The organism is Burkholderia sp. AU45251 (assembly GCF_030482905.1).
Lineage (GTDB): Bacteria > Pseudomonadota > Gammaproteobacteria > Burkholderiales > Burkholderiaceae > Burkholderia > Burkholderia aenigmatica.
On record NZ_JAUJQH010000003.1, the window covers coordinates 339645 to 396796 of the forward strand.

At 67.1% G+C, this 57152-nt stretch carries 50 protein-coding genes (2 of these 50 cut by a window edge); 31 read left to right on the forward strand and 19 right to left on the reverse strand.

From position 1 onward, the window contains the following. The 3 genes from ceoB to QZM67_RS11255 form a co-directional block, all read left to right on the forward strand. Positions 1 to 2901, forward strand: the 3' portion of a protein-coding gene (ceoB, locus tag QZM67_RS11245) for a multidrug efflux RND transporter permease subunit CeoB (RefSeq protein WP_043180921.1). The gene continues 300 nt to the left of window position 1, outside the view; the window shows 2901 of its 3201 coding nt (coding positions 301–3201); its start codon lies off the left edge, out of view; its stop codon occupies positions 2899 to 2901. Between the two features lie 10 nt (positions 2902 to 2911). Then, complete coding sequence (opcM, locus tag QZM67_RS11250) at positions 2912 to 4453, forward strand: multidrug efflux transporter outer membrane subunit OpcM (protein ID WP_301802768.1); 1542 nt, start codon at positions 2912 to 2914, stop codon at positions 4451 to 4453. Between the two features lie 740 nt (positions 4454 to 5193). After that, complete coding sequence (locus tag QZM67_RS11255; protein ID WP_301802772.1) at positions 5194 to 7410, forward strand: hypothetical protein; 2217 nt, start codon at positions 5194 to 5196, stop codon at positions 7408 to 7410. Positions 7411 to 7743: 333 nt separating this feature from the next. Here QZM67_RS11255 and QZM67_RS11260 read toward each other — a convergent pair whose 3' ends face one another. Then, complete coding sequence (locus QZM67_RS11260) at positions 7744 to 9237, reverse strand: M81 family metallopeptidase (protein WP_301802775.1); 1494 nt, start codon at positions 9235 to 9237, stop codon at positions 7744 to 7746. Positions 9238 to 9303: 66 nt separating this feature from the next. Next, positions 9304 to 10608 carry an MFS transporter gene (locus tag QZM67_RS11265; protein ID WP_301802778.1) on the reverse strand — a complete coding sequence of 435 codons (1305 nt, stop codon included), beginning with the start codon at positions 10606 to 10608 and terminating at the stop codon, positions 9304 to 9306. Between the two features lie 141 nt (positions 10609 to 10749). Here QZM67_RS11265 and QZM67_RS11270 point away from each other — a divergent pair, with 141 nt between their 5' ends. Continuing rightward, on the forward strand, positions 10750 to 11721 hold the full coding sequence (locus QZM67_RS11270) for a LysR family transcriptional regulator (RefSeq protein WP_175022867.1): 972 nt from the start codon (positions 10750 to 10752) through the stop codon (positions 11719 to 11721). 27 nt (positions 11722 to 11748) lie between these two features. Here the strand turns inward: QZM67_RS11270 and QZM67_RS11275 are convergent, their stop codons facing one another. Further along, positions 11749 to 12639: a LysR family transcriptional regulator gene (locus QZM67_RS11275; protein ID WP_175022865.1), complete on the reverse strand. Its 891-nt coding sequence runs from the start codon at positions 12637 to 12639 to the stop codon at positions 11749 to 11751. 99 nt (positions 12640 to 12738) lie between these two features. On the opposite strand from QZM67_RS11275, the gene QZM67_RS11280 reads away from it, so the two are divergent. Next, positions 12739 to 13182 carry a PACE efflux transporter gene (locus QZM67_RS11280; RefSeq protein ID WP_301802781.1) on the forward strand — a complete coding sequence of 148 codons (444 nt, stop codon included), beginning with the start codon at positions 12739 to 12741 and terminating at the stop codon, positions 13180 to 13182. 122 nt (positions 13183 to 13304) lie between these two features. Next, positions 13305 to 14243, forward strand: a complete 939-nt coding sequence (locus QZM67_RS11285; protein WP_301802783.1) for a hypothetical protein — start codon at positions 13305 to 13307, stop codon at positions 14241 to 14243. A 126-nt stretch (positions 14244 to 14369) separates the two neighbouring features. On the opposite strand, the gene QZM67_RS11290 is transcribed toward QZM67_RS11285, so the two are convergent. The 5 genes from QZM67_RS11290 to QZM67_RS11310 all read right to left on the reverse strand — a co-directional run bounded on the left by QZM67_RS11290 (position 14370) and on the right by QZM67_RS11310 (position 20570). Beyond that, a complete protein-coding gene (locus QZM67_RS11290) occupies positions 14370 to 15221 on the reverse strand; it encodes an alpha/beta fold hydrolase (RefSeq protein ID WP_301802785.1) in 852 nt (283 codons plus the stop codon). A 270-nt stretch (positions 15222 to 15491) separates the two neighbouring features. Further along, on the reverse strand, positions 15492 to 15821 hold the full coding sequence (locus QZM67_RS11295; protein ID WP_301802787.1) for a DUF3579 domain-containing protein: 330 nt from the start codon (positions 15819 to 15821) through the stop codon (positions 15492 to 15494). 22 nt (positions 15822 to 15843) lie between these two features. Continuing rightward, entirely contained in the window at positions 15844 to 17205 is a 1362-nt protein-coding gene (locus QZM67_RS11300) for a sigma-54 dependent transcriptional regulator (protein ID WP_301802789.1), read from the reverse strand. Then, a complete protein-coding gene (locus tag QZM67_RS11305; RefSeq protein WP_301802793.1) occupies positions 17195 to 19078 on the reverse strand; it encodes an ATP-binding protein in 1884 nt (627 codons plus the stop codon). The genes QZM67_RS11300 and QZM67_RS11305 overlap by 11 nt, the downstream gene beginning before the upstream one ends. A 127-nt stretch (positions 19079 to 19205) precedes the next feature. Further along, positions 19206 to 20570, reverse strand: coding sequence for a 2-hydroxycarboxylate transporter family protein (locus tag QZM67_RS11310; protein WP_043180896.1), 1365 nt, complete (start codon positions 20568 to 20570; stop codon positions 19206 to 19208). 434 nt (positions 20571 to 21004) lie between these two features. On the opposite strand from QZM67_RS11310, the gene QZM67_RS11315 reads away from it, so the two are divergent. The 11 genes from QZM67_RS11315 (at position 21005) to QZM67_RS11365 (ending at position 32061) form a co-directional block, all read left to right on the forward strand. Beyond that, entirely contained in the window at positions 21005 to 21835 is an 831-nt protein-coding gene (locus QZM67_RS11315; RefSeq protein WP_175022854.1) for a MetQ/NlpA family ABC transporter substrate-binding protein, read from the forward strand. A gap of 11 nt (positions 21836 to 21846) precedes the next feature. Then, on the forward strand, positions 21847 to 23259 hold the full coding sequence (locus QZM67_RS11320; RefSeq protein WP_301802797.1) for an LLM class flavin-dependent oxidoreductase: 1413 nt from the start codon (positions 21847 to 21849) through the stop codon (positions 23257 to 23259). Between the two features lie 18 nt (positions 23260 to 23277). Then, positions 23278 to 24465, forward strand: coding sequence for a methionine ABC transporter ATP-binding protein (locus QZM67_RS11325; protein WP_301802802.1), 1188 nt, complete (start codon positions 23278 to 23280; stop codon positions 24463 to 24465). Then, positions 24458 to 25114 (forward strand): methionine ABC transporter permease, encoded by a 657-nt coding sequence (locus QZM67_RS11330; RefSeq protein WP_175022848.1) that lies wholly within the window; start codon positions 24458 to 24460, stop codon positions 25112 to 25114. Before QZM67_RS11325 ends, QZM67_RS11330 begins: the two co-directional genes overlap by 8 nt. Before the next feature lie 54 nt (positions 25115 to 25168). After that, positions 25169 to 26011 carry a hypothetical protein gene (locus QZM67_RS11335; RefSeq protein ID WP_301802805.1) on the forward strand — a complete coding sequence of 281 codons (843 nt, stop codon included), beginning with the start codon at positions 25169 to 25171 and terminating at the stop codon, positions 26009 to 26011. Beyond that, complete coding sequence (locus tag QZM67_RS11340; RefSeq protein WP_175022845.1) at positions 26008 to 27219, forward strand: acyl-CoA dehydrogenase family protein; 1212 nt, start codon at positions 26008 to 26010, stop codon at positions 27217 to 27219. Before QZM67_RS11335 ends, QZM67_RS11340 begins: the two co-directional genes overlap by 4 nt. A 136-nt stretch (positions 27220 to 27355) precedes the next feature. Then, positions 27356 to 28564, forward strand: coding sequence for a zinc metallochaperone GTPase ZigA (zigA, locus tag QZM67_RS11345; protein WP_301802810.1), 1209 nt, complete (start codon positions 27356 to 27358; stop codon positions 28562 to 28564). A gap of 58 nt (positions 28565 to 28622) precedes the next feature. After that, on the forward strand, positions 28623 to 29543 hold the full coding sequence (gene folE2, locus QZM67_RS11350) for a GTP cyclohydrolase FolE2 (RefSeq protein WP_301802813.1): 921 nt from the start codon (positions 28623 to 28625) through the stop codon (positions 29541 to 29543). Further along, complete coding sequence (locus QZM67_RS11355) at positions 29537 to 30115, forward strand: 6-carboxytetrahydropterin synthase (protein WP_301802815.1); 579 nt, start codon at positions 29537 to 29539, stop codon at positions 30113 to 30115. Before folE2 ends, QZM67_RS11355 begins: the two co-directional genes overlap by 7 nt. Continuing rightward, positions 30115 to 30675 carry a carbonate dehydratase gene (locus tag QZM67_RS11360; RefSeq protein ID WP_043180884.1) on the forward strand — a complete coding sequence of 187 codons (561 nt, stop codon included), beginning with the start codon at positions 30115 to 30117 and terminating at the stop codon, positions 30673 to 30675. Before QZM67_RS11355 ends, QZM67_RS11360 begins: the two co-directional genes overlap by 1 nt. A gap of 3 nt (positions 30676 to 30678) precedes the next feature. Then, complete coding sequence (locus tag QZM67_RS11365; RefSeq protein WP_301802818.1) at positions 30679 to 32061, forward strand: dihydroorotase; 1383 nt, start codon at positions 30679 to 30681, stop codon at positions 32059 to 32061. Positions 32062 to 32076: 15 nt separating this feature from the next. On the opposite strand, the gene QZM67_RS11370 is transcribed toward QZM67_RS11365, so the two are convergent. Both QZM67_RS11370 and QZM67_RS11375 read right to left on the reverse strand, forming a co-directional pair. After that, a complete protein-coding gene (locus QZM67_RS11370) occupies positions 32077 to 33105 on the reverse strand; it encodes a hypothetical protein (protein WP_175022840.1) in 1029 nt (342 codons plus the stop codon). A gap of 221 nt (positions 33106 to 33326) precedes the next feature. Further along, positions 33327 to 34172: a helix-turn-helix domain-containing protein gene (locus QZM67_RS11375; RefSeq protein ID WP_301802824.1), complete on the reverse strand. Its 846-nt coding sequence runs from the start codon at positions 34170 to 34172 to the stop codon at positions 33327 to 33329. Positions 34173 to 34368: 196 nt separating this feature from the next. Here QZM67_RS11375 and QZM67_RS11380 point away from each other — a divergent pair, with 196 nt between their 5' ends. Together QZM67_RS11380 and QZM67_RS11385 are read left to right on the forward strand one after the other, a co-directional pair. Beyond that, positions 34369 to 35322, forward strand: a complete 954-nt coding sequence (locus QZM67_RS11380; protein WP_043180877.1) for a DUF2167 domain-containing protein — start codon at positions 34369 to 34371, stop codon at positions 35320 to 35322. Then, entirely contained in the window at positions 35319 to 36044 is a 726-nt protein-coding gene (locus tag QZM67_RS11385) for a site-2 protease family protein (RefSeq protein ID WP_193099735.1), read from the forward strand. Before QZM67_RS11380 ends, QZM67_RS11385 begins: the two co-directional genes overlap by 4 nt. Before the next feature lie 68 nt (positions 36045 to 36112). Here the strand turns inward: QZM67_RS11385 and QZM67_RS11390 are convergent, their stop codons facing one another. Continuing rightward, on the reverse strand, positions 36113 to 37492 hold the full coding sequence (locus tag QZM67_RS11390; protein WP_301802828.1) for an MFS transporter: 1380 nt from the start codon (positions 37490 to 37492) through the stop codon (positions 36113 to 36115). Between the two features lie 247 nt (positions 37493 to 37739). Here QZM67_RS11390 and QZM67_RS11395 point away from each other — a divergent pair, with 247 nt between their 5' ends. Then, complete coding sequence (locus QZM67_RS11395; protein ID WP_301802830.1) at positions 37740 to 39317, forward strand: aldehyde dehydrogenase (NADP(+)); 1578 nt, start codon at positions 37740 to 37742, stop codon at positions 39315 to 39317. Between the two features lie 128 nt (positions 39318 to 39445). Here QZM67_RS11395 and QZM67_RS11400 read toward each other — a convergent pair whose 3' ends face one another. After that, entirely contained in the window at positions 39446 to 39817 is a 372-nt protein-coding gene (locus QZM67_RS11400) for a type II toxin-antitoxin system VapC family toxin (RefSeq protein ID WP_175022833.1), read from the reverse strand. Continuing rightward, a complete protein-coding gene (locus QZM67_RS11405; RefSeq protein ID WP_006752328.1) occupies positions 39814 to 40011 on the reverse strand; it encodes a type II toxin-antitoxin system VapB family antitoxin in 198 nt (65 codons plus the stop codon). Before QZM67_RS11405 ends, QZM67_RS11400 begins: the two co-directional genes overlap by 4 nt. Positions 40012 to 40056: 45 nt before the next feature. On the opposite strand from QZM67_RS11405, the gene QZM67_RS11410 reads away from it, so the two are divergent. Beyond that, entirely contained in the window at positions 40057 to 40245 is a 189-nt protein-coding gene (locus tag QZM67_RS11410) for a hypothetical protein (protein ID WP_301802832.1), read from the forward strand. A 34-nt stretch (positions 40246 to 40279) separates the two neighbouring features. Continuing rightward, the gene (locus QZM67_RS11415) at positions 40280 to 40834 is read left to right on the forward strand and encodes a hypothetical protein (RefSeq protein WP_301802835.1); all 555 of its coding nucleotides are present in this window, start codon (positions 40280 to 40282) and stop codon (positions 40832 to 40834) included. A gap of 114 nt (positions 40835 to 40948) precedes the next feature. Here the strand turns inward: QZM67_RS11415 and kdgD are convergent, their stop codons facing one another. Beyond that, positions 40949 to 41863, reverse strand: coding sequence for a 5-dehydro-4-deoxyglucarate dehydratase (gene kdgD / locus QZM67_RS11420; protein WP_043180868.1), 915 nt, complete (start codon positions 41861 to 41863; stop codon positions 40949 to 40951). A 229-nt stretch (positions 41864 to 42092) separates the two neighbouring features. Between kdgD and garD the strand changes: the two genes are divergently transcribed. The 4 genes from garD (at position 42093) to QZM67_RS11440 (ending at position 45424) form a co-directional block, all read left to right on the forward strand. After that, on the forward strand, positions 42093 to 43646 hold the full coding sequence (garD, locus tag QZM67_RS11425) for a galactarate dehydratase (RefSeq protein WP_175022829.1): 1554 nt from the start codon (positions 42093 to 42095) through the stop codon (positions 43644 to 43646). Between the two features lie 218 nt (positions 43647 to 43864). Beyond that, positions 43865 to 44257 (forward strand): nuclear transport factor 2 family protein, encoded by a 393-nt coding sequence (locus QZM67_RS11430; RefSeq protein WP_301802840.1) that lies wholly within the window; start codon positions 43865 to 43867, stop codon positions 44255 to 44257. 79 nt (positions 44258 to 44336) lie between these two features. After that, entirely contained in the window at positions 44337 to 44792 is a 456-nt protein-coding gene (locus tag QZM67_RS11435; RefSeq protein WP_301802842.1) for an RbsD/FucU family protein, read from the forward strand. A 194-nt stretch (positions 44793 to 44986) separates the two neighbouring features. Further along, positions 44987 to 45424 carry a DoxX family protein gene (locus QZM67_RS11440; RefSeq protein ID WP_043180861.1) on the forward strand — a complete coding sequence of 146 codons (438 nt, stop codon included), beginning with the start codon at positions 44987 to 44989 and terminating at the stop codon, positions 45422 to 45424. A gap of 172 nt (positions 45425 to 45596) precedes the next feature. Here QZM67_RS11440 and QZM67_RS11445 read toward each other — a convergent pair whose 3' ends face one another. Beyond that, positions 45597 to 46904 carry an MFS transporter gene (locus tag QZM67_RS11445; protein ID WP_175022822.1) on the reverse strand — a complete coding sequence of 436 codons (1308 nt, stop codon included), beginning with the start codon at positions 46902 to 46904 and terminating at the stop codon, positions 45597 to 45599. 332 nt (positions 46905 to 47236) lie between these two features. After that, entirely contained in the window at positions 47237 to 48373 is a 1137-nt protein-coding gene (locus tag QZM67_RS11450) for a branched-chain amino acid ABC transporter substrate-binding protein (protein WP_175022821.1), read from the reverse strand. 627 nt (positions 48374 to 49000) lie between these two features. Here QZM67_RS11450 and QZM67_RS11455 point away from each other — a divergent pair. Beyond that, positions 49001 to 49795: an AraC family transcriptional regulator gene (locus QZM67_RS11455; protein ID WP_043180856.1), complete on the forward strand. Its 795-nt coding sequence runs from the start codon at positions 49001 to 49003 to the stop codon at positions 49793 to 49795. A 78-nt stretch (positions 49796 to 49873) separates the two neighbouring features. Here QZM67_RS11455 and QZM67_RS11460 read toward each other — a convergent pair whose 3' ends face one another. Both QZM67_RS11460 and QZM67_RS11465 read right to left on the reverse strand, forming a co-directional pair. Then, positions 49874 to 50137 (reverse strand): hypothetical protein, encoded by a 264-nt coding sequence (locus QZM67_RS11460; protein ID WP_043180855.1) that lies wholly within the window; start codon positions 50135 to 50137, stop codon positions 49874 to 49876. A 288-nt stretch (positions 50138 to 50425) separates the two neighbouring features. Beyond that, positions 50426 to 52318, reverse strand: a complete 1893-nt coding sequence (locus tag QZM67_RS11465; RefSeq protein ID WP_301802851.1) for a bifunctional sugar phosphate isomerase/epimerase/4-hydroxyphenylpyruvate dioxygenase family protein — start codon at positions 52316 to 52318, stop codon at positions 50426 to 50428. A 257-nt stretch (positions 52319 to 52575) separates the two neighbouring features. Here QZM67_RS11465 and aroQ point away from each other — a divergent pair, with 257 nt between their 5' ends. Genes aroQ through QZM67_RS11480 form a run of 3 tightly spaced genes read left to right on the forward strand, consistent with a single transcriptional unit; the run spans position 52576 to position 55268 of the window. After that, complete coding sequence (gene aroQ, locus QZM67_RS11470; protein WP_043180853.1) at positions 52576 to 53031, forward strand: type II 3-dehydroquinate dehydratase; 456 nt, start codon at positions 52576 to 52578, stop codon at positions 53029 to 53031. After that, positions 53028 to 53882, forward strand: a complete 855-nt coding sequence (locus QZM67_RS11475) for a shikimate dehydrogenase (RefSeq protein ID WP_301802855.1) — start codon at positions 53028 to 53030, stop codon at positions 53880 to 53882. Before aroQ ends, QZM67_RS11475 begins: the two co-directional genes overlap by 4 nt. A 33-nt stretch (positions 53883 to 53915) precedes the next feature. Continuing rightward, complete coding sequence (locus QZM67_RS11480) at positions 53916 to 55268, forward strand: MFS transporter (RefSeq protein ID WP_089451818.1); 1353 nt, start codon at positions 53916 to 53918, stop codon at positions 55266 to 55268. Positions 55269 to 55374: 106 nt separating this feature from the next. On the opposite strand, the gene QZM67_RS11485 is transcribed toward QZM67_RS11480, so the two are convergent. Continuing rightward, on the reverse strand, positions 55375 to 56484 hold the full coding sequence (locus QZM67_RS11485) for a 2-aminoethylphosphonate--pyruvate transaminase (protein WP_043180850.1): 1110 nt from the start codon (positions 56482 to 56484) through the stop codon (positions 55375 to 55377). A 260-nt stretch (positions 56485 to 56744) separates the two neighbouring features. Between QZM67_RS11485 and phnS the strand changes: the two genes are divergently transcribed. Next, positions 56745 to 57152 carry the 5' portion of a 2-aminoethylphosphonate ABC transporter substrate-binding protein gene (gene phnS, locus QZM67_RS11490; RefSeq protein WP_175022818.1) on the forward strand. 681 nt of this gene lie beyond the right edge of the window, so only the first 408 of its 1089 coding nucleotides appear in the window; its start codon is at positions 56745 to 56747; its stop codon lies off the right edge, out of view.

The window sequence follows — 57152 nt, forward strand, 5'->3', positions numbered from 1 at the left end:
GATCCGGACAAGGCCACGCAGCTCGTGCAGAACCGCGTGAACCAGGCGCTGCCGCGCTTGCCGGAAGACGTGCAGCGGCTCGGCATCACGACGGTGAAGAGCTCGCCGACGCTGACGATGGTGGTCCACCTGATCTCGCCGGACAACCGCTACGACATGACCTACCTGCGCAACTACGCGCTGATCAACGTGAAGGATCGCCTGTCGCGGATCCAGGGCGTCGGCCAGGTGCAGCTGTGGGGTTCGGGCGACTACGCGATGCGCGTATGGCTCGATCCGCAGAAGGTCGCGCAGCGCGGGCTGTCGGCCGAGGACGTCGTGCAGGCGATCCGCGAGCAGAACGTGCAGGTTGCGGCCGGCGTGATCGGCGCGTCGCCGTCGTTGCCGGGTACGCCGCTGCAATTGTCGGTGAACGCGCGCGGCCGTCTGCAGACGGAAGACGAGTTCGGCGACATCGTCGTGAAGACGACGCCGGATGGCGGCGTCACGCACCTGCGCGATATCGCGCGGATCCAGCTCGACGCGTCCGAATACGGGCTGCGCTCGCTGCTCGACAACAAGCCGGCGGTCGCGATGGCGATCAACCAGTCGCCGGGCGCGAACTCGCTGCAGATTTCGGACGAAGTGCGCAAGACGATGGCCGAGCTGAAGCAGGACATGCCGGCGGGTATCGACTACAAGATCGTCTATGACCCGACGCAGTTCGTGAGGTCGTCGATCAAGGCCGTCGTGCACACGCTGCTCGAGGCGATCGCACTGGTCGTGATCGTCGTGATCGTGTTCCTGCAGACCTGGCGCGCATCGATCATTCCGCTGATCGCGGTGCCGGTGTCGATCGTCGGTACCTTCTCGCTGCTGCTCGCGTTCGGGTATTCGATCAACGCGTTGTCGCTGTTCGGGATGGTGCTCGCGATCGGGATCGTGGTCGACGATGCGATCGTGGTGGTCGAGAACGTCGAGCGCAACATCGAGAGCGGGATGAACGCACGGGCGGCGACCTACAAGGCGATGCAGGAAGTGAGCGGGCCGATCATCGCGATCGCGCTGACGCTCGTCGCCGTGTTCGTGCCGCTCGCGTTCATGTCGGGCCTGACCGGCCAGTTCTACAAGCAGTTCGCGATGACCATCGCGATCTCGACGGTGATCTCGGCGTTCAACTCGCTGACGCTGTCGCCGGCGCTGTCCGCGATCCTGCTGAAAGGGCATGGCGACAAGGAAGACTGGCTCACGCGCGTGATGAACCGCGTGCTCGGCGGCTTCTTCCGCGGCTTCAACAAGGTGTTCCATCGCGGCGCGGAGAACTACGGCCGCGGCGTGCGCGGCGTGCTGTCGCGCAAGACGGTGATGCTCGGCGTGTACCTCGTGCTGGTGGGCGCGACCGTGCTCGTGTCGAAGGTCGTGCCGGGCGGCTTCGTGCCCGCGCAGGACAAGGAGTACCTGATCGCGTTCGCGCAGTTGCCGAACGGCGCGTCGCTCGACCGCACCGAGAAGGTAATCCGCGACATGGGCTCGATCGCGCTGAAGCAGCCGGGCGTCGAGAGCGCGGTGGCATTCCCGGGGCTGTCGGTGAACGGCTTCACGAACAGCTCGAGCGCGGGCATCGTGTTCGTCACGCTGAAGCCGTTTTCGGAACGGCACGGCAAGGCGCTGTCGGCCGGCGCGATCGCGGGTGCGCTGAACCAGAAGTACGGCGCGATGAAGGACTCGTTCGTCGCGGTGTTCCCGCCACCGCCGGTGCTCGGCCTCGGTACGCTCGGCGGCTTCAAGATGCAGGTCGAGGATCGTGGCGCGGTCGGCTATGCGCGGCTCGCGGATGCGACCAACGACTTCATCAAGCGCGCGCAGCAGGCGCCTGAACTCGGTCCGTTGTTCACGAGCTACCAGATCAACGTGCCGCAGCTCAACGTCGATCTCGATCGCGTGAAGGCGAAACAGCTCGGCGTGCCCGTCACCGACGTGTTCAACACGATGCAGGTGTATCTCGGCTCGCTGTACGTGAACGACTTCAACCGCTTCGGGCGCGTGTACCAGGTGCGCGTGCAGGCCGATGCGCCGTTCCGCCAGCGCGCGGACGACATCCTGCAGTTGAAGACGCGCAACGACAAGGGCGAGATGGTGCCGCTGTCGTCGCTCGTCACGGTGACGCCGACGTTCGGCCCGGAAATGGTCGTGCGCTACAACGGCTATACGGCGGCCGACATCAACGGCGGCCCGGCACCGGGCTTCTCGTCGGGCCAGGCGCAGGCCGCGATCGAGCGCATCGCGCATGAAACGCTGCCGCGCGGCGTGCGGTTCGAGTGGACCGACCTCACGTACCAGCAGATTCTTGCGGGCGATTCGGCGATGTACGTGTTCCCGATCAGCGTGCTGCTCGTGTTCCTCGTGCTCGCAGCGCTGTATGAAAGCCTGACGCTGCCGCTCGCGGTGATCCTGATCGTGCCGATGAGCATTCTGTCGGCGCTGACGGGCGTGTGGCTCACGCAGGGCGACAACAACATCTTCACGCAGATCGGCTTGATGGTGCTGGTGGGGTTGTCGGCGAAGAACGCGATCCTGATCGTCGAATTCGCGCGTGAACTCGAACACGACGGCAGGACGCCGCTCGAGGCCGCGATCGAGGCGAGCCGGCTGCGTCTGCGCCCGATTCTGATGACGTCGATCGCGTTCATCATGGGGGTGGTGCCGCTCGTCACGTCGACGGGGGCCGGTGCGGAAATGCGCCATGCGATGGGGGTCGCGGTGTTCTTCGGGATGCTCGGCGTGACGCTGTTCGGGCTGATGCTGACGCCGGTGTTCTACGTCGTGCTGCGGACGCTCGCGGGCGGCAAGATCCACGTCGCCGGGAAGGACTCGACCGGCTATGGTGTGCCGTCCCAGGGCGTGCCGGCTTCGGATGCTTGAGGACCAGAAGATGAATAACTTGCACAACACGAATGGCCTGATGCGCTTCGCGAAGGTGGCGGCCGCGAGCACCCTGCTCGCGACGCTGCTCGCCGCGTGCGCAGTGGGCCCCGACTACAAGCGCCCGGATGCGCCGACGCCCGCCGCGTTCAAGGAAGCGCCGACGCTGGCTGCCGGCGAACAGGCCGGCACGTGGAAGACGGCCGAGCCGGCGGACGGCGCGCATCGCGGCGAATGGTGGACGGTGTTCGGCGACCCGGTGCTCGATTCGCTCGAGACGCAGGCGCTTGCCGCGAACCAGAACCTGAAGGCCGCGGCCGCGCGGGTCGAGGAAGCGCGCGCGGCGACGCGTTCGGCGCGCTCGCAATGGTTCCCGCAGATCGGCGCCGGCTTCGGGCCGACGCGCGAAGGGCTGTCGTCGGCGTCGCAGTTCCAGCCGCAGGGCACGGGTCCGACCAATGCGACGCTGTGGCGCGCGCAGGGCACGGTGTCGTATGAAGCCGACCTGTTCGGCCGCGTCGGCCGCAACGTCGAGGCGTCGCGTGCGGACCAGGCGCAGAGCGAAGCGCTGTTCCGTTCGGTGCAGCTCGCGCTGCAGGCGGACGTCGCGCAGAACTACTTCGAACTGCGCCAGCTCGATTCCGACCAGGACCTGTACCGCCGGACGGTGGAGCTGCGCGAGCAGGCACTGAAGCTCGTGCAGCGTCGCTTCAACGAAGGCGACATCAGCGAGCTCGATGTGTCGCGCGCGAAGAACGAGCTGGCGACCGCGCAGGCCGATGCGGTCGGCGTCGCGCGCCGGCGTGCAGCGTCCGAGCATGCGCTCGCGATCCTGCTCGGCAAGGCGCCTGCGGATTTCGCGTTCAAGGAAACGCCGATCGTGCCGGTGGCGGTGAAGGTGCCGCCGGGCCTGCCGTCCGCGCTGCTCGAACGCCGCCCGGACGTGTCGGCGGCCGAACGTGCGATGGCGGCCGCGAACGCGCGGATCGGCCTCGCGAAGTCGGCGTATTTCCCGAAGCTCGACATCACGGGGGCGTTCGGCTATGAAGCATCGACGCTCGGCAGTCTGTTCATGTGGTCGAGCCGCACGTTCCTGCTCGGGCCGTTCGCGGGCACTGCGCTGACGTTGCCGCTGTTCGACGGCGGGCGTCGTGCGGCCGGCGTGCAGCAGGCGCGTGCGCAGTACGACGAGCAGGTCGCGAATTACCGGCAGCAGGTGCTCGTCGCGTTCCGCGAGGTCGAAGACAATCTCGCCGACCTGCGCCTGCTCGACGACCAGATCCGCGCGCAGGATGCGGCTGTCAACGCGTCGCGGCGCGCGGCGACGTTGTCGCGCACGCAGTATCAGGAAGGCGAGGTTGCCTATCTCGACGTGATCGACAGCGAGCGCTCGGTGCTGCAGTCGCAGTTGCAGTCGAACCAGTTGACCGGCGCGCAGGCGGTGTCGACCGTGAACCTGATCCGCGCGTTGGGCGGTGGATGGGGGGCGGCGCCGGCGGCGACGGCGGTGGGGGACGCGGCGACGGGGAAGGCGGAGGTGGCTGCGCGGTGAATGTGAATGGCGGTTGATGAGTCGGTTGTCGACTCTGAGGCAAAGAAGAACCCCGGCATGCAGGCTTAGGCCTGCGTGGCCGGGGTTTTTTATGGTTCATTGCGGATTTACGGGGGGAGCGTCGGCGTTCGGCCATCAAGGGTCGCCAGCGCTCTGACATCGAATGGCTGAAGTTTGTCGACGAGTGGACGAATGAAAGGAGGGGCGCACGCCCGGCATTTCGGCCGCGTCAGTCCCTGTGCATTTTCCGGATTTTTTTCGGCACCCGCGCGGCTGATTTTCAGAAAGGCGTTGGATATCGTTCGTTTCGTTGCCGTGGTGGCAACAACACTCCAACCTCAGAAAGGGAAAATCATGGCTAAATCAGGCGCAAAATCCGCTACTCCTTCGGCCGGGACGGGGCGCACCCCGATGACGCAGGCTGCTGCATCACGAATCCAGAGCGCGACGGCGCGAGCGAACGGCGGCCAAGTGCCCGCTGGTTCGTTTTCGGCGCGCGCGAGTAGCGCCGCGGCAGCCAACGTGCAATCGGGCTCAGGGGGCGGGAAGTAAGGCAATCTGTTTTGCCCGCATACCCCGCGCCGGTGGATATCCGGCAGCGTCGAAGCGGGTAATGATCGCGATGGAATGTGCGCGCGCTTCCAACGGTAGGTCTTCCGTGCTGGCGTGCGCGCTTAAAGGATCGACGACAAGTGTGAGAAAAATAGCGCTCTGCGGCGCATACCGACCAGGAGTCCAGCATGACCACGAAAAAGACAGTTCCACCTCCTTTTCCTCGTCTCGGCGAGGTGTACCGTGCGATGGCCGTGGCACTCGGCACGAAAGACAGCAATTCACAGGTTGACGAACTCGCCCGCCGTGGCGAGTTCGACTGGTCCTTGTTGCCGACACTCGCCGATGAGCTATTTATCGCGCCGCTGAGAAAATACGTTGACGCAGACTTCGGAGAGTTTGTCCGGCCGTGGTTCGGGCACATGCATACCAGCTACATCGGCTTGGTCTCAAGATCCGCAATCGAGAGCCTGACGCGCGAGGAGACCTTGCCCATCCTCATCGAACATTACTTCGTGCCACACGGCCTGAACGTGATCTACGCGATTCAGAGGGAATTGGGCGGTCCGGATCCGATGACGTTCCTCGACCCGGACCGACACCCGGTCGCGGCGGTGATGGAATGGTTAGAGATGAACGAAACGAACTCGGTCGCTCGGCTCGCATACGACCCAACGTCGAGCGATATTGATCGGAACGAGACCGAGAAATGCAGAAAATGGCGCAAGGGGCTTGACCTCCCGGATCAGCAAAGCATCGTCCGGCTGGCCGCAGCGCTGAAGGAAAAGGGGGCCATGCGTGAAGGGAAAATCAAGCAGGTCCGTCGATGGCTGTTGCTCGCGCGGGCGGTAGCACACTTTGAGCGCGCCTCGGGTATGCCGATCAGGAACATGATGCGGCGGCATCTTCTACTGGGGATGCCGGACGGCAAGATCCGCGAATCCCTAGAGGCCGCGGTTGTCGCAAGTCTTGACCGGTTTTCGGCATCGATCGAACTGGGGCAAGGCTTACACGATCGGCTTTTGCGAACATCCTCGAAGGAACCCGGTGAGAAGGAAAAAGCGAAAGCTGACCTCGATCAACTCGAGCAGATGTTATGCGCGTCTCCGGGGGATGACCGATTCGACTTTCAGGTCGACTGGTTGAAGGCCCGGTGGCATATGCTCTCGGCGGACTACGAACCGGCGCTTTCTCACTACGAGGCTGCAGTACGGGGGGCAAGCTATCGAGCCGGAGAAAAACAGCGGTCGCTAGTCACGGAGGTGCTTGCCGTCGCAGCGCACTTGGGAAAGAAGACCGTGCTTAAGAGGCTCAAGCACCTCGGGGTGGTCTTTGGACTATTTGCGAGCCCGCGCGAGGACGTTCTTGAAAACTGGGAGATCGAGCAGTTTCGTCAACAATTCGGGCGGTTGTTTCCTGCAGCCGGTCGGTTCCAGGAGGCATCGAGAGAAGAGGAAATCACCCTTCCATTTCTTGTGCTGGACGCTACTGAGACGAAGAAGCCGGACATGCGCAATCCGGACCGGATCGTTACCGTTAGGGCGGCGGACGGGCAGATCAGGCGTTGGACGCAACTTCGGCGTTTTGTGTCCGAGGGACAGTACAACTCAGTTGAGGCCTTACTCAATGCGGGAGCGTCGGTCGATATCCTTGATGACAGTGGAGCGTCCGCGTTGCTGGTCGCAATCCAGGGTGCAATGACAAGCGTGGACCAACGCGTATTGAACGCGCTCCTAAGGCGTCCGCATTCGGCTGCCACGATCAACAGCGTTACTGCTAAGAAGCGACTCACGCCTCTTTTGTGCGCTGTCGATCTGGGCGAGCCCGTCGTGGTCGAAACACTTCTGTCCATGGGTGCAACGGCTGATTTGAGAGCCGACGTCGCGGACCAGACGCCCCTGTACTATGCGCTCTCCAAGGTAGCGATTGTAAAGAACCCGGATGTCCTGCGCGCTAAGCTGCAGCGTTCCTTCTCAGAGGCTCCGGACGAAATGCAGCGCGAGGCTTTCCGGCGATACAACGTCAGCTTAGCCGGCACCTTCGGCGACGGAGGCGCTATTAGGACCCTGCGTGATGATCCGCGCTATGCGGAACTACTCGAGAGATGCTTGGACGCCCAGGTGGCGGAGCAGTCAGCGCGGCATACACTGTCAAACCTACTAAGCATCATTGAATCGTTGCTGGTCCATAAGGCGGATCCTAACGCACCTCACCGCTATCCCGCGCCGGGTCGAACCCCTCTTATGCTCGCCGCGGAGAGTGATTGCAAGGAGGCTTTTGACCTGATGCATCGATTCGGTGGCGATCCGCTCCTGCGCGATGCGCAAGGGATGAATTGCCTGAGCATAGCTGTCGCCTTTGGTTCGGTGGATGTATCAGCGAGTGTGCGCGCCGCATCACAATGAGCTGAAGCCTGCGTACCAGGTATCGATTCTGAGCTTGCCGGGATGGTCGGAGAAGTTCGCTGACCAGTCACCCGATTTCCTACGGTCTATCGGCTGTTGTGGGTCGCCAAACGACATCCACGGAAATCCACGAAGCCCCTTTTTTATTGCATCACTACGTATCGGCTCAAGTTCCGCACCCCACACCGCAACTAACGGTCAGCCCCGCCAACCCCCTTCCAACGGTGCGACGGCATCCCGCCGCGCACCGCCCCCCGCATAATTGCCGCCAGCAAATCGCGCGGCAAGCTACCGCGCGATCGCGCTCGCATCAACCGCTTGCGCTTCACCACATCACACGCCTTCGAACGCATCCCCCATCGGCCGCGTCCGCATTCCGCGTGCGAGCCGCGTCCACGGCAGGTCTGCCGGATCGGCCTGCATCGGTCCCGGCGCCTTGGCAACCAGCACCGCGTGTGCGATGTCCTGGAAGTCGGCGCGAAAGTGCACCGAACTCTTGTTGACGAGGATCTTCATCGCTTCGGGCTCGACGCCGCCCACGCGATAAAGATTGCGATCGAGCATCTGGGCCTTGCCGGCGCTCACGACGATGCGCACGCCGTCGATCCGCAGGCACGCTACCGGCCCGACGTCGGCCTGCATGCCGTTCATCATCGGGCCGTCGTAGCGGCACACGCCGTCGGATAGCGCGACGACCTCGAAGCATCCGCGAAACGGTTCGTCGCCCGGCACGCCGGAGCCGCCGAGCGACAGTTCGACGCGCGCACCGACACCGGCACGCCACGCCGCTGCGACGGCCGCCGGATCCCATAGCAGGCCCAGCGCCGCATCCTGCGCGCCATGGCGAAGGAGCGCGCGAAGCAGGCCGGTCGTATTCGAATCGCCGCCCGCACCAGGGTTGTCCTGCGTGTCGGCGATCACGACCGGCTTGCTTGCATCCGCCGCGAGCCGCATGGCCTCGAGCACGGCATCGTCGGGCGTCAGGAACGGCACCTGCCACTTCGCCTCGTCGGCCAGCATCGTGTCGTACAGCGTCTGCACGGCGGTATCCACCGCGTCGGTGTCGCCATATCCCCAGATGACCGGCCCGCACTCCGGGAAGTCCGCCGCCGGGAAGCCCGGCGCGAACGACAGCGAAACCACGCCGCCGGTCTCCAGCGCCGCGAGTTGTGCGTACAGCGTGCGTGCGGGATCGAGCAGCGTGCACATCCCGTTGATCGGAATCAGGAATGGCAGGCGTCGCGCCGCGCGACGCAGCGGCTTGCCGCCCGCGAGCAGGCGTTCGAGCAACGCGGCCGCGCGTTCGCCGGTTTCGGCCATGTCGACGTGCGGATACGTGCGAAAGGCGACCAGCGCGTCGGCGCGGCTCAGCATCCGGTCGGTCACGTTCGCGTGCAGGTCGAGCGACGCGATCACCGGCACGGCCGGGCCGACCGCGTCGCGTACGCGCTCGAGCAGGGTGCCTTCGCCGTCATCGGTGTGCTCGGCGACCATCGCGCCGTGCAGGTCGAGATACACCGCATCGCAGCCGCCGCGTCGCGCCGCATCGACGATCTCGATGGCGATGCGTTCGAATGCGTCCTCGGTGACGTGCGCCGACGGGCTGGCGCCGGCCCAGATCACCGGCAGCACGTGCCAGCCGCGCCGCTCCGCCGCGGTGATGAAGCCGCCCGCCGGAATGTTGACGTCGCGCAGTGCGAGCACGTCGGCGCCGCGCACGAGCGCCGGAAACCCCTCGCCGCGTTCGAAGTTGGCATACGCGGCCTTGGTGGGTGCGAAGGTATTGGTTTCGTGCTGGAAGCCGGCAACCAGGATGCGTTGGGTCATGACATGGATTTCAGTAAGACAGTGGACGAATGCGGCACGTGTGCGTGATGCCGGCCGCGCGACAGGTCACCGCGTCGCGACGGGGAGGCGGTTCATGATCAGCGTCAAGGCGCCGGCGACCATCAAGGCGACGATCACCAGCAGCCCGGCCTGCATGCTGCCGGTCGCGGTGCGGATCTCGCCGATGACGGTCGGGCTGAGGAAGCCGCCGATCAGGCCGATCGTGTTGATGAGCGCGATACCGCCGGCGGCCGCGTTGCCAGTCAGGTATTGCGACGGGATCGCCCAGAACACGGTATAGGCGGCCCACGTCAGCGCCGTCGCGATCGTCATGCAGACGAGCGATATCGCGAGGTTGCCGTCGGAGAAGGTCGCGGCGGCCAGCGCGGCCGCCGCGACCAGCGCCGACACCGCGCTGTGCAGCCGGCGTTCGCCGCGTCGATCCGAGCGTCGGCCGATCACGAGCATCGCGCCTGCGGCCGCGATATACGGAATCATCGAGTAGAAGCCGATCTGCATCGTGTCGGTCACGCCGTTCGCCTTGAGGATCGACGGCAGCCAGAAGCTGACCGCGTAGATCCCGCAGATCATCGTGAAGTAGGCGAAGGCCAGCAGGTAGACGCGCGGGTCGCGTGCCGCCTGCCCGAACGCATGGTGGCCGGCCGCGGGCGTGTGCAGCTCGGATGCGAGCAGGCTTTTTTCGCGGTCGGTCAGCCACGCCGCATCGTCGGGCCGGTCGGCCAGCACCTTGAGGACGAAGAGGCCGAGCAACGCGCACGGCAGGCCTTCGACGACGAACATCCATTGCCAGCCGGCCAGGCCGTGTGCGCCGTCGAAGGCGGTCATCAGCCAGGTCGACAGCGGCGAGCCGACGATGCCGCCGATCGGGCCGGCGAGCATCACGACCGCCATCACGCCAGCCATGCGCCGCGTGCTGTACCAGTACGTCAGGTAGAAGATCATCCCCGGCGCGAAGCCGGCCTCGAACACGCCGAGCAGGAATCGCAGCACGTAGAACGAGGTTTCGTCGCGCGCGAACATCATGGCGGCCGACGTCAGGCCCCATAGCACCATGATCCGGCTGATGGTCTTGCGTGCGCCGATCCTGGGCAGCAGCAGGTTGCTCGGAATCTCGAACAGCACGTAGCCGAGAAAGAAGATGCCGGCACCGAGGCCGTACGCGGCGTCGGAGAAGCCGAGCGCGCTCTGCATGTGCAGCTTCGCGAAGCCGATGTTCACCCGGTCCAGATAGGCGAACGTGTAGCACAGCAGCAGGAGCGGCAGCAGGCGCCAGTTCAGCTTGCGATACAGGGCCTGCACGGGGGCGCTGTCCTGGGCCGCCGGATGGCGGAAGGAGGAAACGGCGGACATATCTGTCTCCGGTGACGTGGGCGACTTGCAACAGGGATCTTGGTTGCTGCATCGTCGGAGAGACGAAAAAGCAGAGCAAGAGCAACTTCCATGAGCTAATGTTGCTCAACAGGCAACACACTGCGATGAACCGGAATCCCCATGCGCGAACTGAACCAGCGCCGCTTGCGCTACTTTCATGAAGTCCTGACCCACGGCTCGATCCGCGGCGCAGCCGACAGCATCAACACCGCGCCGTCGGTGATCACGCGGCAGATCCGGCTGCTCGAGGAGGAAATCGGCGTCGAACTGTTCGAGCGCCAGGCGCGTGGCGTGCGGCCGACCGAGGCTGCCGCGCATCTGCTCGAATACTGGCGCGGTTGCCGCTCGCAGCAGGAACTGTTCGAGGAGCGGTTGCAGGCGCTGCGGCGGCTGCAGTCCGGCCAGGTGCGCATCGTGACCAGCGAAGGCTATGTCGACGTGCTGATGGACGAGGTGCTGACCGATTTCTGCATGCGTTATCCGAAGCTCGACGTGATCGTCGACGTGCTGCCCGTCAACAACGTGCTGCAGGAGGTGGCCGAGAGCCGCGCGCATATCGGGCTGGCGTACAACCCGCCCGCGCATCCGGAGATCCGGTATCTCGCGACGTCGTCGCAGCCGGTGGTGGCGCTCGTCCACGCGGGCCATCCATTCGCGGTACGCGGCGGCGCGGTGCGCGCGCACGAGCTCGGCGCGTATCCGCTCGCGCTGATGCCGCCGGCCTTCGGCCTCGGTCAGGTTGCGCAGATGCTCGCCTATACGGAGAACCTGCCGATCCGCCCGACGCTGACGACCAACTCGCTTGCGGTGCTGCGTCATTTCGTCAAGCGCCATGAAGGGGTCACGCTGATCGGCGCGTTTGCGGCCTATCGCGAGCTGGAGAGCGGCGAACTCGTCGCGCTGCCGATCGAGCATCCGTTGTTCGATTCCGCGAAGGCGCGCCTGCTGGTGAAGATGGGGCGGCCGCTCGGCGTGGCGGCCGACACGTTGCTGAACTGCTTGCTGCACGACATGAAGATGTTCGCGACGGCGGATGGCGCCGGCCGGAACAAGGCGGCGACGCGGAAGCGGGCGGCCCGGCGCACTCGATAGTGCGTGCCGGGCCGCCGCATGCAACGATCAGGTGGCGTCGCGGCCCGCCCGCAGCGCGCGAAGCAGTTCGCTCGCCGCCTTGCCGAGCCCCGTGTGTTTCGGCCGCCGCAGGTACACGGGCAGCGGCAGCCCGTTGCGGATGTTGGCGAACACGAGCGGCGCGAGTTCGCCGTCGGCGACGTATCGGCCGATCACGGATTCCGGCAGGTTCGCCCAGCCGTGTCCGGCCTTCACGAGCGCGATCGCGGTGGCCATGTCGGTCACCTTCCACGAGCGGTTGCCGATCAACGGCCGCACGTCGGTCAGCGGCCGCTCGGGATCGGCGATCACGATCTGCCGGAAGCCGGACAGCCGCTCGATCGCCTCGGGCTGCGCGCATTCGGCGATGGCCGGATGGCTCGGCGCGGCGACCGCGACGCGTGTCTCCGTCCACAGCGCATGGATCTGCTCCTGCGGATGCAGGTCGAGCCCGCAGTAAGCCACACAGAGATCGATGGCAGTGCGATGCAGCGCGTCGACGATCGCGTCCTGCGGCGCCGTGACGACGCTGATGGCGAGCGCCGGATACTTCGCGGCGACCGCCATCAGCGCGCGGGCGACGGGCGCTGGGTCGATTTCGGCCGCGACGCCGAGCCGCAGCGTGTCTTCGACGCCTTCCGACAGGTGCTGTGCGTGTGCGCGCAACACCTGCAACTGCCCGGCGATCGACCGCGCGTCGGGCAGCAGCGCGGCCATCGCGGCGGTCGGCGTCGGTTCGCGTGTGGCGCGGTCGAACAGCACGAGGCCGAGTTCGGCCTCGAGGTTCGCGATCGCCATGCTGATCGCCGACGGCGTGCGGCCGAGCGCCCGTGCGGCGGCGGAAAACGAGCCTTTGTCGATGACGGTCAGCAGCATGTCGATGTGGTCGCTGGTCAGCATGCGCGGGCCTCCTGTCAGAAAAATTGAAAGGACCTGACTTTTGCGGACGCATTACCCGCTGATAGTCTCGCCACCTTGTTCGATAGAAGGTGGATGGTCATGCAAGGGTGGAAGAGACGCATAGTCTACGTCGTGATGTTCGAGGTGCTCGGCATCCTGATCGCATCGTCGGTGCTCGGCATGCTGAGCGGCGCGAGCGTGGCGACGAGCGGCCTGATGGGGGTGATGATCTCGACGACGGGCGTCATCGTCAATTTCCTGTACAACCTCGCGTTCGAGGCGTGGGAGCGCAAGCGCGCGGCGACGACGCGCACGGTCGGGCGCCGCGTGCTGCATGCGATCGGCTTCCAGGTTGCGCTCGTGACGTTCCTGATCCCGCTGATCGCATGGTGGCTCGATGTGTCGTTGCTGCAAGCGTTCCTGTACGACGCGGTGCTGATCGTGTTCTTCCCGATCTTCACGTTCGCGTACAACTGGGCGTTCGACAGCGTGTTCGGGCTGCCGGATGCGGTCACGCGCAAGGCGGAGCCGGCGGTCTGGTAAGCGACGGCGCGGCGCGTCCGCAGGCAGCCGCTACAATCGCGCAAAGCATCGTTCGGGCGTGCGGGCCGCATGCCCGACGGTAATCCGTCGCGATTCATGCCCCGAACGGGCCGTTCAAACCGATGAGCATTCGAAAGACGTCGATATCCTGCGTGGCGTGGCTTGCCGGCGCATTCATCGTTGCATCGCCCGCGCAGGCGGAAGGGCCGAGGGTGCTGCCGCGCAGCGAACAGGCCGATAACGGTTACGCCTCGACGCAATTGCTGCTCAAGCCGTGCGTCGACGTGCGCAAGCTGAGCGACGACCCGGATGACGATCTGTTGAAGGCGGCTGCCGCCGCGCGTGCCGCGCTGCCGCCCGGCACCTGCGACAACGTCGTGTTGGCGGAGAAGGTGTTTACCGCGCGGTTTCTCCAGTACGCGACGCTTGCGGTGGTGGACGACCCGTGGAATATCGACGAGAAGATCGATGCGCAGAACCGGGCAATCGGGCGCTGCAAGGACACGCGATGTCTCGATCGCGAACTGGATGCCGTGATCGGTGCGCTGTCGCCGCTGTACCTGCATGCGCATCCCGTGTGGCCGCGCGGCAACGGCCTGTGCACGAGCGCGCCGGTCGATGCGCGTGCCGATCGCGCGCTGGCACCGCTCGGCACACGTGTACGCAAGGCGCTTGCCGGCGAATGCGGCGACGAAGCGGTGACTGCGCAAACCTGCGAGGGCCCGCACGGCAAGATGCTGTTCGTGAGCTGCGAGATGAGCGGGAACCAGGTCAACGCAAATCAATGGCTGTACCGTGCGCGCAAGCGCGGATTCGAACCGCTGCTGGGCGTCGACGACGGCCCGGTCGGCGTGCTCGGTACCACCTGCAACGGGTGGCCCGACCTCAAGACGCTGGCCCGGATCAGCATGGGTGAGCATCAGGCGACGTATTACCGCTACGACGGCGGCACGTACCAGCCCGTCTACTCATACACCGAAACGGGTGTCGGCAGCGACCGCAACGGCCGCGACCTCGTCGTTGCGCAGGGCGGGCCGTCCGTCCGCGTGACCTGCCGATAACGGCCAGACTGCCGCGCTGCCTCGGATCGCCTCGCCGGACGCATGGCGAATGCGCCGGCCCCCACGTATCCGCATCGTCGTTGAACGGCGAGGAGAACGGGCGGCGCAGAAGCCGCCCGGGCGCACTTACGCGGCGATGAACTCGTGCACGTAACGGTTGAACACGGCGGGGCTCGCCGCGTTCATCCCGTGCGATGCGCCGGCAACGGTTTGCCGTTGCGCATTGCCGATCCACTGCGACAGCGTATCGACGTTGTTGCGGAACATCTTCGGGCTGCGCTGGCCGTCGATCAGCAGCGTGCGGCATGCGATGTCGCCGGCCGCGTGCTGCGAGTACGCGGGCAGCGGGTCGCGCAACTGCTTCGGCAGCGTGCTCGCGTTGTCGATCGCCATCGTGCGGAAACGCGACGTGCTCTTCTTCCAGGCGCCCGGCAGGCTCACGGAATCGACGAACATCTCGAGGCCCGATTCGACGTCGCCTTGCCCGATCAGGTTCACGGCCTGCGTGCGCAGCGCGATTGCGGCGGCCGGCAGCGCGGCTTCGCGCACGCCCGGCTGTTGCAGCGGGCCGCCCGGATCGGCGAGCGTCAGCGACTCGACGAGGTGCGGATGCTGGCGTGCGACGTTGAACGCGACGCTGCCGCCGCGCGAGTGGCCGACCAGGTGCACGGGGCCGAGATCGAGCGCGTCGATGAATTCGGCGAGCTCGTTGACGTGGTTCTGCCAGCCGAACTCGTCCTGGATGCCCGCTTCGACGGCCGGCCAGTAATGGCTGAGGCTCGGCGCGATGCAGCGGTAGTGGGCCGACAGCGAGGCGAGCTGCGGATCCCAGTAGCGGTAGTCGCACAGCGAGCCGTGCACGAACACCATCGGCGCGCCGCTGCCCCGCTCGACATACGGCAGGCTGATGCCTGACGAAAGCGTCGCAAATTGCAGGTCGGGGTTCGCGAGCACGGACGGCTCGATTCGCATGTTCATCTGAAAAACTCAAAGGTGCGTCAACACGACGCAACTATGCATCACGGCGACCTGCAAGGAAAACGCATAATTTTCATCGTCACGATCAATTTTATTGATGGCTCGGCCGCAAACCCTTGTCGGAGGGGGAAGGGTGTCGATGCTTTCAATCGTCTAACGATTGGCCGTGGTGCCGGAATGGCCGGAAAAGGGGCGAGCGGGGGCCTGCGCACCGGCGCATCGCACGTTTGGAAAACGGGAAGGCCGCGAGCCGCGAAAGCGGCCCGCGTGTCAGCGCACCGTCAGGGCGGGCGCGGTCTGAAGCTCGACGGGGAGGTCGTTGTCGGCCGCGAACTGCATCGCGAAGTCGAATGCGTCCGCGCACACGGTGCGTAATTCGTCCGACACGAACAGGCATTTGGCGCCGCCGTCGACGACGGGCATCGCGAGCCGCGACAGCGCGCACGGATAGCCGGGCCGCCGTTCGCCGACGAACAGCGTGATGACGCCCGCGAGGCGCTCGGGCCAGTCGCTCGGGCGGAAGGTTTTCTGCGCGTGCGTGACGCCGCGGATCAGGTGGCCGGCGAGGCGGCCCTGTGCGGTGACTTCGATGCGATCCATGCTGTGCGTGTCCTCGTTCGCGTCATTCGCCGCCATCGGCCGCCGCGTCGCCGCGCGCGGGAATCCGCAGGTTGCGCAGCTTGTGATAGAGCGTCTTCTTCGGCATCCCGAGCGCTTCGCTTGCGTCCGCGACGTTGCCGTTGTGACGCTGCAGCATGTCCTCGATCAGCATCCGTTCGAAATACGCGAGCTGTTCCGCGAGCGTGCCGCCCGCGGCCGGCGTGCCGCCGGACGACAGCAGGCTGTCGCCGGTCAGCCCGAGCACGAAGCGGTCGGCCACGTTCTGCAGCTCGCGCACGTTGCCGGGCCACGCGTGCGTCATCAGTTCGGACACCTGCGCAGCCGTGACGACCGGCGCCGGCTGCCCGAAGCGGCGCGCGGCCGCGAGCACGAAATGCTCGAACAGCAGCGGCACGTCCTCGCGCCGCTCGCGCAGCGGCGGCAGTTCGATTTGCGCAACGTTGAGGCGATACAGCAAGTCCGCGCGAAAGCGGCCGTCGGCCGCGAGCTCGGCGAGATCGGCCTTCGATGCGGCAACCACGCGGCAGTCGACCGGAATCAGCTCGTTCGCGCCGAGCCGCTCGACCACGCGTTCCTGCAGCACGCGCAGCATCTTGATCTGCAGCGGAATCGGCATCGTCTCGATCTCGTCGAGGAACAGCGTGCCGCCGTCCGCCCATTCGATCTTGCCGATGCGCTTCTTGATCGCGCCGGTGAACGCGCCGGCTTCATGCCCGAACAACTCGCTCTCGAAGACCTGCTCCGGCAGGCCGCCGCAGTTCAGCGCGACGAAATGCGCGTCGCGCCGGCCGCCGAAGTCGTGCAGGCTGCGCGCGATCAGTTCCTTGCCGGTGCCCGTCTCGCCGGTGATCAGTACTGACACCGACGTATCGGCGAGGCGCAGGATCTTCTTGCGCACGTCGGCCATCGCGGGCGACTTGCCGAGCACGAACGCCTCGATGCCCTGCCAGTTGTTCAGTGCCGCGCGCAGCCCCTGCACCTCGAGCGTCAGGCGGCGCTTCTCGACCGCGCGCGCGACGCGTCCCGCGATCACGTCCGACGAGAACGGCTTCTCGATGAAGTCGTACGCGCCGACCTGCATCGCGCCGACGGCCGTCGAGATATCGGCATGGCCGCTGATCAGCACGACCGGGATCTGCGCATCGATCGCCATCACGCGATCGAGCAGCTGCAGCCCGTCGATGCCCGGCATCCGCACGTCCGACACGATCACGACCGGCGCGCCGGGCGCGACGTGATGCAGCGCGTCGGCGGCCGACGCGAACGCATCGACCGCGAAGCCGGCAAGCGCCACCGCCTGCTCGACGCCGATCCGGACGTTTTCATCGTCCTCGACGACCAGCACCCGAATCTCATCTTCCATGCTCTGTCCTTTGCAGCGTGGCCGCCGCGAATTCGATACTGAACTGCGCGCCGCCTTCGTCGCGGTTCGTCGCGGCGATTTTCGCGCCGAACGCCTCGACGATGCGCGACGTGATCGCGAGGCCGAGCCCGAGACCCTGGCCGCGCGGCTTGGTCGTGACGAACGGCTCGAACAGGTGCGCCAGCACTTCGGGCGCGATGCCCGCGCCGCTGTCGGCGACGGTGAAGCGCACGCGGCCGGCTTCGTCCGGCCCGGTGGCTTCGACGACGATGCGGCGCACGGGCGCGTCATGCACCGCGTCGAGCGCGTTGCCGAGCAGGTTCACGATCACCTGCTGCAACTGGCTCGATTCGGCCGACACGGCGGTGCCGGGCGCGATGTTCACGTCGAGCTGCACCCCTTCGTCGCGGATCCGCGCATCGTAGATGAGCCGCGCATGCGCGACGGCTTCGTTCAGCGACACCGCGACGCGCTCGACGTCGGGCTTGCGCGCGAAGGTCTTCAGCTCGCCGGTGAGGACGGCCATGCTGTCGACGAGCTTGCTGATCCGCTCGAGATTGGCGAGCGCCGGCGCCGGCTGGCCGCGCTCGAAGAACGTGCGCGCGTTGTCGCACAGCGTGCGGATCGCGACGAGCGGCTGGTTCAGCTCGTGCGTGAGGCCGGCGGCCATCTGCCCGAGCACCGCGAGCTTGCCTGCGTGCACGACTTCCTGCTGGGACGCGCGCAGCCGCTGTTCGGTGCGCTCGCGCTCGACGATCTCGCGCTGCATCCGTTCGTTCGCGGCCGTCAGCGCGGCCGTACGCTGCGCGACGGTCAGCTCGAGCTGGTCGTTCGCCCGGCGCAGCGCGTCCTGCGCGTTCAACCGCGCGACGATCGCCCGGCGGCGCTGGATCGCGTAGCCGGCCAGCAGTGCGGCGATCAGGAACGCGCCGGTGACGAACACGAAGGCCGTCTGCTGCTGGCGCCGCGCGCCCGCGATGTCGAGCAGCACCATCAGTGAATCGCCGGCCTGCGGCGCGGGGCGCGACATCACGAGATAGCGCGTGGTGCGGCCGCTGTGGCGCGTATCGGGGAAGGTGCCGAACCATGCGGCCGCGCTGCGGTCGCCGATGCGGCGGTACGGCAGCGCGTCGACCGTGCGGCCCGCGTATTGCCGCGACGCCTGGATGTCGCGCTGCTGCTGCGCGGTGATCGGGCGCAGCGCGGTGAATTTCCATGCGGGTTCGGTCGAGATCACGACCACGCCGTTGCTGTCGACGACCATCGCGGCGACGCCCGGCGCGCGCCACGCCGATTCGAGCGGATCGACGCTGATCTTCACGGCGGCCACGCCGATCGGCACGCCGTCGTCGCGCACCGCACTGGCGAAGTAGACGCCCGGCACGCCGGTGTTGGTGCCGATGCCGAAGAAGCGGCCGCTGCCGCGCGCGAGCGCGTCCTTGAAATACGGCCGGTACGACACGTTGGTGCCGACGAAGCTGAGCGTCTCGTTCCAGTTGCTGGCGGCGATCACGTCGCCCCGCAGGTCGATCACGTCGACCGCGCCGCTGCCCGCGTCGCGGTTCACCGCTTCGAGGTACGTATCGACCGTGTGCACGAGCCTGGGGGCGTCCTGCGGCGCGGCTTTCAGCATCGCGCGCACGCCGTCCTGCCGCGCGACCAGGCCGGGCAGAATCTCGAAGCGGCCGAGTTCGCTCTTCAGGCTCGACGCATACAGGTCGAGCCGGTGCGCGCCGGTTTCCTCGAGCGCGTCGATCGCGCGTTCCCACGCGAAATCGACGGCCGCGGCCGCGACGCATACATACAGCACGCCGGCCGAGGCCCAGCCCCACCACGGGATTCCCTTGAAGCTCTTCTGCACGTTCGCCCTCATCGAAGCCCGCAACCATCCGCACGGCGTGATGCCCGGAACGACGCCCTGAACGACGCGCGCCGCGCGCCGGCTGGGCCGGCGGCGGCGCGTGCGAAGCGGCCTGCGCGACGGTGCGCGCGGCGGCGCGTCATCCGAAGTGGGCGATCAGGATCAGCGTGACCGTGACGACGATCGCGCCGCCGATACGCGTCGCGATCTGCGCGAACGGCATCAGCTGCATCCGGTTCGCGGCGGTCAGGATCGCGACGTCGCCGGTGCCGCCTTGCCCGCTGTGGCAGGCGTTCACGATTGCGGTGTCGATAGGGTACATCTTCATCAGGCGGCCGACCACGAAACCGGTGCCCATCAGCGTCGCGACGGTCGACACGATCGTGACGACGTTGACGACCGTGAACGCGGCGGTCAGCTTGTCCCACGGCGTCATCGCGACGCCGATCGCGAACAGCAGCGGATACGTGACGGCGGTCGAGAAGAACTTGTAGACCACGAACGCGCCTTCCTGCAGCGGCGGCGACACCGCGCGCGCGAGCTTCACGAGCACCGCGAGGAACAGCATCGCGACCGGCGCGGGCAGGCCGAACAGCTTGTGCGCCATCAGGCCGACCAGGTACAGCGTGATGGCCGTGATGCCGGCGCCCGCGATGTGCGAGACGTCGACGTGGCCGCGGATTTCCTCGTTCTCGGGCGTCATGTCGCCCGATTCGCCGACCTGCAGGCGGCCGTTGCCGGTCAGGTGCGGGAAGCGCTTGCCGAGCATGTCGAGCGCGCCCGACAGGATGATCGCGGTCAGGCTGCCGAGCATCACCGGCGGCAGCACCATCGCGAACATCTCGCCCTGCGGCAGGTGCATCAGTTCCGAGTAGCCGATCGACAGCGGAATCGCGCCTTCGCCGACGCCGCCCGCCATGATCGGCACGACGATGTACAGCAGCGTGTGGCGCGCCCCGAGACCGAGCGCGGTACCGACCGCCGTGCCAACGATCGCGGCTGCGACCGAGCCGGCCGCGAGCGGGATGAAGATCTTCACGAAGCCCTGGATCAGCACGCGGCGATCCATGCTCAGGATGCTGCCGACGATGATCGACGCGATGAACAGGTACAGGAAGTTGGTCGACTTCGTGAATTCGATGGTGACGTTCAGCACCGGCTTCGGCAGCACGTGGTAGTACGTGAGCGCCGACGGCACGAAGGTCGCGAAGATCGCGGCCGCGCCGATGTTGCGCAAGAGCGGCAGGCGCTTGCCGAGTTCGGCACAGGTGAAGCCGAAGAACGCGAGCACCGCGATCGCCATCGAGATCTCGCCGGGCACCTTGCCGGTCACCGAGAAGCCGACGATCAGCGCGAGCAGGATGAAATAGACGGGCAGCGGAATGATGCCGATGCGGATTTCCATCAGTTTCCACCAGCCTTCCGGCCAGAAGCGCTCGCGCGGGGCGGCGACGGCGTCGGAAACCGGCTCCGGATGGGACGGGGTTTGGATAGAGGTCTGCAAGACGTGTCTCCTGATGTTGGTATGCCTGCATGGCTTCGCGGCATCGTGTGCCGTCTATTACGCAACCCCCGTGCCAGAAATCCGGCCTGCCGGAATATTTTTAATGCATTGATTTATAAGGAATTTTATTTGTCTGTGGAAATGGTGGCCCGACCGGCTGGCTGAGATTTCGGAATTCGCCCGGCCGCCAGGCCGAGATTTCGGCCTGGCGGCCGGCCGCGCGCCCGGTCAGGCCCCCGATCCGGCGTGGCCGCCCGCCATATCGCCGCGCGCGATTTTCTTCGCACAATCGCTTCGTAGACCGTCCCCGCGTCGCTCTCTATCATCGGCTGATCCTTTTCCGACGCGCTTGAACCTTGTCCGGAGAACGCCCGTGCGTTCGCCGCGGCGTCGCTCATCCGTCGATACCGCCTTTGGACAGGAGAGTGGTTTCCATGCTGCATGCCGTTTTTTCCGCCCGTGTTTCCGCCGGCCGCTTCGCGCGTCTGCTGGCCGCCGCCCTGCTGGGCGTCGTGCTGCTCAATGGCGCGCAGGCCGACACCGCGCCGCTGAAGGTCGGCATCGCGACGAGCCCGCAGATCGATGCGCTGAAGATCGCCGCCAAGGAGGCGAAAGCGCAGGGGCTCGACGTGAAGATCATCGAGTTCACCGACTGGAATACGCCGAACGCGGCGCTCGCGAACAAGGACATCGACGTCAACTACTTCCAGCACATCCCGTTTCTCGAGAACGCGAAGAAGCAGGGCGGCTACGACTTCGTCGCGATCGCGCCCGGCACGATCATGAAGATCGGCCTCTATTCGAAGAAGGTGAAAAGCTTCAGCGAGCTGAAGGACGGCGCGAAGGTCGCGATCGCGAACGATCCGGTCAACGGCGGGCGCGGGCTGTTGCTGCTGCAGCGCGCGGGCCTTATCAAGCTCACGCCCGGCGCCGATTATCGCGCGACGACGCGCGACATCGTAGCCAACCCGAAGCACCTGAAGATCATCCCGCTCGAGGCGTCGCAACTCGCACGCTCGCTCGACGACGTCGATCTCGCGCAGGGCTATCCGAGCTTCATCAAGCTCGCCGGCACGACCGACCCGAACAGCGCGCTGCTGTTCGACGGCACCGAGAACAAGAATTTCGCGGTGCAGTGGGTCGTGCGGCCCGACAGCGTGAACGACCCGCGCATCCGCAAGTTCATCGCGATCTACCAGCATTCGCCGGCGGTGCGCAAGGCGCTCGACAACGCGTTCGGCTCGCTGTACGCGATCGCGTGGTGACGGAGGCGACCATGACGACGGCGAACCGCAAGAAGATCCTGCTCAACGCATTCAACATGAACTGCGTCGGGCACATCAATCACGGGCTGTGGACCCATCCGCGCGACCGCTCCGCGCACTACACCGATCTCGACTACTGGGCCGACCTCGCGAAGACGCTCGAACGCGGCAAGTTCGACGGGATCTTCCTCGCGGACATCGTCGGCGTGTACGACGTGTTCGGCGGCGGCCCCGATGCCGCGCTGCGCGAATCGGTGCAGGTGCCCGTCAACGATCCGCTGCTGCTGGTGCCCGCGATGGCGCAGGTCACGCGGCACCTCGGCTTCGGCGTGACCGCGAACCTGACCTACGAACCGCCTTACCTGTTCGCGCGCCGCATGTCGACGCTCGATCACCTGACGAAAGGGCGCGTGGGCTGGAATATCGTCACCGGCTATCTCGACAGCGCCGCGCGCGGGATGGGCCTCGCGCAGCAGATCGGCCACGACGACCGCTACGAACGCGCGGACGACTACATGGACGTCGTCTACAAGCTGTGGGAGCAGAGCTGGGACGACGACGCGGTGATCCGCGACGCGCAGGCCCGCGTGTTCGCGCAGCCGGGCAAGGTGCGGCGCGTGAAGCACGACGGGCCGTTCTATTCGATCGACGCGATTCATCTGAGCGAGCCGTCGCTGCAGCGCACGCCGGTGCTGTACCAGGCCGGTTCGTCCGCACGCGGCGTCGAGTTCGCGGGGCGGCATGCGGAATGCGTGTTCGTGAACGGACAAAGCAAGGCCGCGGCGCGCGCGGCGGCGCTCGACATCCGCGCGGCCGCTGCACGGCAGGGACGCGACCCGGCGTCGATCAAGATCTTCGCGGGCGTGAGCGTCGTGACGGCGGAAACCGAACTTCTCGCGCGCGAGAAGTTCGACGAATACCGCCGCTATGCGAGCCCTGAAGCCGGCCTCGCGCATTTCGCGAGCTCGACCGGGATCGACTTCGCGAAGTACGGCCTCGACGAGCCGATCTCGTATGTGAAGACCGATTCGATCCAGTCGGCGGTCGACGCGATCTCGCGCAAGAGCACGACCGGCACCTGGACCGTGCGGCGGGTGCTCGAACAGATGTCGCTGGGCGGCCGCTATGCGCCGATCGTCGGCTCGCCGTCGCAGGTCGCGGACGAGCTGCAGTCGTGGATCGACGAGACCGGCATCGACGGCTTCAACCTGACGCGCACCGTGATGCCCGAGTCGTTCGAGGATTTCGTCGACTGGGTCGTGCCCGAACTGCAGAACCGCGGCGTCTACAAGGAAGACTACGATCCCGCGCCGACGCTGCGCGAGAAGCTGTTCGGCGCCGGCCCGCGGCTGCCCGCGTGGCATACGGGCGCGCAGCACCGGCCGGTTGCCGTGTCCGAACCCGCGCATCCCGCGCATGCCTGAACGTGACGGAGCGAAGCGATGACGCAATTGTTCGATACGCTGGGTTTCATCGACGCCTCGGCCGCGCGTGCCGGCGCCGCTGCCGCGACATATGACGAAGCGGCCGGGTTGGCCGGCTCGGCCAGCGCTGCCGCCGTGTCGCTGGCGCACGTCGGCAAGGTGTTCGCGACGCCGCGCGGCCAGGCCGCCGCGCTGCGCGACGTGACGCTCGACGTACGGCGCGGCGAGGTATTCGGGATCATCGGCCGCAGCGGCGCCGGGAAGTCGACGCTGCTGCGGCTCGTGAACGGGCTCGAACGCCCGAGCTCGGGCCGCGTGCGCGTGCAGGGCGTCGACGTCGGCGCGCTCGACGAGGACGGCCTCGTCGCGCTGCGGCGTCGCACCGGGATGGTGTTCCAGCATTTCAACCTGCTGTCCGCGAAGACGGTGTTCGAGAACGTCGCGCTGCCGCTGAAGATCGCCGGCGTGCCGAAGGCCGAGCGCACGCGCCGGGCCGACGCGCTACTCGAACTCGTCGGGCTCACCGCGAAGCGCGATGCGTATCCAGCCAGCCTGTCGGGCGGGCAGAAGCAGCGCGTCGGCATTGCGAGGGCGCTGGTGCACGATCCCGAGGTGCTGCTGTGCGACGAGGCGACCTCGGCGCTCGATCCGGAGACGACGCAGTCGATCCTCGCGCTGCTCGCCGACATCAACCGGCGCCTCGGGCTGACGATCGTGCTGATCACGCACGAGATGGAAGTGATCCGCGCGGTGTGCGACACGGTCGCGGTGATCGAACAGGGCGAAGTCGTCGAAACGGGCCCCGTGTGGCGCGTGTTCGGCGATCCGCGCCACGGCGCGACACGTGCGCTGCTCAGCACGCTCGTACACGACCTGCCGGCCGAACTGGCCGCGCGCGTGCGGCCGTTGCCCGAGCAGGCCGCGTTGCCCGAAGGCGCACAGGTCGTGCTCGACGTCCGCTATACGGGCGAGAGCGGCGGCGAGCCGGATGTCGGCGCGCTCGCGGCGGCGCTCGGCGGCTCCGTGCGGTTCCTGCACGGCGGGATCGAGCGCATCCAGGGGCATGCGCAGGGGCGGCTCGTGATCGCGGCAGCCCCGCGCGCGGACGACGCCGGCCAGTCGCCGGCCCGCGGCGGTGCGGTGGCGGCACTGCTCGAACGCGCGCGCCGCCACGCGAATCACGCGGAGGTGCTCGGCTATGTTTGACCTCTGGTGGCCCGAACTGCTCGACGCGATCCGCGACACGCTGTCGATGGTCGCCGCGTCGGCCGTGATCGCGGCGCTGATCGGCATCCCGCTCGCGGTGATCCTCGTGACGACCGCGCCCGGCGGCATCTACGAACGGCGCGGCGCCAACGCGGTGCTCGGCGCGCTCGTCAACGTGTTCCGCTCGACGCCGTTCATCATCCTGCTCGTCGCGCTGCTGCCGTTCACGCGCGTGCTGATCGGCACGACGATCGGCGTCTGGGCGGCCGTCGTGCCGCTGTCGATCGCCGCGATCCCGTTCTTCGCGCGGATCGCCGAGGTGAGCCTGCGCGAAGTCGATCGCGGGCTGATCGAGGCCGCGCTCGCGATGGGCGCGAAGCGCCGCCACATCGTCTGGCACGTGCTGTTGCCCGAAGCGCTGCCCGGCATGCTCGGCGGCTTCACCATTACCGTCGTCGCGCTGATCGGCTCGACCGCGATGGCGGGCGCCGTCGGCGCGGGCGGGCTCGGCGATCTCGCGATCCGCTACGGCTACCAGCGTTTCGACACCACCGTCATGGCGACCGTGATCGTGATCCTGATCGCGCTCGTCTCGGCCGTGCAAATCACGGGCGACCGCCTGGTCCGACGCGTGACCCGGCGCACCTGAGCGACGCCACGAGCGTCCGCTCGCTTCATTCCTGATCCTGAGAGAACACAACCTATGACTTTGCCCATCGGCGCACCGCGCGAATGGAACGGACAATTCGAGGAAGCGCTGTTTCTCGACGTGGCGCGACGCCATCGTCCGGACTTCCCGGCGAAGCTCGCCACGCCGCCGCGCGAGCCGCGCAATGACGACGAACTGGCCGCCGTCGCCGATTACTACACGAAGATGGCGTCGCACGACCTGTTCATCGTGCAGGTCGTCGCGAAGGCGATCGACACGCTGTTCAGCAACGATCCGCATTTCCAGCTGATCCTGTCGCGCCAGCTCGGCGACGACGGCGCGCATGCGGTGATCGGCCGCGAACGCGTGACCGAACTGACGGGGCGCGATCCGCTGCCGGAAGTCGACCGGCTCGTCGCCGCGCACTGGGCCCGCATCGGCGACATCGCGGTGCGTGATGTCGCGGGCTTTCTCGCGTTCGAATGGCATTACGAGCTGCACATCCTCGCGAAGCTGTGGATCCAGCGCAAGACCGGCCGTATCGGCGATTCCGCGATGCGCGAGCACGGCGAGAACCGGATCCGGCCGGACGAGGAGTGGCATCGCGTGCAGATCGTCCAGTGGTGGTTCGACACGTTGAAGGCGCTGCCGGCGGCGGAACGCGACGCGCTGATCGATCGCGTGATCGCGGCCGACGAGGAAACGCAGGCGCGGCTCGATGGTTATCTGCACGACGAGTACGCGCACACCGCGCAGGTATTCGGCGCGGATATCGCCGAATACCGCGCGATCTACGACGACTGGCGGCGCGAGATCCTGGCGCGGCTGACCGGCCGCCGGTTCGACGCGCTCGTGCCGCTGTCGGGTGAAACCGTTGAACAGGAAGCTGTCGCATGAACGATCCGCGCGGCCCGGCGACCCTCGCGCCGGATACCGATACACCGGCCGTCGACCGCGACGCGCTGGCGCGCGCGATCGACGCGCTGCGCGTGACCGCCGCCGCGCGCGACCGCGCGGGCGGTCACGCGGCGCAGGAGAAGCAGTGGCTCGCCGACGCGGGTTTGCTGACGCTCGCGGTTCCGCGTGCGTTCGGCGGCCAGGAGGCGGCGTGGCCGGCGATCTACGACGTGATCCGGCAGATCGCGCGGGTCGACAGCGCGCTCGCGCATCTCGTCGGGTTCCAGTGCCTGCAAGTGGTGAGCGTCGACGTGTGGGGCAACGCCGCGCAGCGCGAGCGCTACCTGCGCGGCACGGTCGAGCAGCAATGGTGGTGGGGCAATGCGGTCAATCCGCTCGACACGCGGCTCGTGGCCACGGCGACGCCCGACGGCGGCTACCGGCTCGACGGCGTGAAGGGCTTCTGCTCAGGCACGCGCGGCTCGCAGCGGATGACGGTGTCCGCGCACGATCCGGACACCGGCCGCACCGTGTTCGGCGTGGTGCCGACCGATCGCGCGGGAATCACGGTCAACGAAGACTGGGATCCGATCGGCCAGCGACAGACCGACAGCGGCAGCGTGCGCTTCGACGGCGTGACGCTCGCGGCGGACGAGGTGCTGCACCGTTCCGAGGTGCCGCCGACCCCGCGTGCGACGCTGCGCACGCTCGTGTCGCAGCTCGTGCTGACGAACCTGTTCGTCGGGCTCGCGGAAGGCGCGCTGGCGGAAGCGCGCGACTACGTGCTGACGCAGGGCCGCCCGTGGATCCAGTCGGAAGTCGCGCAGGCGAGCGACGATCCGTACACGCTGCAGCGCTTCGGCGACATGCGTGTGCGGGCGATCTCCGCGGCGGCGCTGGCCGATCGCGCGGCCACCGCGTTGCAGCGCGCGTGGGCGCGGCAGGATGCGCTGACGGCGGACGAGCGCGCCGAGGTGGCGCTCGCGGTATCGGAGGCGAAGATCGTCGCGCAGCGCGCGGCGCTCGAGAACGGCGAGGCGCTGTTCGACGCATGCGGCGCACGCGCGACGGCCGCGCCGCTCGGCCTCGACCGCTTCTGGCGGAACGCGCGCACGCATACGCTGCACGATCCGCTCGACTACCGGCTGCGGGATGTGGGCAGGTTCGCGTTGACGGGCGAGTTGCCGCCGGCGTCGCTATATACATGACGGCGTGATGCCGGAGCGGCGCGGCCCGCTCCGGACAAAACCTAACCGGCATGCTGGACGTTTGAGATGATATGTTATATCGTTTCGATACAATGTATCACTCCATGATCGCCCACCTTCCTTCCGGAATCGCCCGATGAGCTCCGCACTCCACCCGTCCACGCGGCTTCCCGTGACCGTCCTGTCCGGCTTCCTCGGCGCCGGCAAGACGACGCTGCTCAACCACATCCTGAACAATCGCGAGGGCCGGCGCGTTGCGGTCATCGTCAACGACATGTCCGAGGTCAACATCGACGCCGCGCTCGTGCGCGACGGCGGCGCGGGGCTGTCGCGCACCGACGAGAAGCTGGTCGAGATGAGCAACGGCTGCATCTGCTGCACGCTGCGCGAGGATCTGCTGATCGAGGTCGACCGGCTCGCGCGCGAGGGGCGGTTCGACCAGCTCGTGATCGAATCGACCGGCATCTCGGAGCCGCTGCCGGTGGCCGAGACGTTCACGTTCGAAGGCGAGGACGGCCGCAGCCTCGGCGAAGTCGCGCGGCTCGACACGATGGTGACGGTGGTCGATGCGTTCAATTTCCTGCGCGACTACGCGTCGCGCGACAGCCTGCAGTCGCGCGGCGAATCGATGGGCGACGAGGATGCGCGCACGGTGGTCGATCTGCTGATCGATCAGATCGAGTTCTGCGACGTGATCGTGATCAACAAGATCGACCTGATCGACGCAAGCGCGCGCGAGCGGCTCGTCGTGCTGCTGCACGGCTTGAACCCGCGCGCGCGGATCGAGATCGCCGAATTCGGCAAGGTGCCGCTCGAGCGCGTGCTCGACACGGGCCTGTTCGATTTCGACGCGGCGTCGCGCGCGCCGGGCTGGCTGCAGGAGATGCGCGGCACGCATACGCCCGAGACCGACGAATACGGGATCCGCAGCTTCGTCTACCGCGCGCGGCGGCCGTTCCACCCGCAGCGTTTCTTCGATTTCGTCGAAAGCGAATGGCCGGGCGTCGTCCGCTCGAAAGGGTTCTTCTGGCTCGCCACCCACCCGACCGTCGCCGGTTCGTGGTCCCAGGCCGGCGCGATCGCGCGGCACGGGCCGGCCGGCTACTGGTGGGCGGCCATGCCGCCCGAGCGCTGGCCGCAGGACGCGGAAGCCGTCGCGCAGATCCGCGCGCGCTGGGACGAACGCGTCGGCGATGCGCGGCAGGAACTCGTGCTGATCGGCATGGACATGGACGAGCCCGCGCTGCGCGCGCGCTTCGACGCGTGTTTGCTGACCGACACCGAAATGGCCACCGGCCCCGACCACTGGACCACGTGGGACAACCCGTTTCACGACTGGCCCTGACCTGAACGCGCTTCCTGCATCGATCCGGATGGAGAAGGCGCTCCACCGGATCACGAGCATGAATGCACCGCTTCCCGATATTTCCCTGACCGACGCCGCGCCGGGCCACCGCCCGCTCGAATGGGTCGGCATGCAGGGCATCGACCTGCCCGTCGCGGTGGCCGAGCCCGGCTGCCGGCGCGACGTGCATGCGCGCGCCGACGTACAGGTCGATCTGCCCGCGCCGCACGTGAAGGGCATCCACATGTCGCGGCTGTACCGGCTGCTCGACGGGCTCGGCGATGGCGCGGCGCTGTCGCCGGCCGGTCTTCAGCAGGTGTTGCAAGCCATGGTCGACAGCCATCTCGACTGCGACACGCGCAGTGCGCGGCTGCGGCTGCGCTTCGACCTGCTGGCGCGTCGCGCCGCGCTGGTGACCGACGGGCTGGCCGGGTGGAAAGCCTATCCGGTTCGCGTCGACGCGATGCTGAACGGCGCGGGGTTCGAGCTGCGTGCGCAGGTGACGGTCGTCTATTCGTCGACGTGCCCGTGCTCGGCCGCCTTGTCGCGGCACTGGGTCGAGCAGGCGTTCCTGACGGCATTCGGCCGCGACGATCGCGTGGAACCGGCGGCGGTCGCGGCGTGGCTGAAACGGCATGCGACGGCGGCCACGCCGCACAGCCAGCGCAGCGAAGCTGTCGTCAGCGTGAGGCTGCCCGCCGATGGCGCGACGCTGGGGCTGGTCGACCTGATCGACCGTATCGAGCACGCACTCGGCACGCCGGTGCAGACGGCCGTCAAGCGCGCGGACGAGCAGGCCTTCGCGGTGCTGAACGGCGAGAACCTGATGTTCGTCGAGGATGCCGCACGCCGCGTCCAGGCCGCGCTGGACGGCCGCCATGCGAGCCCGCGCGTGCACGTGCGCCATCTGGAAAGCCTGCATCCGCACGATGCGGTGGCCTGGGCCGCGCCGGTGCGCGAAGGCGCCGACGCATGCTGATCCGCAAGCTGTTCCGGTTCGAGAATGCGCACGTCGTGCGCGGCTGCAGCACGCGGCGCTGTTCGCATTCGATCCACGGCCATTCGTACCGCGTCGAATTGCTGCTCGAAGCGCATGCGCTGGACGGCGGGCAGATGATCTACGACTTCGGGCTGCTCAAGGGCGACGTGCGCGACCTGATCGACGCGTTCGACCATGCGGTGACGCTGTGGTCGGATGACGACCCCGGCTATGTCGAGAGCATGCGCCGGCATTCCGAACGCTGGGTGCTGCTGCCCGTGTCGCCGAGCGCCGAGCAGTTCTCGCGCGTGTTCTTCCGCCTCGTCGATGCGGCGCTGTCCTGCACCCGCATGTCGAACGGCGAAGCCGACGTGCGGCTGCATTCGGTCATCGTTCACGAGACCGAGACCGGTTACGCGCAGTGTTTTCGCGACGATGCGTTCAACCCGCGCATGGGCCGTATCGACCTGGACGACATCGTGTTCGCGCCGGCCATTGCCGCGCAGTGGCACGATCCGGGCCTGTTCGAGCGGATCAGGCGCGGCCGCCCCATTTCAAGTCAGGCATCCTGATGATCAGAAAGAACCCGCGCGGCGACCTGCCGCAGATTCACCCGAGCGCATTCGTCGATCCGACCGCCATTCTGTGCGGGCTCGTGATCGTCGAGGAAAACGTGTTCATCGGCCCGTACGCGGTGATCCGCGCCGACGAAACGGATAGCGGCGGCCGGATCGCGCCGATCGTGATCGGTGCGCATTCGAACATCCAGGACGGCGTGGTGATCCATTCGAAGTCGGGCGCGAGCGTCACCATCGGCCGGCATACGTCGATCGCGCATCGCGCGATCGTCCACGGGCCGTGCAAGGTCGGTAACGGCGTATTCGTCGGCTTCAACAGCGTGCTGTTCAACTGCACGATCGACGACGGCTGCGTGGTGCGCTACAACGCGGTCGTCGACGGCTGCCACCTGCCGCCGGGTTTCTACGTGCGTTCGACCGAGCGCATCGGGCCGGAAACCGATCTCGCCGCCTTGCCGCAGGTGACGGCCGACGCGAGCGATTTCTCCGAGGACGTCGCGCGCACGAACAATGCGCTGGTGCTGGGCTACAAGCACATCCAGAACGAGTTCTGAATCATGGACGAGCCCATTCGACGCGAAGGGGGCGCGAGCGACGCGCTGCAGCGACGTCACGCCGACCTGCTCGTGCACGGCGGCACGGCGATCACGCCCAACGGTGCCGAGCGGATCGACATCGCGTGCGCGGGCGGCCGCGTCGTCGCGCTTGGCGCGCTGCACGGCACCTGGAGCGCCGATGTCCTGCTGAATGCCGATGGCCTGCATGTGCTGCCGGGCGTCGTCGACAGCCAGGTGCATTTCCGCGAACCCGGCCTGACGCACAAGGAAACCATCGAGGCCGGCACGCGCGGCGCGGTGCTCGGCGGCGTCACGACGATCTTCGAGATGCCCAACACGCATCCGCTGACCCTGACCGCGCAGGATCTGCAGGCCAAGCTGGATCTCGCGCGCGGCCGTGCGTGGTGCGACTACGCGTTCTACATCGGCGGCTCGGCCGCGAACGCCGAACGGCTGCCGGTGCTCGAGAACCTGCCGGGCTGCGCGGGCGTGAAGGTCTTCATGGGCAGTTCGTTCGGCGACCTGTTGGCCGACGACGAAGCCGTGTTGCGCCGGATCGTGCGCAACGGGCGGCGGCGCATGGCCGTGCACGCGGAGGACGAGGCGCGGCTGCGCGAACGCCGGGCGCTCGTGGAGGCGAGCGGCGACGTGCGCGATCATCATCGCTGGCGCGACACGGAAAGCGCACTGGCCGCGACGCGGCGCATCGTCGGGCTGGCCGCCGAGACGGGCCGCCGGCTGCATGTGCTGCACGTGTCCACCGCCGACGAAATGGCGTTGCTCGCGCGGCACCGGCATCGCGTGACCGTCGAGGTCACGCCGCATCACCTGAGCCTGCACGCCCCCGATTGCTACGCGCGGCTCGGCGCGTTCGCACAGATGAATCCGCCGGTGCGCGAACGGCATCATCAGGACGCGCTGTGGCAGGCCGTTCGCGATGGCGTGGTCGACGTGATCGGCAGCGATCACGCGCCGCATACGCGCGACGAAAAGCGCCGCCCCTATCCGCAGTCGCCGAGCGGGATGACCGGCGTGCAGACGCTGCTGCCGCTGATGCTCGATCACGTGCAGGCGGGCCGCCTGAGCCTCGCGCGGCTGGTCGACCTGACCAGCGCCGGGCCGGCACGGATCTTCGGCATCGCGGGGAAGGGGCGGATTGCGGTGGGCTACGACGCCGATTTCAGCCTCGTCGACTTGCGCGCGCGCCGCATCATCCGCGACGAATGGATCGCCAGCGTGAGCGGCTGGACGCCGTACGACGGGTGCGCGGTGACGGGCTGGCCCGTGCACACGGTCGTGCGCGGGCAGGTCGTCGTGCGCGACGGTGCGCTGAACGGGGCGCCGGCCGGGCAGGCCGTGACGTTTCTGGATGCGGCGGCGTAGCGACGCGTTACCCGTTCAGTGCGCGGGGTTCCGGATGAGCACGTAAGCCTTCCCCGACGGAGCCTGCACGACCGACAGGCCGTCGGCGATCGTGCCGTCGCTCTTGCTGACGGCCGGCTGGCCTGCTGCAGGCGAGAAGAGCCATGCGCCGGGATATTTCTCGCGGAATCTGGGTGCCAAGGACGAGACCTCGGTTCCGGCGGGGTAGGTGAACTCACCGACGCTGGCGGCGCGCGCCAGGGTGCCGGACGCGAGGGCCACGACGCGATGTTGCCGGTCGAGATTCAACACCGGGCTACGCAAGGGCAATCCGGCCAGTTCGAACAGGGCGCCTTCGGCGACAGTGAGGTGCCAATAGTCGTTGTCACGCGAGCCGTCGAGATACAGGGTCGTGCCTCTGATCAGGGTCGACCCGGCCGGCACGAGGGAACCGGCCACGCGGTTGCCGTCGGCCAGATGGCACCACCAGAGCGTCTTGATCCGGGCATCCTTGCGCAACACGATTTCCAGCGGCCCGCCCGGACCGCACACCCATCCGTCGATCGGGCGGGGGCCGGTGACGGTCAGCGACAGGGCCGTGAGGGTGACGGGCGACTGGTCGTGCCACGGTGTTTCGTCGTCGTATTCCGACGCCGTCCGCAGCGCCACGGCGGGAATGCCGTAGACGCTGACCTCATGCGGAAACGCGGCCTCGTCGATCGATGCCAGGTTGCCGGCGGTCGTGAGCGAAAGGGTGGTGCCGGCCGGCATGTCGACGCCCAGCAAGTGAGTGGCCTTCTCCAGCGTCGGATGCCGCGCGGCCTCCTCCTTTCTGGATTGCAGGTCGATCCGCAGATAGGCGATCGCCAGCACCACAAAGAAGCTGCTCGACACGCACAGCGTGCCGAACAGGCCAGATGCGCGTCCCCGGTGCGTGCGAAACCATCCGCGAGCGCGAGACGACAACGCCAGCGTGACAGCCCAGACCAGCACGGACACGGTCGCCAGAAACGAAATGCCGAGAACGATGAAGAAGGCGCCGGAGAAAATCGGAGCGGCAATCATCGGAAACGCGAACGACGGAATGGATTCATGGTTGGAATGGCCTCGACGCCGCGGGACATGCCGGCATCGTCAGGTGAAGGGTGCCGCCATGCGGTTGGCCCTCGGTGGCGGACGGTCTTTCAGGATCTTGTGCGAATGGCGCACATTGTATTGTTCAAACGCGATTGCCCGGCGACGGCCGCGTGCACATCCGGCACGTTGCCGTCACGACGCCGGCGAGACTACCCCGGCAACGCGTCCGCCAGCGCCCGCATCGCGTCCACCGTCTCCGGGTTCGCCGGAAAGAACGCCTCGATGGCGAGTTCCGACAGCGTCACGTCGACCGGCGTGCCGAACACCGTCGTCGTACTGAAGAACGTCAGCTCGCCGGCCGCCGTGCGCAGCCGCAGCGGCACGGCGATATCCGCGAAGTCGGTGCGCGCATGCGTGTCGTCGGGCTGGCCGGCCGGCGCCGGATAGGCGGCGAGTTCGTCGCGCAGCGTGTGCAGCGCGCGGTCGCCGCTTGCATCGATCTGCCGCTGCAGCCGATGCAGGATGTGCGCGCGCCATTCATGCCAGTTGACGATCTGCGGCGCGAGGCCGTCCGGATGCAGGCTCAGCCGCAGCACGTTGACGGGTGGCTGCAGCAGCGCCGGATCGGCCTGCGCGACCAGCGCGCCGAGCATCCGGTTCGCGGCGAGCAGCGTCCAGTGACGGTCCACGGCGAGCGCCGGGTAGGGCTCGTGGCCGCGCAGCACCGCTTCGACCGCATGGCGCGCGGCATCCAGTTGCGGATCCGAAAACGGCCGTTCGCGAAACAGCGGCGCGAAGCCGGCCGCAACGAGCAGCGCATTGCGCTCGCGCAGCGGCACGTCGAGACGCTCCGCGAGATGCAGCACCATCTCGCGGCTCGGCTGCGCGCGGCCCGATTCGACGAAGCTCAGATGGCGCGCGGAGACTTCCGCGTCGAGCGCAAGCGCCATCTGGCTCAGGCGCCGGCGTTGCCGCCACGTGCGCAACAGCGGGCCGATGCCGGATGCGCGGCTGGCGGACGGGGAGGGTGAATGCAGGGCGGCGGTCGGGTTCATGACGCTGATGATAGGCAATCCCGCGCACCTTGGGCATTACCTGCGACGTAAGCGTCGAGCCGATTCTCGGGCGTGTCGTGTCGCTGCGTTACCATAGCCCCCGTGCCAACTGAGAGACGACGCCGGACCCGCGATTGAAAACGCCTGGGCCGACGCCGTGCATATTTACGACAAGGCATTCCAGGGGAATCCAACAATGAAAAAACTTGCCGTCCGGCTCGCCTGCGTGGCGACGCTTGCATTCGCCGTGACCACCAGCTACGCGCAGACCGAAGCTGCGCAGGTGGAAATGAGGGCCGCCGCCGCGGCCGCCAACGACGCGGTCGTGAAGGGCCCGACCGATATCGACGTGAAACACGAAGCCGTGCTGAAGCTGAAGGCCGGCGAATCGTTCGTGCCGGCCGCCGAAGCCGGCCGCTACCTGCGCTCGATGGGCAACTCGATCGATGAAACGAAGCTGGTCGGCCTCGTGCTGCCCGACGATCCCGATGCCGACTGGATCTCGGTCGTGTCGTTCGAGCCGAGCGGCTATATCCGCGACGACGACGCGAAGGACTGGAAGCCCGACGAGCTGCTGAAGAGCCTGCAGGCCGGCACCGAGGAAGACAACCCCGGGCGCAAGGAGCGCGGCCTGCCGGAAACCGAGGTGGTCGGCTGGGCGAAGGCGCCCGCGTACGACGCGGCCACGCACCGGCTCGTGTGGTCCGCGATCATCCGCGACAAGGGCGCGGCCCCGAACGCCGAGAACGACGGCGTGAACTACCGGACGCTCGTGCTCGGCCGCGACGGCTACCTGTCGCTGACGATGGCATCGACGCTCGCCGACCTGCCGAAATACAAGGCGTCGGCCGACGACCTGCTGTCGAACATCAGCTTCAACGACGGCAAGCGCTACGCCGATTTCAACAAGTCGACCGACCACGTCGCCGAGTATGGCCTCGCGGCGCTGATCGTCGGCGTCGGCGCGAAGAAGCTCGGCCTGCTCGCGCTGATCGGCGCGTTCGCGGTGAAGTTCTTCAAGATCGGCGCGGTGGCGCTGCTGGCCGGCGGCGCGGCGCTGAAGCGCTTCTTCGGGCGCAAGCCGAAGGCGGCCGCGGTGCCGGCCGTCGCCGATGCATCCGACGTGTCCGGCGCGGAGCGCAAGGAATGACGAAGCTGTTGCTGCTGATTTTCGGCGGCCTCAAGCTTGGCAAGGTGCTCGTGTCGGCGGGCACCATGCTCGCGTCGATCGCGGTCTACGCGCTGTTCTACGGCTGGCGCTTCGCGGCCGGTTTCGTGGCACTGCTGCTGGTGCACGAGGCCGGCCACTACCTCGCCGCGCAGCGGCGCGGGCTCGACGTCGGGCTGCCGACCTTCATCCCGTTCGTCGGCGCGTGGATCCAGTTGAAGGAGATGCCGCACGACGCGGAAACCGAGGCGTATGTCGGGCTCGCCGGGCCGTTCGTCGGCACGCTCGGTGCGCTGGCCTGCTACGCGGCGGCGCGCCACTACGACAGCAACCTGCTGCTCGCGCTGTCGTACACGGGTTTCTTCCTGAACCTGTTCAACATGATTCCGCTGTCGCCGTTCGACGGCGGGCGGATCACCGCGGTGCTGTCGCCGCGCATCTGGTTCGCGGGCGTGCCCGTGCTGATCGCGCTGTTCGTGTATCGCCCGAGCCCGCTGCTGATCGTGATGGCGATCCTCGCGCTGCCGCAGCTGAAACGCGCGTGGCGCTACGATCCCGACGCGCCGGAAAACCGCGTGTACTACGCGACGTCGATCGAGACGAAGACGACCTATGCGCTCTGCTACGTCGGCCTGCTCGCGTTCCTCGCGCTGATGACGTCCGGCGTGCACGACATGCTGCGCGTCGCGCATTCGTCGATCTGACGCCCGATACCTGATGCAAAAACGGCGGCCGGTTTTATGCGGCCGCCGTTTTTTTGCGTGGTCGAACCTCAGGCGTCGCGATGACGCAATTCGACGCGTCTGATGTCCTTCACGATCACGAGATAGCTGAACACGGTGACGAGCGCGTTCAGCCCGACGAACACGAGTGCGCCGTTGAACGAGCCGCTCGCGCCGACGAGGTAGCCGATCGCGATCGGCGCGACGATCCCGGCCGTGTTGCCGAACATGTTGAACAGGCTGCCCGACAGGCCGATCGCCTCCTTCGGCGCGGTATCCGCGACGACGGCCCAGCCGAGCGAGCCGATGCCCTTGCCGAAGAACGACACGGCCATCAGCGCGATCACCAGCACTTCGCTGTCGACGTAATTGCAGCCGATGATGACCATCGACAGCGCCATCCCGCCGACGATCGGGATCTTGCGCGCGAGCGTCAGCGACACGCCGCGGCGGATCAGCCCGTCCGACAGCATCCCGCCGAGCACGCCGCCGAGGAACCCGCAGATCGCGGGCAGCGACGTCATGAAGCCGGCCTTCAGCAGCGACATCCCGCGCGCTTGCACGAGATAGATCGGGAACCACGTGAGGAAGAAGTACGTGAGCACGTTCACGCAGTACTGGCCGAGGTACACGCCGATCAGCATCCGGTTCGACAGCAGCTGGCGCACGTAGTACCAGCCGGCGACGCGGCTGCTTTCCGAGCGCGAGCCGTTGCTGCTGCGTGCGGCGGTGCGCACCAGGCCGCCACCTTGTTCGATGTGTTCGAGTTCCGCGCGGTTCACGGCCGGATGGTCGGCCGGGTCCTTCATGACCCGCAGCCACAGGAACGCGAGCGCGACGCCCGCGAGGCCGAGCCACAGATACACCTGATGCCAGCCGTACGCGTGCGTGAGCCACGCCATCAGCGGCGAGAACACCACGGCCGCGAAGTACTGCGCGGCGTTGAAGATCGCCGATGCGGTGCCGCGCTCGGCGGTCGGGAACCAGCTCGCGACGACCTTCGCGTTCGCGGGAAACGCGGGGGCTTCGGCGATGCCAACCGCGAAGCGCATCGCGAACAGCGCGGCGACCGCGAACGCGGCGCTGCCGCCGAGGCCGATCGTGCTCTGCAGCAGCGTGAACGCCGACCACAGGAAGATGCTGGCCGCATACACGCGGCGCGCGCCGAAGCGGTCGAGCAGCCAGCCGCTCGGCAGTTGCGCGAGCACATACGCCCAGCTGAATGCCGAGAAGATGTAGCCCATCGTCACCGGATCGATGCCGAACGCCTTGCGGATCGGCGTGCCGGTGATCGACAGCGTCGCGCGGTCCGCATAGTTGAGCGTCGTGACGACGAACAGCATCGCCAGGATCCAGTAGCGCACGGCGGTCCGGCGCGCGGTGCGCGCGAGGTCGAGCGGAAGGTCGCGAGAGGTAGTCTGATTAGGCACTTTAATGTATGTCGTCGTATGACGTGGCAGCAGTTTATTGGCAATGATCAGCGGCAGAAAGCTCGGGTTTTCCCTTTGGATGATGACGTGAAATCGTCAATTATTCGAGGGTTTGCCCGCTTTGTAAGGGTTTGGCGTGCTTCGGCACCGGCTTGGGTGCGGGCGATAATATTGATTTCTAGTGAGCGGACATCGTATCTGTTGGGCTACAATGAGCCACCCATTCCCGAACCACGGAGCACATCCCATGCAACTGACAGGAGAGATGCTGATCGGCGCCGACGCGGTGGCCGGCTCGGCCGGTACCTTGCGCGCGTTCGACCCGTCGAAAGGCGCGCCGATCGACGCGCCGGCGTTCGGCGTCGCGACGCAGGCCGACGTCGAGCGCGCATGCGAACTCGCGCGCGATGCGTTCGATGCATACCGCGCACAGCCGCTCGCGGCCCGCGCGGCGTTTCTCGACGCGATCGCGGATGAAATCGTCGCGCTCGGCGACGCGCTGATCGAGCGCGCACACGCCGAAACGGGCCTGCCTGTCGCGCGGCTGCAGGGCGAGCGCGGCCGCACCGTCGGCCAGCTCCGGCTGTTCGCGCGCGTCGTGCGCGACGGGCGTTTCCTGGCCGCGTCGATCGATCCGGCGCAGCCTGCGCGCACGCCGCTGCCGCGTTCGGACCTGCGGCTGCAGAAAGTCGGGCTCGGGCCCGTCGCCGTGTTCGGCGCGAGCAATTTTCCGCTCGCATTCTCGGTGGCCGGCGGCGATACGGCGTCGGCGCTCGCGGCCGGCTGCCCGGTGATCGTGAAGGCGCACGAGGCACACCTCGGCACGTCCGAGCTGGTTGGCCGCGCGATCCGCGCCGCCGTCGCCAAAACCGGGATGCCGGCCGGCGTGTTCTCGCTGCTGGTCGGCCCCGGCCGCGTGATCGGTGCGGCGCTCGTCAGCCATCCGGCGATCCAGGCCGTCGGTTTCACCGGCTCGCGGCAGGGCGGCATGGCGCTCGTGCAACTCGCGAACGCGCGCCCGCAGCCGATTCCCGTCTACGCGGAAATGAGCAGCATCAACCCCGTCGTGCTGTTCCCGGCGGCGCTCGCCGCACGCGGCGATGCGATCGCGACGGGCTTCGTCGATTCGCTGACGCTCGGCGTCGGTCAGTTCTGTACCAACCCGGGCCTCGTGCTCGCGATCGACGGCCCCGATCTCGACCGCTTCGAAACCGTCGCCGCGCAGGCGCTCGCGAAGAAGCCGGCCGGCGTGATGCTCACGCGCGGCATCGCCGATGCGTATCGCAACGGCCGCGGCAAGCTGGCCGAACTGCCGGGCGTGCGTGAGATCGGCGCGGGCGAGGCGGCGCAGACCGACTGTCAGGCCGGCGGCGCGCTGTACGAAGTCGGTGCGCAGGCGTTCCTGGCCGAGCCGGCGTTCGGCCACGAGGTGTTCGGTCCGGCGTCGCTGATCGTGCGTTGCCGCGATCTCGACGAAGTCGCGCGCGTGCTCGACGCGCTCGAAGGCCAGCTGACGGCCACGCTGCAACTGGACGCCGACGACAAGCCGCTCGCGCGCCGGCTGCTGCCGATCCTCGAACGCAAGGCCGGGCGCCTGCTCGTGAACGGCTACCCGACCGGCGTCGAAGTGTGCGACGCGATGGTGCACGGCGGGCCGTTCCCCGCAACGTCGAACCCGGCGGTCACGTCGGTCGGCGCGACGGCGATCGAGCGTTTCCTGCGGCCGGTGTGCTACCAGGATTTCCCGGACGATCTGCTGCCGGAAGGATTGCAGGAGCGCAATCCGCTTGAGATTCCGCGGCTGCGGGACGGGAAGGCGGAGTGATCGACTGAGGGGGTGATCTCGGCGGCGAGTATGCCGGGATGATGCCCGGAAGCGGAAAGGCGGAAGGGGCCGGTTGGCCGCTTCCGCCTTTTTTCATGGCCGGCTTTCGTGTTGCCGGTTTCGCCGGATCAATGCGTGGGGTGGGCAACCAGCCCCAGGCGATCGGCAGCGGCCAGCAGGCGCCGGTCGCGCGTCCACAGCTTGCTGCCGCTGGTCAGCCGGACCGAAGCGAGCAAGTGTGCGTCGACGTAGCCGATGCCGAGCCCGTGAAGCGGCGCGACGTCGATCATGCGTTGAACTTCGTCGTCGGTTGCCGAAACGGCGACGGGCAGGTCGCGTAACGCGTCCAGCACAGTCTGGCGATCGCGCAGGCTGACGAGCGCGAGTTCGCCGATGACGAAGGGATGGATCAATACCCGTTCGGTTTCCAGCAGGGTGGTGAGCGTGACGTCGCCGGCCCGCAGATGGTCAATCCAGACCGAGGTGTCGACCAGGATCATGCCGGCTCCGACGGGCGGCGCGGAACGGATTCGAGGTCAGGCTCGGTACCGCCGAGGCGAGCGAGTCGCCGTGCACTTTCGCGGGCGATCAGCGCGCGCAACGCTTCTCTCACCAGTGCCGATTTTTCAGTGACGCCGGTCAATTGCTGCGCTTTGGCGAGCAGAGCGTCGTCAAGGGACAAGGTGGTACGCATGGTGGGCTCCGGAAAGGACTGACGCATCAATTTTGGCATCAATCGATGCTGATGGTGATGCGCTCAGTGGACAAGGCGATGAGCGGTTATCGCGCCGGTGTAGCAGGTGATCAGACCTTTTGGGGCGCAATGGGGCAAGCCGAAACTGCCTTCGATCGTTCCGGCTTTCCCGCCGACCGCTTTTCTCCTACAGTACCGGAGCCCCGGGTCGACCGACCCGCGGGCAAAACCTGAGAGATCCAGAAAAAGACCAAGAGGGAACGGCATCATGAACATCAGCAAACGTGGCGACCACCTGTTCGCGGCCGGGTTGTGGAAAGCGGTCGGCGACGTCGCGAAGTCAGTGCGCACGCAGGTCGGGGAATATAGCGAAGGCCGCGTGCTGGCCAGCGCGCTGTTCGAATTGCAGCGCGACCTGGGTGGCAGCGAATTCGACGTGACGATCAACCAGGGGCGGCCCGTTACGGGCTCCGATCCGCATTCGCTCCGGTTCGGCCAGGCTGTCAGGCGGTTCAGGCTGGACATGGAGGCGCTGGTGTTCGCGCTGAAACACCGACGCAGCATCGACGAGCGCGACCCGGGCCTGCGCACCGACGCGCTGACGCAGGCCAACAGCCAGCTTGCCACTGCCAAGCAGTACGCGATGCTCACGATCGGGCGGTTCTTCGATGCAGTCGTCGATCCCGACGTGCTCGACCAGATGCTCGCCAGCGATCCGAACACGCGTGCGCGGCGCTCGGCCACCGGCGCGGAGATCGCCACGACCCGGCTCAGGCTGGGCAGCCTGCGCTACCGGATCGTCGGCACCATTTCGCAGATGTGACGAAAACGGCCGGCCCGCGAAGCGCGGGGCGGCCGTCGAAGAGCGCAAGCGGGGCCGAACGCGCGGCTCCGCGCCGGCACGCGCCGAAGCGTGTGCCGGTTGACTGCCTGCCGCTTACTGCGGCCCCATCTTCTTGATCAGCACGTCGAGTTCCGCGACTTCGTCGTCGGTGAGGTCGACGAGCGGCGCACGCACCGGGCCCGCGTCATGGCCGACGAGCTTCGCGCCCGCCTTCACGATGCTGACCGCATAGCCTGCGCGGCGATTGCGGATCTTCAGGTACGGCAGGAAGAATTCGTCGATCAGGCGGCCGACCGTTGCGTGGTCGTCCTTCGCGATCGCTTCATAGAAGTCCATTGCCGTCTTCGGGATGAAGTTGAACACGGCCGACGAATACACCGGCACGCCGAGCGCCTTGTATGCGGCGGCATAGACTTCGGCCGTCGGCAGGCCGCCGAGATACGCGAAACGGTCGCCGAGGCGGCGGCGGATCGTCACCATGCTTTCGATTTCGCCCACGCCGTCCTTGAAGCCGATCAGGTTCGGGCAACGATCGGCGAGGCGCTCGAGCATGTCGGCGTTCAGCTTCGAATTCGCGCGGTTGTACACCACCACGCCGATCTTCAGTGCGCGGCACACCTGCTCGACGTGGTCGGCGATCCCTTCCTGGCTGGCTTCGGTCAGGTAGTGCGGCATCAGCAGCACACCGCTCGCGCCGAGGCGCTCGGCCTCCTGCGCATATTCGATCGCGACGCGCGTCGCGCCGCCCGCGCCGGCGAGGATCGGCACCTTGCCCTTGCAGGTTTCCGTCGCGACGCGGATCACGTCCGAATACTCGCGCTGCGTGAGCGAGAAGAATTCACCGGTGCCGCCGGCCGCGAACAGCGCGCTCGCACCGTACGGCGCGAGCCATTCCAGGCGCTCGGCGTAGGTGGACGGGCGGAAGCTGCCGTCGACGTCGAAATCCGTCAGCGGAAACGACAGCAGGCCGTGGGAGATGATCTGTTTGAGTTCTTGCGGTGAAGTCATGGTTGGGTCGTCCGTCTAGCGCGAGTGCTGGGTTCGTCGGGAACGGCATACGAGCCACATTGGCGATGTCGTTGTATGTCATCGTACAACGAGGGGAGGGGTGACGCAAGCGGTTTGCCGGCAGATAAATAGTAGGGTCTTTCCGGATAAGGGTTTACGCAGCATCGCCGGTTTGGGTCGAATGTCGTATGATGACTAACGATATAGTCGTTAGCCTTCAGGAATTCCGATGACTGCTTCCCCGCTCTACATTCGCGTGCATCCGGACGACAACGTCGCGATCGTCGTCAACGACGGCGGCTTGCCCGAGGGCGCGACCTTCGCCGACGGGCTGACGCTGCGCGAAGGCGTGCCGCAGGGGCACAAGGTCGCGCTGGTCGACCTCGCGGCCGGCGACCCGATCGTCCGCTACAACGTGGTGATCGGTTATGCGCTGGTCGAGCTGCGACGCGGCAACTGGGTCAACGAGCGCACGATGCGCATGCCCGAGCCGCCGGGGCTCGACGACCTGCCGCTCGCGACGCGCGCCGCGCCGCCGCTGCCGCCGCTCGAAGGCTATACGTTCGAGGGCTTCCGCAACGCCGACGGCTCGGTCGGCACGCGCAACATCCTCGCGATCACGACGACCGTACAGTGCGTGTCGGGCGTCGTCGAGCATGCGGTGAAGCGGATCAAGGCCGAGTTGCTGCCGCGCTATCCGAACGTCGACGACGTGGTCGGGCTCGAGCACACGTACGGCTGCGGCGTAGCGATCGACGCGCCCGACGCCGACATCCCGATCCGCACGCTGCGCAACATCAGCCTGAATCCGAACTTCGGCGGCGAGGTGATGACCGTGAGCCTCGGCTGCGAAAAGCTGCAGCCCGAGCGCCTGCTGCCGCCCGGCACGATTCCGGTCGCGGCGGACGGCGCGACGGACAACGGGGGTGTCGTGTGCCTGCAGGATGCCGCACACGTCGGCTTCAACTCGATGATCGACTCGATCATGAAGATGGCCGAATCGCATCTCGAGCGATTGAACCGCCGCCGCCGCGAGACGTGCCCGGCGTCGGATCTCGTCGTCGGCGTGCAGTGCGGCGGCAGCGACGCGTTCTCGGGGCTCACCGCGAACCCGGCCGTCGGCTTCGCGGCCGACCTGCTGGTGCGCGCGGGCGCGACGATCATGTTCTCCGAGGTGACGGAAGTGCGCGACGGCGTCGCGCAGCTCACGTCGCGCGCGGCGAACGAGGACGTTGCACGCGAGATCATCCGCGAGATGGACTGGTACGACCGCTACCTGCAGCGCGGCCGCGTCGATCGCAGCGCGAACACGACGCCCGGCAACAAGAAGGGCGGCCTGTCGAACATCGTCGAGAAGGCGATGGGGTCGATCGTGAAGTCGGGCAGCGCGCCGATCGCCGGCGTCGTGCGTCCTGGCGATCGCGCGAAGCAGAAGGGCCTGCTGTATGCGGCGACGCCTGCGAGCGACTTCATCTGCGGCACGCTGCAACTCGCGGCCGGGATGAACCTGCACATCTTCACGACCGGCCGCGGCACGCCGTACGGCCTCGCGCAAGTGCCGGTGATCAAGGTCGCGACGCGCAGCGATCTCGCGCGCCGCTGGCACGACCTGATGGATCTCGACGCGGGGCAGATCGCGACCGGCGCGGCCACGATCGAGGACACCGGCTGGGAACTGTTCCGGCTGATGCTCGACGTCGCGAGCGGCAAGCGCCGCACGTGGGCCGAGCAATGGAAGCTCGCGAATGCGCTGACGCTGTTCAATCCGGCGCCGGTGACCTGACGCGTCGGATCCGGACGGCAGACGGTGCGGGCGCCTGCGGGCGCCCGTTTGCATGGCGGCCGCGCATCCGCGGTTCGGCGCAGGCGTGCCGTTCGCGACCCGCGCGAATGTCTTACCTGTCACGTAATCGACCGCCCGCGTGAGTGCGGCGACGATAGGGGCACGCGGACACGACACGTTTGCAACCGCGTCCTCTCATCGACACAAGGAGCCTCGCCATGACCACCGCCCAATCCGCTTCGTCCGATCACGCCGACCTGATCGACCGCTACTTCGACGCCTGGAACGAACCCGACGTCGCGCGCCGCCGCGCGCTGATCGATGCGACCTACGCGAGCGACGCGGCGTATCGCGATCCGCTGATGACCGGCGACGGCCACGCGGGCATCGACGCGATGATCGCGGCCGTGCAGGCGCGTTTCCCTGCATTCCGCTTCCGCCGCACGACCGATGTCGACGGGTTCGGCCAGCACCTGCGGTTCTCGTGGGCGCTCGTGTCGCCCGACGGTGCGGCGATCGTGAAGGGTTCGGACTTCGGCACGGTCGACGCGTCGGGCCGCCTCGCGTCGGTCACGGGTTTCATCGACGAAATGCCGGCCGCGGCGTCGTGACGCGAGCGGCGCATGCCCAGCGGTCACCGGGATCGGGTAACGTTATGCGGTTTGTTCCTGATCCCGGAGACTAGCCGACATGCTGAAGAATCTCGACCCGCTGCTGCACGCCGACATCCTGCACACGCTGCGCGCGATGGGCCACGGTGACGAAATCGCGATCTGCGACGCGAATTTCCCGGCGGAATCCGTCGCGGAGCACACGGTGGTCGGCCGCGCGTTGCGGATCGACGGTGCCGACTCGGCGCGCGTTGTGCGCGCGGTGCTGTCCGTGCTGCCGCTCGATACGTTCGTCGACACGCCCGCGTGGCGGATGGAAGTCGTCGGCGACGGGGCGGCGGTGCCGCCCGTGCAGCGCGAGGTGCAGGCCGAGATCGACCGCGCGGAAGGGCGCGCGGTGCCGCTCGCGGGCCTCGACCGGTTCGCGTTTTACGAGCGCGCGCAGCAGGCTTATGCGGTGATCGTCACCGGCGAGCTGCGCGGCTACGGCTGCTTCATCTTCAAGAAGGGCGTGTTGTTGAGCGACGCGGGCTAAACGCCTTTTCCCACTCGCCACCTTCGGGCCGCCCGGTGGCCGCCGTGTAAAGATTTGCTACAACCTTTTTCTTGGACACGGCCGAAACTCTGTCTATGCTGGCCCATTTGCCGCGGGCCCCGCTGGGTCGCGCGGCGCCGAGTGGCCCGGGTGTGCTCCGGGCGGCCGGCCGAATTGCATACGAGGAGAGAGGCATGACGCGTTCCGTCGATTCCGGCGTCATTTTTTTCGCGCGCCTGGCGCTGGCGGCGTTGTTCCTGTGGGGCGGCGTGATGAAGCTGATCGGCTACGGCGATTTCATCGGTTACCTGCGTGGGCTGAACGTGCCGTTCGCCCAGTACGTGGCGCCGGTCGTGGTCGCGATCGAGGCGCTCGGCGGCCTGCTGCTGATCGTCGGCTACAAGGTGAAACCGCTCGCACTGCTGATGGCGTTCTATACGGTCGCGACCGCGATGGTCGGGCACAACTTCTGGGACGCGACGGACGCCGCGGTCCAGCACGACATGGTCATCCACTTCTGGAAGAACATCGCGATCGCCGGTGGCTTCCTGCTGCTGTTCGTCACGGGCGCGGGCGGCGCGAGCATCGATGCGCTGCGCCGGCCGAGTTCGTCGTACGGCAGCCTGCGCTGAGCGCGTAGCACGCCCACCGCTGAATTACCGCCGAAGCCAATACGAAAGGGCCGAATCCCGCATGTCGCGGGGTTCGGCCCTTTGTTCATGGATCGCCGGTGAGGGGTGCCGGCGACCGGTCACGCACCGCGATTGCTCGCCGTACGGGCGGCAACCGCCGGCGCACCGCCGCTCAGTGCGACGGATCCTCCTTCGCATCCTTCGAGAACTGCACGGCGATTGCGCCGAGCACGCAGATCGCGGCGACATACACGACCGGCGCGAGCGGATTCGACTTCATCATTAGCGACACGATCACTGGCGTGAGACCGCCGAAGATCGCATACGCGACGTTGTACGAGAACGAGATGCCCGAGAAGCGCACGACGGCCGGGAAGCTCCTGACCATCACGAACGGCACCGCGCCGATCGTGCCGACCATGAAACCTGCGATCCCGTAGTAGAGCGGCAGCGTCGACGCGTCGGCCGCGACCTGCACGAACAGCAGGTAGTAGCATGCAGCCAGCCCGAGGCCGCCGATGCCGAGCACGCGCTTCGCGCCGATCCAGCCTGCGAGCGAACCCGCGGTGATGCAGCCGGCCGTCAGGCACAGCGTCGCGATGCTGTTCGCGAACAGCGTCGTCGCGGGCGTCAGGTGGAACTGCTTCTGCAGCAGCGTGGGTGTCATCAGGATCACGACGACGATCGCGGCCGACAGCATCCACGTGAGCAGCATCGACACGATCACCGCGCGGCCATGGTCACGCAGCACCGCTTTCAGCGGAATTTCGGCCGCGAGCGCCTTCTTCGCTTTCATCTCGGCGAACACCGGCGTCTCATGCAGCCAGCGGCGCAGGTACACGGAGAACAGGCCGAACACGCCGCCGAGCAGGAACGGGATGCGCCACGCGAACGCGCCGACTTCGGCGGTCGAGTAACGGCTGTTGATGCCGGCGGCGACGAGCGAGCCGAGCAGGATGCCGGCCGTCAGGCCCGCGGTCAGCGTGCCGCAGGCGTAGCCGATGTGGCGCGACGGCACGTGCTCGGACACGAACACCCACGCGCCCGGCACTTCACCGCCGACCGCCGCGCCTTGCAGCACGCGGAACAGCAGCAGCAACACCGGCGCGAGGATGCCGATCGTGTCGTAGGTCGGCAGCAAGCCCATCAGCAGCGTCGGCACGGACATCATCAGCACGCTCAGCGTGAACATCCGCTTGCGGCCGAACAGGTCACCGAAGTGCGCCATGATCACGCCGCCGAGCGGGCGCGCGAGATAGCCGGCCGCGAAGATGCCGAACGTCTGCAACTGGCGCAGCCAGTCGGGAATGTCGTGCGGGAAGAACAGTTGTCCAATCGCCGGCGCGAAGAACACGAAGATGATGAAGTCGTAGAACTCGAGGGCGCCGCCCAGTGCGGCAAGGCCAAGGGTCTTGTAGTCGCTGCGCGTGAGCGCACGTTCGGCGGCGCGAGGCACGCCGCTCAATTCGGAAGCTTGCATGGTCAGGACGATCGGTTTTCGAATGTTGTTGTCGGTGCTGCGTCTCCAGGGCCCGCTATCGGCATGGACTGTCAAGGCGCGGCTTGCATCGTCGAAGCGTGCCGCGTGCCGGGTGAGGCACGAAACACGCACCACTGCACCGGGGTGGCGTGCGGCGGGGGCGATGCGTCAAAGCGGGTGGGAGGATTCTACAGGAGCGCAAAATGCGCGCGCGGGTGCGCGCCGAGGAACGCTTCGGATCACGAAGCCGAGGTCGAAGCCGAAGCAAAAGCGCGCGCGGCGCGGGCGGCCGGTGAGCCGCTGACGCGCCGCGCGGGGCAGGGTTTCGCGTATCAGTTGCCGGCGATCGTGTCGACCGGCTTGAACGCGCCGTGCTCGACCTTGTAGATCGTCACCGGCGCATCCTTCAGGTCGCCCTTCGCGTCGTACGCGATGCTGGGCGCCGACACGCCCTTGACCGACACCTTGCCGAGATACGGCGTGTACACCTTCGGGTCGGTCGAGTTCGCGTCCTTCATCGCGGTGAGCAGCGCGATCGTGCCGTCATACGAGTACGGCGAGTAGGTGATCACGTCTTCGTTGAAGCGCGCCTTGTAGCGTGCCGCGTAGCCGGCGAAGCCGGGCATCTTCTCCTTCGGCAGTCCGCCCATGTAGACGATCGCGCCTTCGGCCGCATCGCCGCCGACCTTCAGGAACGTCGGCGAGCGCGACATCTCGCCCGTCACGAACGCCGACTTCATCCCGAGCTGGCGCATCTTGCGGATCATCGGCGACGATTGCGCGTCGCCGCCGCCGTAGAAGATCGCGTCCGGGTTCATCCCCTTGAGGTTGGTCAGGATCGCGGAGAAATCGAGCGCCTTGTCGTTCGTGAAGTCGCGCTTGATGATCGTGCCGCCCGCCGCCTCGACGGCCTTTGCGAATTCGTCGGCGATGCCCTGGCCGTAGGCCGTGCGGTCGTCGATGATCGCGATGCGCTTGAAGCGCAGCGTCTTCACCGCGTACGTGCCGACGATGCGGCCCGCCTGCGCGTCGCTCGTCAGCAGCCGGTAGGTCGTCTTGTAGCCGCGCGCCGTGTATTGCGGCGACGTGGCCATCGAGATCTGCGGCAGCCCCGCGCGATCGTACAGGTCGGACGCGGGAATGCTCGTGCCCGAGTTGAAGTGCCCGATGATCCCGCGGACGTTGTCGTCGATCAGCCGCTGCGCGACGGTCGTGCCGGTGCGCGGGTCGGCCTGGTCGTCCTGCGAATCGAGCTGGAACGTGACGGGCTTGCCGCCGATCGTCGGACGCGTCGCGTTGAAATCGGCGATCGCGAGTTGCACGCCCTTCTGCATGTCCGTGCCGTAGTTCGACTGCGGGCCGGTCAGCGGTGCGGCGAAACCGATCTTGACGACGTCGGCGGCAATGGCGCGCGCGCCCGACAGTGCGCAGGCAGCGGCCAGCGCGACGTGCGATACCTTCAGCTTCACTTTCACTTCCCCTTGATGGCGTGGTTGGGCCGCCGCCGGCTGGCGGGCCGGCGCCGGTAAACCGGGCGAGACGGTTCGGTCGGCAGGCCGATGCGAGGGCCGTGCGTGCTTGCCGCGTGCTGCCCGGGCTGTGCCGGAATCGGCGTGCGTGATGGCCGATGCTGCAGGCCGTGCACGCCGATTGCTGCCGCGGCGGGTGGTCGTCTCGTGACCGTGAAGCAAAGTCTAGGTAGCGAAAATGCGTGCGTCTTGCGCGTTCGGTGCGCGGCCGGCGACGATATCGGCATATCGTCGATAACCCTGATATGTGCCGATATCGTCACGCCGAATGCGCAAACGCGCCAAGACGCGGGTGGCCGGCATTTTTAGGATGGTGGATTCGGGTGCGGGTTGCCGGGGCGTCGACGCAGCATGTCCGCAGCGACAGAAGCGGAAGCGCGGCCGGCTGCGTACGCGCATCGAAGTGGTTGTGCGCACAACCTGTAGCGCCGGCCGACGCTGGCTGATCGGCATGCACGATGCGACCGGCCGCTCCCGCCGGTTTGCCCGCCTCGCGATCGGCACGACGCGATCGAAGGGGCGCTTCTATAATCGACGCCATCTGCCACTCGCCATGCGGTTGCCGGGATGACGACCTTGCTTGCCGTACCGCCCATGAGCCTGTCCGAACCATTGCGCTACCAGCCCGACAACGCCGATCTCGGCGCGATGCTTGCGCATTTCCGCCTGCTCGAACCGGTGTTCGATGCGCTGCCGGACGTCGCGTTCTTCGTGAAGGATGCGAGCGGCCGCTACGCGATCGTCAATCGCACGCTGGCGATGCGCTGCGGCTACAAGGACAAGCGCGACCTGCTCGGCAAGACGGCCGATGAAGTGTTTCCGCGCCGCTTTGGCCGCAGCTATTTCGAGCAGGACATGGCGACGATCAATGCCGGCCAGCAGCTGATCGATCAGCTCGAGCTGCATCTGTATCCGGGTCGCCAGCCGGGCTGGTGCCTGACCTGCAAGGAGCCGTTGCGCGACGCGGCGGGTAAGGTCGTCGGCCTCGCCGGCATCTCGCGCGACCTGAAGGCGCACGAAGGCTCGCATCCGGCGTACAGCAAGCTCGCGGATGTGGTCCAGCACATCCAGGATCACTACGTGCAGCCGCTGAACCTGAAGCAGCTCGCGCAGATGGCCGGGATGTCGGTGGCGCAGCTCGAACGCTACTTCCACAAGGTGTTCCACCTGACGCCGCGCCAGGTGCTGCTGAAGACGCGGCTCGATGCGGCCACCGCACTGCTCGTCACACACGACAAGGTGACCGATGTCGCGGCGCTATGCGGCTATACGGATCACAGCGCGTTCACGCGCCAGTTCAAGGCGACGGTCGGCGTGACGCCGACGGAATACCGGTTGATGCTGCAGGAGCGGGCAGGGTGACGCGACACGCCGAAAGGGCCGGCGAGTCGCTGGGATCGGGGGTGATGCGGGAAAACGGGAAAGGGTGAAAACGGCGGCTCAGCGGTAGCCGAGCCCTTTCAGGACGGCGGTGCCGTCTTCGGTGAGCCGGAAGCTGGGTGTCGTATCGGCGTCGAGCTTGACCATCTCGACGAGGCCGGCTTCCTGCAGCGCGGGCAGCTCGGGTTTGGCGTTCGCGCCGATCGGGGCATGCAGCAGCACGAGCAGCGTCGCGATTTCATGATGACTGAGCAGGCGGCGCAGCATCGTCTTCTTTACAGGGGGCGCGGCCTGGCGGCCCGCGGGTGCATCTACGGCGCTCATCGCTTTCCTCCTTTTCAAGATAACCATTGGGTACTGGTTGCGGATGGTGCCGTCGAAGACTTAAGCGATTCTTAAAACCGCGGCGGGCGACGGGATGCTGCGCTGCGGTATGGGTTACGGGATGTAACGCCATATGGAATGCGGTTTCCGGCTCGATCGCGGTGAGCCGCGCGGGCGGGTGCGCCGCCGCGCGATTCACCACGATGGTGCGCGTGGGATGTGGCCCTTTGAGGCAACCGCAGGCTGCGAATGCGATTCGGCCCCGAAATCCCGGTTCAGTTCCTTCCCTTATTTCCTGCGCTGCGCCTGTGCGGCGAGCCGCACGGCCGCGTTCGTCGCGCCGTAGCCGTCGTATCCGCCGCGCCGCTCGACGATCTCGAGCGAGAAGCGGTTGTCGACCAGTTCTGTATACGCGTGCAGGAACTCACCGCCGTGTTCGTCGCGGTCGTACAGCAGGTGATGGGTGCTCAGCGTGTCGATCAGCTCGTCCGGCAGCGCGTAGCGGGCGGCGAGATCGTCGTAGTAGTTCGGCGGAATGCGCAGGAACGGAATGCCGTCGGCCGCGAACGCGGCGATCGTCTTCACGATGTCGTCGGTGCGGAATGCGACGTGGTTCAGCCCCGTGCCGTGGTAGCGGTCGAGCGATTCGGCGACCGCTGTGTGACGGTCGACCGACGCGTTCAGCGCGATCCGCACCGAACCGTCGGAGCTACGCACCGCTCGGCTGCGCATCAGCCCGTACGGGTCGGGCACGAGCCAGCTGCGTTCGGCCTCGAAGCCGAACGCGGTCTTGAAGAACAGGATCCACGTATCGAGCGCGTCGGCCGGCAGCGCGAGGCATACGTGGTCGATGCCCGTCAGCGGCCCGACTTCGCTCGGGCCGTCGATGTCGGTCAGCACGAAGTCCGATTCGTACAGCGTCGGCGCGTTCGGCGCTTCGTCGACGAAGTATTCGAGGCTGCCGTCCGGCGCCTGCACGCTCGGCAGCACGCGTTCGTTCGGCCCGACGCGGCCGGAGAAGGGCGCATAGCCGAAGCCGGCCGCGCGGTCGAACGCCACTTTCGCGTCGTCGACGCGGAATGCCGATGCACACAGCGACAGCCCGTGCTGCTGGAAGAACGCATCGGCGAACGAGTCGCGCTCCGCGTTCAGCACGATCGACGCGGCGCCGTGCTGGAACAGTGTCACGTCCTTCGACCGATGCCGGCCCGCGAGCCGGAAGCGCATCCGGCCGAGCCATTCGCCGACGGTCGCCGCCGCCTGCGCGTCCACAGCGAATTCGATGAACTGGAACCCGACGTGCGCGGGCGGCGCCGGCGGCGCGAACAGCGGCTGGCTGGCGGCCGGCGCGCGGCCGTCCTGCGCGAGCCGCTCGCGCGTCAGTTCTTCCAGATAGAGCAGCGAGCGATGGCCGTCGGCGGCCGTGATCGCGGTCGGCGCCGCGCGGAAGCCGTCGTTGAAGATCTCGAGCGACAGCGGCCCCGTATAGCCCGACTCGATCACACGCGCGGTGAAGCGTGCGAGGTCGAAGTCGCCCTGGCCCGGGAACGAGCGGTAGTGGCGGCTCCATTCGAGCACGTCCATCGCGAGCTTCGGCGCATCGGCGATCTGCACGAACGCGATCCGGTCGCCGGGGATGTCGGCGATCGCATCCGGCGAATCGTCGAGCGACAGCGTGTGGAAGCTGTCGAGCGCCAGGCCGAGATGCGGGCTGTTCACGGCATTCACGAGTGTCCACGCATGGCCGTAGCGCTTCACGGCGCGGCCCCACGCGAGTGCTTCGTACGCGGCGACCACGCCGGCCTGCCGCGCGGCTTCCGCGAGTGCGCCGAGCTGGTCGACGAGCAGCCCGTCGTCGGCGATCGTGTCGGCCGACACATTGCTGCACACCAGGATGCGGTCGGTGCCGAGCGCATGCATCACGTCGAACTTGCGCTTGATCCGGTCGAGGTTGCGGGCGAGCTGGGCCGGGCTCACGCCTTCGAAGTCGCGAAACGGCTGGAACAGCACGATGTCAAGGCCGAGATCGGCGGCCATGCGCCGGACGTCGGCCGGCGATCCATCGAAATAGACGAGATCGTTTTCGAAGATTTCCACGCCGCCGAAGCCTGCGGCCTGGATGGCGGCGAGTTTCTCGGCGAGCGTGCCGGACAGTGACACGGTGGCGATCGAGCGCTGCATGGGCGAATCCTGCGGATGAGCGGGGCATGGCGTCGGTCGAACCGATCCTGAATGAACCAGTCGTTGAATTTCTGGCGCACACCATATCCCGAATTTACTGGGCTAGTGATGCGTATTGTACAAACTAACTAGGTGGTACAAATTAGCGAAAACCCGAAAAGACAGCTTGCCTTCCCGGGCGCACACTAGCGCCAAATTCCGATGTCTTCGGGGCGATGCCGGTCACGGTCCGCCCCTGTTTTAGGAGCAGAATCACCATGAGCAAGCACAAGGTGCTGGTGCTGAACGGCCCGAACCTGAATCTGCTGGGGACCCGCGAGCCCCATATCTACGGCGCGGAAACGCTCGCCGACGTCGAGCAGCGCTGCCGCACGGCGGCCGAGGGGCTCGGGCTGGAAATCGACTTCCGTCAATCGAACGCCGAGCACCAGCTGATCGACTGGCTGCATGCCGCGCGTCACGACACGCACGGCATCGTGATCAATCCGGCCGCCTATACGCATACGTCGGTGGCGCTGGCCGACGCGCTTTCCGCGATCGCGAAGCCCGTGATCGAAGTGCATATCTCGAACGTGCATCGCCGCGAGGCGTTCCGTCACCATTCTTATGTGTCGGCGGTGGCCGAAGCCGTGATCTGCGGCTGCGGCACCGAAGGCTACGTGTTCGCGCTGCAGCGTCTGGCGACGCTGTTCGCGCAGGGAGCCGCACGATGAGCCGCCCGTCGTTTCTGATCGGCCTGATCGGCCAGGGCATCGGCGGCTCGCTGTCGCCCGCGATGCACGAGGAAGAAGGATTCCGCCAGGGGTTCGGCTATGTCTACCGGCGCATCGACCTCGACGCGCTCGGCGTGACCGTCGACGCATTGCCGCAACTGCTCGATGCCGCGCAGCGGATGGGCTACAACGGTCTGAACATCACGCATCCGTGCAAGCAGCGCGTGATCGAGCACCTCGACGCGCTGTCGGACGATGCGCGTGCGCTCGGCGCGGTGAACACCGTGCTGTTCAAGGACGGCAAGCGGATCGGCCACAACACCGACTGGTCGGGCTTCGCGAAATCGTTTCGCCGCGGGTTGCCGGGCGCATCGCTCGAACGCGTCGTCCAGCTTGGCGCGGGCGGCGCGGGCGCGGCCGTTGCACACGCGGCGCTGCAGATGGGCGCGGCCGAACTGACGATTTTCGATGTCGACGGCACGCGCGCCGCTGCGCTCGCGGCCGAGCTGCAGCAGCGCTTCCCCGCGGCACGCGTCGTGCAGGGCGGCGATCGCGCGGAGGCGATGCGCGCCGCAACGGGCCTGATCCACGCGACGCCGACCGGCATGGCCAAGCATCCGGGCCTGCCGTTGCCGGCCGAACTGCTCCACGCGGGCATGTGGGTGGCCGACATCGTGTACTTCCCGCTCGAAACCGAACTGATCCACGCGGCGCGCGCGGCCGGCTGCGCCACGTTGCCGGGCGGCGGGATGGCCGTCTACCAGGCGGTCGACGCGTTCGAGATCTTCACCGGACGCACGCCCGACGCCGAGCGGATGTTCAATCACTTTCAGTCGCTCGTCGCGCGCTGACCCCCTTCCAGAAAGAGAGACCAGGAGACGACCATGCAGCACACCACCCACACGAGCGCCGCGCCGGCGCAGGCGTCCGGCACCGTCCGGCGCACCTCGGCGCGCTACAAGATTCTCGCGCTGCTCGCGATCGGCACGATGATCAACTATCTCGACCGCACCGTGCTGGGGGTGGCTGCGCCGCAGCTCACCAAGGAGCTCGGCATCAACGCGGCCGTGATGGGCATCATGTTTTCCGCGTTTTCGTGGACGTACGTGGCCGCGCAGGTGCCCGGCGGCCTCTTTCTCGACCGTTTCGGCAGCAAGGTCACTTACTACTGGTCGATGACGCTGTGGTCGCTGTGCACGTTCCTGCAGGGCTTCGTGCCCGGCGTCGCGACGCTGCTCACCTGTCGTCTCGGCCTGGGCATCGCGGAGGCGCCGTGCTTTCCGACCAACAGCCGCGTCGTCGCGACGTGGTTCCCGCAGAACGAGCGTGCGATGGCGACGGGTACCTACACCGTCGGCGAGTACATCGGCCTCGCGTTCTTCAGCCCGGTGCTGTTTGCGCTGATGGGGGCATTCGGCTGGCGCTCGCTGTTCTGGGTCGTCGGCGCGATCGGTATCGTGTTCGGCCTCGTCTGGTGGAAGTTCTATCACGAGCCGCGCAACCATCCGGGCGCGAATTCGGAGGAGCTGGCCTATATCGAGGCGGGCGGCGGCCTGGTGCACGGCGTGCGCAAGGACGGCGACAAAGGTGGCAAGGGCGCCAAGGGCGAACAGAAGGCATTCAGCTGGGCGATGGCCGGCAAGCTGCTGAAGAAGCGCCAGCTCGCGGGCATCTGCCTCGGTCAGTTCGCCGGCAACTCGACGCTCGTGTTCTTCCTGACCTGGTTCCCGACCTACCTCGCCACCGAGCGCCACATGGGCTGGCTGAAGATCGGTTTCTTCGCGGTGATGCCGTTCATCGCCGCGTCGGTCGGCGTGATGTTCGGCGGGATCTTCTCCGACTGGCTGCTGCGCCGCGGCAAGTCCGCGAACCTCGCGCGCAAGCTGCCGATCATCGCGGGCCTGCTGCTCGCGTCGACGATCATTCTCGCGAACTACGTGCAGAGCAACGAGGCCGTGATCGCGATCATGTCAGTTGCATTCTTCGCGCAGGGGATGGCGGCACTCGGCTGGACGCTCGTGTCGGACATCGCGCCGGACGGCCTGCTCGGCGTCACGGGCGGCATCTTCAACTTCGCGGCGAACCTTGCCGGGATCGTCACGCCGCTCGTGGTCGGTTTCATCGTCGCGTCGACCGGGTCGTTCGTCGGCGCGCTTGTGTTCATCGGTGTGATCGCGCTGGTTGGCGCGGCGTCGTACATCTTCGTGGTCGGCGACATCAAGCGGATCGAGCTGTAAGCACCGGCTCCACGCACATCCAGTGCGTTCGCCCGGCAGCCGCAAGGCCGCCGGGCTTTTTTGTTTGCGCGTGCCGGCGGGTCTGCCGGCTGACGTCGTACCGCGCTTATGCGCGCTGCACGGCGATGCCGAGCGACTCGACCGCCTGTGCGATTGCCGCGACCGCGCGCCGGATATCGTTCGAATCGATCGCGCCGATGCAGCCGACGCGGAACGTCTCGAGCTGCGTGAGCTTGCCCGGATACAGGATGAAGCCCGCATCGCGCACTGCGTCGTAGAAGCGGCGGAAATCGTAGGCCGGGTGGTCGGGCGCGTGGAACGTGACGATCACCGGCGCCTGCACGCTCGCATCGAGGAACGGCGTGAAGCCGAGCGCGTGCATCGATTCGACCAGCGTCCGGCAGTTGTCCACATAGCGCGCGCCGCGCGCCGGCTGGCCGCCTTCGGCGAGATACTGGTCGAGCGCGGCGCGCAGCGCGGCGATCACGTGCGTCGGCGGCGTGAAACGCCACTGGCCTGTCTTGCGCAGATACGCGTACTGATCGTGGAGATCGAGCGCGAGCGACGGCGAGTTGCCTTCGCTCGCGTCGAGTGCGTCGCGCCGCACGATCGCGAATCCCATCCCTGGCACACCTTCGAGGCATTTGCCGCTCGCGGAGATCAGTGCATCGATGCCGCTGCCGGCCAGCTTGATCGGCAGCGCGCCGAACGAGCTCATCGCGTCGACGATCAACCGCTTGCCGTGGCGCCGGCACACGGCGGCGATGTCGTCGAGCGGGTTCAGGATGCCGGCGCTCGTCTCCAGATGCACCTGCGCGACGTGCGTGATGCGCGGCTCGCGCGCGAACGCGGCTTCGATCGCGGCCGGATCGACGGCGGCGTCCTCGCCGAACGGCAACGCGATCGCTTCGATACCGAGCCGCCCGAGGATCTTCAGGATGCGCGCGCAGTACGCGCCGTTGTCGGGCACCAGCACGACGCCGTCGCGCGGCACCAGCGTGCCGAGCGCCGCTTCGACCGAGAACGTGCCGCTGCCTTGCATCGGCACGCACACGTACTCGTCGCCGCCGTGCGCGATCGCGACGAGATCCGCGCAGACGCTGGCCGTCAGTTCATTGAAAGCGGCATCCCACGAGCCCCAGTCATGTTGCATTGCGTGGCGGGTTGTGGCGGACGTGGTGAGCGGGCCGGGCGTAAGAAGAATCGGATCGGACATGGTTTTCCTCTGCAAAGGTAGGAAGAAACGCCGGGCGGCATTTCTGAATGACTTGCATGATATTGGCAAAATGTGTCATTTTTTGGAAATTGTGGCATTCGTCACGGGTTTGTCATCGAACGCTGTGATCCTTCGCTTGCCGCGCAAAACCTAACCTCAGCGCGGCGGCGAGGCGGGCCGTCGATCGGCCTTGCCCGGAGATAACAGGAGAGCCGGATCGTGCCCCCGGCCATTTGGTGTTCCGCCTACGGAGAAGTCAGATGACACTGCAGAAACCCTCGCGCGCCGCTGCCGGCGCGTTCCGCAAGCTTGCGCTGGCCGCCAGCGTCGCCGGTCTGATGGGCGCCGCGTTGCCCGCCCATGCGGCGAGCGCGGTCGTGCTGTATACGGCAGATGGTCTCGAGAACCTCTATCGCGATGTGCTGCCGGCCTTCGAGAAGAAGGAAGGTGTCAAGGTCAACATCGTGACGGCGGGCAGCGGTGAAGTCGTCAACCGCGCGAACATCGAGAAGAACTCCCCGAAGGCCGACGTGATCGTCACGCTGCCGCCGTTCATTCAGCAAGCCGGCCAGATGGGCCTGCTGCAGCCGTACCAGAGCGTGAACTACAAGAACGTGCCGGCCATCGCGAAGGCTGAAGACGGCACGTGGGCAACGTTCGTGAACAAC

Bases quoted from the DNA above. Each gene is read 5' to 3' on its own strand.
- opcM (WP_301802768.1), top strand. From the start codon at position 2,912: ATGAATAACTTGCACAACACGAATGGCCTGATGCGCTTCGCGAAGGTG.
- QZM67_RS11255 (WP_301802772.1), top strand. From the start codon at position 5,194: ATGACCACGAAAAAGACAGTTCCACCTCCTTTTCCTCGTCTCGGCGAG.
- QZM67_RS11260 (WP_301802775.1), bottom strand. From the start codon at position 9,237: ATGACCCAACGCATCCTGGTTGCCGGCTTCCAGCACGAAACCAATACC.
- QZM67_RS11265 (WP_301802778.1), bottom strand. From the start codon at position 10,608: ATGTCCGCCGTTTCCTCCTTCCGCCATCCGGCGGCCCAGGACAGCGCC.
- QZM67_RS11270 (WP_175022867.1), top strand. From the start codon at position 10,750: ATGCGCGAACTGAACCAGCGCCGCTTGCGCTACTTTCATGAAGTCCTG.
- QZM67_RS11275 (WP_175022865.1), bottom strand. From the start codon at position 12,639: ATGCTGACCAGCGACCACATCGACATGCTGCTGACCGTCATCGACAAA.
- QZM67_RS11280 (WP_301802781.1), top strand. From the start codon at position 12,739: ATGCAAGGGTGGAAGAGACGCATAGTCTACGTCGTGATGTTCGAGGTG.
- QZM67_RS11285 (WP_301802783.1), top strand. From the start codon at position 13,305: ATGAGCATTCGAAAGACGTCGATATCCTGCGTGGCGTGGCTTGCCGGC.
- QZM67_RS11290 (WP_301802785.1), bottom strand. From the start codon at position 15,221: ATGAACATGCGAATCGAGCCGTCCGTGCTCGCGAACCCCGACCTGCAA.
- QZM67_RS11295 (WP_301802787.1), bottom strand. From the start codon at position 15,821: ATGGATCGCATCGAAGTCACCGCACAGGGCCGCCTCGCCGGCCACCTG.
- QZM67_RS11300 (WP_301802789.1), bottom strand. From the start codon at position 17,205: ATGGAAGATGAGATTCGGGTGCTGGTCGTCGAGGACGATGAAAACGTC.
- QZM67_RS11305 (WP_301802793.1), bottom strand. From the start codon at position 19,078: ATGAGGGCGAACGTGCAGAAGAGCTTCAAGGGAATCCCGTGGTGGGGC.
- QZM67_RS11315 (WP_175022854.1), top strand. From the start codon at position 21,005: ATGCTGCATGCCGTTTTTTCCGCCCGTGTTTCCGCCGGCCGCTTCGCG.
- QZM67_RS11320 (WP_301802797.1), top strand. From the start codon at position 21,847: ATGACGACGGCGAACCGCAAGAAGATCCTGCTCAACGCATTCAACATG.
- QZM67_RS11325 (WP_301802802.1), top strand. From the start codon at position 23,278: ATGACGCAATTGTTCGATACGCTGGGTTTCATCGACGCCTCGGCCGCG.
- QZM67_RS11330 (WP_175022848.1), top strand. From the start codon at position 24,458: ATGTTTGACCTCTGGTGGCCCGAACTGCTCGACGCGATCCGCGACACG.
- QZM67_RS11335 (WP_301802805.1), top strand. From the start codon at position 25,169: ATGACTTTGCCCATCGGCGCACCGCGCGAATGGAACGGACAATTCGAG.
- QZM67_RS11340 (WP_175022845.1), top strand. From the start codon at position 26,008: ATGAACGATCCGCGCGGCCCGGCGACCCTCGCGCCGGATACCGATACA.
- zigA (WP_301802810.1), top strand. From the start codon at position 27,356: ATGAGCTCCGCACTCCACCCGTCCACGCGGCTTCCCGTGACCGTCCTG.
- folE2 (WP_301802813.1), top strand. From the start codon at position 28,623: ATGAATGCACCGCTTCCCGATATTTCCCTGACCGACGCCGCGCCGGGC.
- QZM67_RS11355 (WP_301802815.1), top strand. From the start codon at position 29,537: ATGCTGATCCGCAAGCTGTTCCGGTTCGAGAATGCGCACGTCGTGCGC.
- QZM67_RS11360 (WP_043180884.1), top strand. From the start codon at position 30,115: ATGATCAGAAAGAACCCGCGCGGCGACCTGCCGCAGATTCACCCGAGC.
- QZM67_RS11365 (WP_301802818.1), top strand. From the start codon at position 30,679: ATGGACGAGCCCATTCGACGCGAAGGGGGCGCGAGCGACGCGCTGCAG.
- QZM67_RS11370 (WP_175022840.1), bottom strand. From the start codon at position 33,105: ATGATTGCCGCTCCGATTTTCTCCGGCGCCTTCTTCATCGTTCTCGGC.
- QZM67_RS11375 (WP_301802824.1), bottom strand. From the start codon at position 34,172: ATGAACCCGACCGCCGCCCTGCATTCACCCTCCCCGTCCGCCAGCCGC.
- QZM67_RS11380 (WP_043180877.1), top strand. From the start codon at position 34,369: ATGAAAAAACTTGCCGTCCGGCTCGCCTGCGTGGCGACGCTTGCATTC.
- QZM67_RS11385 (WP_193099735.1), top strand. From the start codon at position 35,319: ATGACGAAGCTGTTGCTGCTGATTTTCGGCGGCCTCAAGCTTGGCAAG.
- QZM67_RS11395 (WP_301802830.1), top strand. From the start codon at position 37,740: ATGCAACTGACAGGAGAGATGCTGATCGGCGCCGACGCGGTGGCCGGC.
- QZM67_RS11400 (WP_175022833.1), bottom strand. From the start codon at position 39,817: ATGATCCTGGTCGACACCTCGGTCTGGATTGACCATCTGCGGGCCGGC.
- QZM67_RS11405 (WP_006752328.1), bottom strand. From the start codon at position 40,011: ATGCGTACCACCTTGTCCCTTGACGACGCTCTGCTCGCCAAAGCGCAG.
- QZM67_RS11410 (WP_301802832.1), top strand. From the start codon at position 40,057: ATGCTGATGGTGATGCGCTCAGTGGACAAGGCGATGAGCGGTTATCGC.
- QZM67_RS11415 (WP_301802835.1), top strand. From the start codon at position 40,280: ATGAACATCAGCAAACGTGGCGACCACCTGTTCGCGGCCGGGTTGTGG.
- kdgD (WP_043180868.1), bottom strand. From the start codon at position 41,863: ATGACTTCACCGCAAGAACTCAAACAGATCATCTCCCACGGCCTGCTG.
- garD (WP_175022829.1), top strand. From the start codon at position 42,093: ATGACTGCTTCCCCGCTCTACATTCGCGTGCATCCGGACGACAACGTC.
- QZM67_RS11430 (WP_301802840.1), top strand. From the start codon at position 43,865: ATGACCACCGCCCAATCCGCTTCGTCCGATCACGCCGACCTGATCGAC.
- QZM67_RS11435 (WP_301802842.1), top strand. From the start codon at position 44,337: ATGCTGAAGAATCTCGACCCGCTGCTGCACGCCGACATCCTGCACACG.
- QZM67_RS11440 (WP_043180861.1), top strand. From the start codon at position 44,987: ATGACGCGTTCCGTCGATTCCGGCGTCATTTTTTTCGCGCGCCTGGCG.
- QZM67_RS11445 (WP_175022822.1), bottom strand. From the start codon at position 46,904: ATGCAAGCTTCCGAATTGAGCGGCGTGCCTCGCGCCGCCGAACGTGCG.
- QZM67_RS11455 (WP_043180856.1), top strand. From the start codon at position 49,001: ATGACGACCTTGCTTGCCGTACCGCCCATGAGCCTGTCCGAACCATTG.
- QZM67_RS11460 (WP_043180855.1), bottom strand. From the start codon at position 50,137: ATGAGCGCCGTAGATGCACCCGCGGGCCGCCAGGCCGCGCCCCCTGTA.
- QZM67_RS11465 (WP_301802851.1), bottom strand. From the start codon at position 52,318: ATGCAGCGCTCGATCGCCACCGTGTCACTGTCCGGCACGCTCGCCGAG.
- aroQ (WP_043180853.1), top strand. From the start codon at position 52,576: ATGAGCAAGCACAAGGTGCTGGTGCTGAACGGCCCGAACCTGAATCTG.
- QZM67_RS11475 (WP_301802855.1), top strand. From the start codon at position 53,028: ATGAGCCGCCCGTCGTTTCTGATCGGCCTGATCGGCCAGGGCATCGGC.
- QZM67_RS11480 (WP_089451818.1), top strand. From the start codon at position 53,916: ATGCAGCACACCACCCACACGAGCGCCGCGCCGGCGCAGGCGTCCGGC.
- QZM67_RS11485 (WP_043180850.1), bottom strand. From the start codon at position 56,484: ATGTCCGATCCGATTCTTCTTACGCCCGGCCCGCTCACCACGTCCGCC.